Raw genomic sequence first — 56,806 nt, 5'->3', positions numbered from 1 at the left:
ATTATGCAGGTGGATCTAAATAATTGTAGTCGGGTGAACGCACAAACCAGAAAGGAATCTCTATGGACTCATGACTAATGACTTCTCAAGGATGTAATACACCATTAGAATTATGATGAAGAGTGTAAAAAAAGGTTTAGATCCATGACGCCTTCTTTATCAAATTTTCTTTGGAGTCTGGCTTGGGGTACTTTGATTGTCGTTATCCCTGCTACTGTTGGTTTGATTTTCATCAGCCAAAAAGATAAAATCCAGCGTTCATAGTGTTTGGGGGAGTTATTTCTACTCTCTCCATTGTGTGTCTGTCAGTAGCCTTCATTCCATCACAGGCAAAAATCCCTGCTACTGGAAGCAAGGTATACTTAGCTGGCAGACTCAAGCTTTTTTAGCTTTTGGTAAATAGCTTCAGAGCTTCTTTGTCAGATGCTTTGAAGCTTCAATATTATATTGTGATTGTTTAGAGTAGTGATTTTAAGTGTGACTCGTTAACATAGATTTGATATTGGGAAAAGAACAATGCTAAATTTTGGGCTGAACTCAGCCAGTGTTCTGGCTCAGGTAAATTTTGGAACGAACTCAGCCAGTATTATAGGAATTTTCCTGGCTGTGGCTGGGGCAGCGCTGTATTTTCTCCGTACTGTGCGTCCAGAACTGTCAAGAGATCAGGATATCTTTTTTGCAGCCGTGGGTTTACTGTGCGGCTTCATCCTAATTTTCCAAGGATGGCGGTTAGACCCGATTTTGCAATTTGGTCAGCTGCTTTTAGTTGGGACAACTGTATTTTTTGCGGTTGAAAGTATTCGTCTGCGGAGTATAGCTACCCAACAAGCTAAACGGAATACTCCGATTGTCGATGATGAACGACCAGTCAGCAAAAATTACTCTTATAACAGACGAAAATATGAGGCTGAGGTAGAAGACGAGTATGCTCCTCTACCTTATGAAGAGGAAGAAGAGGAAGAGCGTCCTGTACGTGCCAGAATTCGTCCAGGTCGAGATGAACGTTCCTCTCGTGATAACTATTATGAGGAGCAGCCACCTCGTAAGGAACGCCGTAACACTACTGACAGACAGGAACCAACAGACAGACCACGCCGCCGCCCTACTAATCGCCCAACGAACCGGACTTCGGAAAGTTACGAACAAGAGGATTGGGGTTCTTCTTCTTCTAGGCAAGTTGATGATTGGGAAAGTTCTGGTGATGAAGTGAGAAAATCTTCTCGCCGGGGTAATAACACTCCCCGCCCCGAAGTAGATGAGGATGTGCCACCTAGACCGAGAAAGCGTCGTCCACCTGCTGATACAGGTACTTCCCGTAGAGAACGTCAAGATGATGAAGCTATCCCAACTGACTACGTACCGTATAAACCAATAGATCAGTCAGATGAAGATTTAGGTAGCCCGACAAATTTTGATGATATCTAAAGCACTGTGGATAGATGTAAGCTTATAGGCGACGGAAACCAGTAAATATCTGAGGTGAAAAAATTTACTTCTCAGTTTTGGCTCCAAAGACCAATTCATTGGAGCCTAGTTTTTGGCTTGGCGAGTTTGCTTGGCTCTTGTGGCTCCGGTGATATCCCCCTTGGGCCTACTTCCCTCAATAGTCGCTACACAGAAGAGCAACCAGCCTTGAGTGGTAATGGTCGCTTTTTGGCATTTATTTCTAACCGTAATAGTGTTCATCAGTTACTTGTGTACGATTTACAACAACAAAGTTTTATTCGTACACCAGGATTAAACCGACCAGAGACAATTACTGAAAGTCCTAGTTTGAGTTATACCGGGCGCTACATTGTTTACATTACGAGCGACCAAGGTAGACCAGTCGTGGCACTTTACGATCGCGCTATCCAACAATCACAAATCGTTACACCCACCTATCGCGGTTGGGTGCGAAATCCAGGTATAAGTCCAGATGGACGTTATATTGTCTTTGAAACCGCCGCCCGTGGTCACTGGGACATCGAAGTCCTAGACAGGGGGCCAAATATTGAGTTAGATATTCCCAATGGGGCTACAGTAAATCCGTCGCAGTAGGGTGGGGAGTGGGGCAGGGAAAGTAGAAGCAGGGGAGCAGGGAGCAGGGGGCAGGAGGAGAAGAGAAATGTTGACTATTGATTAATGACTAATGACCAAACGCATTTTTATATTTGCTTTTACAAGCTTGTTGAGTGGATGTTTTGGCTATCCCCGGTTGGTGAGTTATCCCTTTGATCCGGGGGGAAGGAGCATTAATAGTCTTTCTTCTGAAGTTAATCCCCAGATTTCGGGGAGATATATTGTGTTTACAAGCGATCGCCGGGGTAGTCAGGATGTATATATGTTTGATACTCTGACACGAAATTTGGTAGATTTGCCTGGGTTAAATGCTTTAGATACGATCGCCTCTCATCCTAGTGCTTCGGAGGATGGTCGTTATGTGGTGTTTGCGGCTAGTCGTCAAGGACGATCGGCTATTTTTCTCTATGACCGAGAAACACGGCAATCACGCAGTTTGACAAATAATCTACAAGCAGAAGTCCGCAACCCTACTATTAGCGCTGATGGTAGTGCGATCGCTTTTGAGTCTAGTAATAATGGGCAATGGGATATTTTAGTTTATAACCGTTCTGGGCAACCTGTGAATGTGCCGCAAGATCCGCGATGAAATCAGGAGCAAAGAGGCAGAGGGAAAAGGGAAGTTTCTTTATTTCTCCCTCTGATTGCCTACTTCCTACTCTCCTGGTGCTGTTGTACTGATTCAATGAGCGATCGCACTTGTGCTGTTCCCTCGGATGGTTCAAACGATAGGGGGAATTTACCTTTGGCAATCATCCGCAAACCTAAGGGTGCAAGGCTGAGTAATCCTCTGAGGTCTTTAAAATAGTTACCGACGACTTGTAAACCAAATTTTCGCTCATCAATCCAACCGCCTTCTTTGACTAGTTCTACCAAGACTTTGCGGTGGCGAATTGAACGGCTATCGCTGGCCTGTTTTTGGGTGAGGAGTTCTTGTTTAATTTTGCTGATTTGCTCTAATGGGGCTACTTCCATTGGGCAGACTGAATCACAGTAAAGACAACGGGTACAACCCCAAACACCTTTAGTGCCTTCGTTGTAACTTTCCAAGCGTTGGGCTGTGTCGGTATCGCGGGAGTCTGCAACCATGCGGTAGGCTTTCGCTAAGGCGTGGGGGCCGACGAAATCGTGGTTGACTTCACGAGCGTTGCATTCTGAGTAGCAAGCACCGCACATGATACAGTTACCAGTTTGATCGAGGAGCGATCGTTCTTGGGGTGTTTGTAAAAATTCTCGTTCTGGTACTTGGCGTGCTGCTGTACTTACATAGGGTGCTACTGCCTCCAAATTATTCCAGAAACTGCTCATATCTACGACTAGATCCTTAATTACAGGCATATTGCCTAAAGGAGCGATCGTGATTTCTGGAATGGTATTTGCTTGATTTGCTGAGAATGATATTTTCTGTAATCTAGCAAGTTCACTGCCAATATTTTCCTTACAAGCTAAAGCTGAACGACCATTAATTCGCATGGCACAGCTACCACAAATAGTGTTACGGCAATTTTTGCGAAATGCTAGTGTTCCATCTTGCTCCCACTTAATACGATTGAGACAATCCAAGATTGTATTACTAGAGTCTGTCTCTACAAGGTAATTCTGCACAATAGGGGCAGAATTTTGTTGTTGTCGAATGATTTTAAATAGAATTTCCATTGCTACCAACCAAAGTCTTAAAATTATCTCACCAACCTCGAAAATCTTGAGCCAAGGCTAGTGGGTGCAAAAAATTGAGCTATACTCTTGTTACTCTTAATTTCCAGCCTAGTATTGAAAACCAGTTAGTCCAAGAGTGAATGATTCTAGTTCCAGCATAACCATTAAAATTTTAATTGCCGCAGCGTCGTAGATGAGATTTGTGGGTTTCTCACAGCCTGAATGCAAAAAAATTTAATTGTATGCTTCTGATTGAATTTACTGATTTGACAGAATCAGTGAGGTAAGTTTTACAGCAAATGAACTTGAGCTTCATTGGCTTTATAGGAAAAATATCCTAACTTAAGGCTGCAATCGTTCTTGATAAATCCTGATGTCAACATCTGCAAGAGCGTTGGTCAAAAAAATCTTAACTTAAAATAGCCATTCTGAAATGTGTATACGAGAATAGGCTAAAGTTTACATTGCTGATTTATTGACTTTTGCCAAGTACTAGTAGCCATCACCCAGTATTTTGAACTCATTCATTTATGCGCTTCATACACAACGAAGGGTCAAAATATTTCTTCCCTAGCCTCTACTGTCTCACCTCTTTTCAGACAACCTACCCATTTGATTAGCTCGTACAACAAAGCAGAAAAATTTCTTTTCTCCACTCTCTACTCCCCACTCCCCCTATTTTCATCACAGTCACTAAACGTTAATTTTTTATTTGTATAGAAGCGTTAAAGCTGATAATAAACATCTAGTGATGGCAAGAAAGTGCTGGACGGATATAAAAAGAATTATTCTTCCCATAGACAGACGTACAGAAAACACAATAGATTTTGTCTGGTGAGAATCAACTAGGACTTGAGATTTTTCATCCTCCTGGCTTTTTGTCTCCTCTCAATCAAGTAAATCTCAGGATATAACTCACTCCTCAAAACCGCTCATCTAAATTTAGATTAATTTTTATAAAAGCCATAGTGCAATAATCACTCTAGCTCATAAAGCCCCAATAAAATCGTCTCTGCTTTTTGTTTTCATAAGCTTGGGGTTTTAGCTTAAAATTTATCTGCAAGTTATATTTAAAAATAAACAACTATTTTGCTATTATTAGTCCATGCTAGTATTTAATATAAAATTACGAAGTCACAAAACCAGAATTAACAGCTGTATAACTGCTGCTACTACTGCTCAGTTTCTTCGTAACGTAGAGATATGAAATTTCTTGTCTCTACAAGCAGGACACAGCAAAAAAGGGTGTATGTCCAGACCTTATTCAAATATCATGCTGTCTGAAGCTGAAGAGGAAACGGAGGGAAAACCTTACAACTCAATAGCAACAAAGGCAACCACTAAAAGTGGAGAACCTGCAATTTTTTTGGTCTACGACTAATTTGTAGTAGAACCTACAAGATTTGTTAAGGTGGCGCAAAGTTACACCACTGTAGTAGTACCAAAAAAGAAAAAAATTGCATTTCCGATGGCGAATCATGGTTAAAAGTGCCGTAAAATCACTGAAATTATTGCCTGTGAAACTCGTGACCTCCTAATCTGTTGTGGTTAAACATAATAGAGGGATTTGAGGCTAATATCAGCAGGAATTCACCCTTGACTTTTAAAGTCTCCAGTAGCTTTTTGCAGATGCTAAAAAGTCGAATACTGGCATGAGACGACATAATTTATCAGTTTGGAGAGAGTAAGGAAAATTTGAGCGTAATGACTGAAACTGCAACCGCGCCTTTAACTGGAAAAGCACTGCTAGCTAAGGTAAAAGAACTTTCTAATCTACCACGAAGAGAAAGAGCTAAACAGTGCGGTTACTATACCGTTACTAAAAATAACCAAGTCCGGGTCAATCTCACGGATTTTTATGATGCTTTGCTGTCGGCTAGAGGGATTCCTCTAAGTCCAGAAGCACCAAAAGATGGTCGTGGTCGTGAACCGACATATCGGGTTAGTGTTCATCAAAATGGTCAAATTGTCATTGGTGCTACCTACACCAAAGCAATGGGACTAAAACCTGGTGATGAATTTGAAATTAGACTGGGATACAAGCACATTCACTTGATTCAACTCGGTGAAAGTGATAAAAAGCTTTCTCCAGATTTAGATATTGACGAATCTGATGAAGATTTGGAAGATGAGGAGTAAATTCCCTGGGTTAGAGATGCGTGAAAGTGATGACTTTTAACGTATCCCTAGTACCATAACAAACTGGTATCCCTGATTAAATAATTTTATCTAACTCAAAAATACGGTTAAGTCCTTGCAGAAGTGACTACTCTTAGTAGAGGCTTGATTAATAAGCTACAAATTTATTCTGCAAGTAGTTCATCGTGATTTTTGTGTTGAATTTGATAAGTTTCCTGACGCCATCCATCAACAATCTGCTGGCATTTATGAAAGATGCCTCAGCCATAGTTGTTGTGATGGCGTTTTTTTTGATCTGGTTAGGTTGTTGGTTGCCAATTGCAGCGATATCACTAAAATTACTCAATTGGCAACCTATAAAACCGTTGCAGCCAGAGCAGAAACTACCATTGATGGTATCACTCTACTTATTAGCGCCTCTGGTTCTCTGGGGAGTGATTTGGTTAACTAATGGTTCTTTTGTTAATTATGGGATTGCTAGTAATTTTGCCATATTGAGTTCCTTCACACTAGGTTTTGGTTTAGGAGTGTTAAGTATAGCTACTTTATTTAGCTGTCAATTTTGGCTTGGTTGGTGCAATTTTCAAGAGTTAAATATCAAGCAATTAGCATCTATTTCTTTACCAATCTTATTGATAGCTGTTTTGGTGGGAGGGATTGAAGAATTAGTTTTTCGTGGTTTCCTGTTGACGGAATTAGAAAGAGACTACCCAGTATGGACAGCAGGGATAATTTCTAGCTTAATTTTTGCCGTTTTACATTTAATCTGGGAACAAAAGGAAACATTGCCACAATTACCGGGACTGTGGTTACTAGGAATGATGCTGGTGTTGGCAAGGATAAGCGATCGCGGTAATTTAGGTATAGCCTGGGGATTACATTCAGCTTTAGTCTGGGCGATCGCTACCATAGATACAGCCCAACTAGTTACTTACACAGGTAAAGTCTCCGAATGGTGGACTGGGAAAAATAAAAAACCCCTAGCTGGGGTGGCAGGAATTCTATGTGTTTTGGGAACTAGCTTAATACTCTGGTTATTTTCTGTGTTATGAGGCAGGAAACTTATAGTTTGTATAGCGTTTAAGTCAATATAATTTCACTTAAAAATTTTTAGCTGTCATCAGCAACGTCTTCATGAGTAGAAACAGGTAAAGGTTGCCCAACAGATAATAAAGTGCTTTGTGGTAATTTATCTTCAATTTGTCGCAGCATTGCCTCTAATTCTACTCTTGGGCTGGTCTGTAAACCAAGACACAATGCAATTCCATTCGCGTCTGTACTCCATCTTTGTGTAAGCTGAAGGCGATAACCTGAAGCTTCGGTAAGCAATGTGTAAGAGTGAAAGTGCATAGGGTTTCCAAGGCGAGCATCCTGAATATGCTCAAAAGAAAACGCCCCTTGCATATAATCAATAAGGCAATCTTGAGCTACTAAAACAAGATGTTTACTGAGATATTCAAAGGTATGAATTTTGTGGTGGAGTTGCATCAAGATTGTCTTTGCTGTCATCTTCCAATTCATACCAAAACCCTTTTCCGATGTAACATCCGCATCTTTTACGGCAATACCGTGATTTTGAAGAAAACGTTGCCGCTCTGGCCACACTGTGCCAGTCGTATCAAGGGTTTGCATCTCAATGCCAACAAAGTCAATAACTTTTCCAGCGCGTACAGAAGCAAGACAATAATCTATGCTGCCTCCGGGTACTGAAATTTCAGGAACAATCCGAAGTTCATTACCTGGTTCGTGCAATGTCAACAGATGAATACAGTCAATAAATATCTGGCTACGCTCAAGAAGCCGAAACGGACAAATAATAATATTTCGGGTTTCTCTACCATAAGATACCGTGCAGGTACCAATAGTAATATCTGGCTCACTCTTCCGATTTTTGAGGCATTTACGGGCTAGAAAAGGACAATTTTGACTAGAGGCGATCTCGCTCCAAGTGAGTGAATAATTTGTAGGATTTCCATATAATTCAATAACTTTTGTCATGAGAATAAGCCACACCTTTCACGAGCAATAGTGATGTACTCGCCTGAAACATCAATTCCAATCGATTTTCGTTGTAGTTGGCAAGCAACTAAGTTTGTTGTGCCTGTACCCATAAACGGATCTAGCACAACACCTGATTGTGGACAGGTAGCAAGAATCGGAATTTTACAGAGATCCTCAGGATAAGGTGCAAAGTGAAGTTTTCGCTTTTGAGTGTCTTCTGGTAAGATATCCCAAACATCGCTAGGCTTACTGCCATTCGGATGGTATTTAAGAAAATAAAAACCACGTTCAGCAAGTTCACGCGCTCGTCCAGAAACTTTCACTGAGTCCGAATGTGTTGTTCGTTGCTCTCCTCGAATGATCATACGAAAGTCAGATATTTTACCTACCCGTACTTCTTCTAATATTCCATCAAGAGCCTTAAGTGCATTTGTTCGTTCTGTATCATTAAGTACTGTGGATAATTCAATTTTTCGTCGATAACGTACACCAGAAACACCTGTCGCAGAAACTACCGAACCATTGACAACCTTAGCTTGTCTTGGCTTTGAGCGAATTGCATCAACATTATAGAAATAGCGATCTGTTTTTACAAAATGAAAAACAGGCTCATATATGTTTCGGAGTTTATCTTTTGCATTATCAGGTGCGCCTTTTACCTTATTCCAAACAACACTATTGCGAAGAATCCAACCTTGATTATCAGTCATCTCAAGAGCAATTCGCCAAGGGATACCAATCAGAGATTTATTTTGATAAGCATCCCCGATATTGAGCCAAAAAGATCCGCCAGGTTTTAGGATTCGCTTTATCTCAAAAAATATTCCAAGCAGTTTTCTAGTATATTCTTCCCATTTTTCTTCCAGCCCAATTCCTCCATTAGCATAAGCTCTGTGTCCCCAGTAAGGTGGAGATGTTATTACACAATCGATGCAATTATCAGGAAATAGCTTTAAAAGCGTACAAGTATCAGCTTCTAAAAACAGAGGCATAGGATCTGATGAGGTGAGATAGTCTTTAACCTTACCCATTTTTTCTAGAAGTTCGCTTCTTACAACCATTGAGATGCCTAGCAACTACTTTCATAACTTTACTTGAATTTAAGGGAATTGCTTTGGCATTGGCTGATGCTGACTAGCAAATATAGTTTTTTAAATATTGAAAAATGCGATCGCGCCACTACATACTACCAGCGCGATCGCTTAATCATCCATGTTTTAACTAATGAGATGCAACTGACTAATAGCAGCGTTGACTAGATGATGGGTGATGGGGAGGCTATCTACTACCATTCCCAGGCATAACAGCATCATGTAAGAGATGGAATAGAGGAACAATTCTCTAGCCGTGGGGCGATCATCTGGGTTATGCAATAAGCGCCAGGATTTGCGGATAAACAAGGCTCCTAGAGATAAAGCGATCGCTGCATAAACGATACCACTAGAGTGCAGAGGATAAACCAGTAATAGAGTAGCGGCGACTGTAATTAGTGTGTAATACCAAATTTGCTTGACTGTTGCGGCATTACCTTCAACTACAGGGAGCATGGGGATACCAACTTTGGCATAGTCATCACGAATCATCAAAGCCAGTGCCCAGAAATGGGGTGGTGTCCACAAAAAGACGATGGCGAAAATTAACCATGCACTCCAGCTTAATGTACCTGTGACGGCTGCCCAACCAACTAAAGCAGGAATTGCCCCAGCCGCGCCACCGATCACAATATTTTGGGTGCTATGACGTTTCAACCAATGGGTGTAGATTAAAACGTAAAAAATAATACCAGATAACGCTAGTGAAGCAGCTAGGAGATTGGCGAATACTGTTAGTAGGGTAAAAGAAAGTACAGCTAGAGCGATCGCAAAAATTAGCGCATCACGCACTTGTACCTTACCGGATGGCATGGGACGATGGCGTGTCCGTTCCATGTCATAGTCAATATCCCGGTCATAAATGCAATTAATTGTCTGGGCGCTGGCAGCGGCCAAAGTACCACCAGCCATAGTGACTAACAATAGCACAGGGTCTACTTGTCCCTTAGCTGCAATCCACATACTTCCAGCCGTAGTAATTAACAACAACGGGATAATACGGGGTTTAGTTAGCTGGTAATAGCTTTGAATTACCTGGAGAAAACTTTCGTGGTGGCGACGAGAGACATTAGTCTCAATCATTTTGAGTTTAATTCCTTATTTTTCAACAACTTAATTGCAGCCCCAGTTGATACCGTGTTGCGTAAGAGTATGTGGGGAGATGAAGGGGATGAGGAATATTAAGGAGGATGAGGAGGATGAGGGAATTAGAATCTTTTCCCAATCTTCCCCCGCTTCCCAATCTCCCCACTTCCTCATTTCGTTTGGGTATTTGTAGCAGTTGCTGTCCAACCAACCGGGTAAGCGTTGATTTCTCGACTTGTAGCCCAGTCGCGTAATGATAGGACGGTAAAAGCTACTAAAGTACCGAGCAGAGTAGCTCCTATCAATTGGTGAGAGACTGTTAGAGGTTCGACTTGGAGATGTAAGCGGAAAGTGGCAAATCCTAAAAGGATTTGTAAAATTAACAGCCCTCCAGCCATATTAGCCAATCGTCGCAGCGCTGGATGTAGTGCAGGTGTCCACCAGGAAATCAAAACCACTGCTAAGGTTGCCACTGTTGGGGGTACTAAGCCAAAAATATGACTGTACATGACATTGCAAAGTTGAGAACCACCAAAGCACTGATGTAGCGCCCAGCGAGAGCCGACTAAAGCACCTAAGAGACTCTGGACGTAAACTAAAATCGCGGCCACTAAACCCACCCAAGGCAACTTACCAACGTTACCTGTGCCTTGATAGGGGGTTAAGGCTATACCGATAATTAGTAGGCTAGTGAAAAACAAGAGCGCTGTTCCCAAATGGGCGGTGACGATATCAAATCGCAATAATTCGGTGACAGTGAGTCCTCCCAGGATGCCTTGAAAGACGATTAAGAATAGGGCAAAAGTCGATGCCCAAGGTAGCCAGGAGGGTAAAGCACGTTTATGCCACCAGGATAAACCAAACAGAGCGATCGCGCTGATGCCAATCAAACCTGCATCCAATCTATGAAACCACTCCAAGAACACTTGGAGATTCATTTGCTTGGCTGGCACTAATTCACCGTAGCAGAGGGGCCAGTCTGGGCAAGCTAGGCCAGCATTCATCACGCGGGTAGCACTACCTATAGCCATCAAAATCAAGGTGGCTATAGACATCTTCCACACTAAGCGACGAATCATATCCTTGGGCTTTTGCTGCTCTGCTGCCGTTTCATTTTGTTGTTCTAGGACAAATTCGTTCATGAACGATACCTTCTGCCCGCCCTTGGTAAGCGGCTTAAAATTTTCTATTTTCATTACCGACCCATCTCCACCCTAGCGTATGTAACCGGGTTTATTGATGAGCTTTTACTTATTACTTTGAACTACTCCAGCGCTTATTAGCCCGAAGCTTTAGGTATTTTTCAAGTTGTCAGAAATTGATTAACGTTCATTAATTTTCAATTGCTAAATTTTCCTTAAATTTTTTTAATTTTTCGCATCTACTGTTGGCAGTATCTAATAAATCTCTTTTACTCAAAATTATTAATATAGTCGAAAAAATTAATAAAGATTTCAGACCATGAGCCACCATATTTCCTCACCTAGATTACCTTAGTAAGTGAGACGCATTGAGATAACGTAATCAATTCAATTAAGTGAGCCGTGAAAATTCCAAGTTCAATCTGGACATTACTAATAGGCATCGGGCTAACCCTGATCAGCCTTTGGTACGGTCAAAATCATGGGCTAATGCCAGTCGCTGCCGCAGATGAAGCGGATTTAGTGGATGGTCTTTTTAATACAATGATGACTGTTTCCGCAGGTATATTTTTGATTGTTGAAGGTGTATTAATTTACTGTGCAATTAAATATCGTCGGCGGGCTGGTGATAATGAAGACGGCCCACCAATCGAGGGAAACGTACCATTAGAAATACTCTGGACAGCGATCCCCGCAATTATTGTTATCGGTATTTCTGTCTATAGCTTTGAAGTTTATAATGACATCGGTGGTTTTGATCCCCACGCCATCCATGAAGCCCCGATAACTCAAAGTTCCATGACAATGCCAGGGGCTGCCATTGCTGCAACCCTCCAAGATACTCCCAACCTCAATCAAGAAAAATCTGATCAGGCAATGGAAGACCCGGCAACAGCCGCAGTCCGCAACGCCGACCAAATTCCCCAAAAACAGAATGCTCCAGGGGTGGGTATTGTGGCTCCCACCATTGGCCCCAGTCCAGAGAAAGCTGGAAAACCACCAGAATTGGTAGTCAACGTCACAGGTCTACAATACGCTTGGATTTTCACCTATCCTGAAACAGGTATCACCACTGGTGAGTTACACGTTCCCATTGGGCGCGAAGTGCAAATTAATATGACAGCCAACGATGTCATCCATGCCTTTTGGGTTCCCGAATTTCGCTTGAAACAAGATGCGATTCCCGGTAGACAAACCGAAATGCGCTTCACACCCAAAAAAGCAGGTGACTATACTCTCATCTGTGCTGAACTATGCGGCCCCTACCACGGCGCAATGCGAACACAGGTAGTGGTTGAACCGGAAGAAGCATTTAACAAATGGACACAAGAACAGGTAGCAGCTAACAGTGATACGCTCAATCAAGCCGTTGCTATCAACCCTACAGACCTAACCCCCGATGAATATCTCGCTCCTTACACCAAGGAAATGGGGATTAAGCCAGAAATGTTACATCACATTCACAAGTAGTTCAAAGTCCATAGTCCACAGTCCATAGCTATAACCAGCGACTATTGACTATGAGTCCATATTCCAAAGCTATAGCTTATGACTATTGACTATTGACCATTGACTAATGACTATTGACTCTTAACCATGACACAAGCTCAGTTGCAAGAAACTGCCAACATCCCTGCTCTAATTGACGAACCAGGGGTGAGACATTGGCGAGATTACTTCAGTTTTAATACTGACCATAAAGTGATTGGGCTACAATACCTAGTCACTTCCTTCATTTTTTACTGCATCGGCGGCGTGATGGCTGACTTGGTGCGTACAGAACTACGCACGCCAGAAGTAGATTTTGTTACCCCAGAAGTCTACAACAGTTTATTCACACTGCACGCCACAATCATGATTTTCTTGTGGATTGTGCCGGCTGGTGCAGGATTTGCTAACTATCTGATTCCCCTGATGATTGGGGCTAGAGATATGGCATTCCCTAGACTAAATGCTGTGGCTTTTTGGATGATTCCCCCGGCTGGATTGTTGCTAATTGCCAGTTTAGTTGTGGGTGATGCACCAGATGCCGGCTGGACTTCCTACCCTCCCTTGAGCCTAGTCACAGGACAAGTGGGTGAGGGTATTTGGATTATGAGTGTCCTACTGTTGGGAACATCTTCAATTTTGGGGGCGATTAACTTCCTCGTTACCATCCTCAAGATGCGTGTCCCTAGCATGGGTTTCCATCAAATGCCTTTGTTCTGTTGGGCGATGTTTGCCACTTCGGCATTGGTTTTACTTTCAACACCGGTGTTAGCAGCCGGGTTGATTTTGTTAGCCTTTGACTTAATAGCCGGAACAGCATTTTTTAACCCGACAGGTGGCGGTGATCCTGTGGTGTATCAGCATATGTTCTGGTTTTACTCCCACCCGGCGGTATACATCATGATTTTGCCCTTTTTTGGCGCAATTTCTGAGATTATCCCGATGCACTCGCGTAAACCAATTTTCGGTTATAAAGCGATCGCTTACTCATCCTTAGCCATCAGTTTCTTAGGGCTAATTGTCTGGGCGCACCATATGTTTACCAGTGGTATCCCCGGTTGGTTGCGGATGTTCTTTATGATCACCACCATGATCATTGCCGTACCGACAGGGATCAAAATTTTCAGCTGGTTAGCAACAATGTGGGGCGGAAAAATCCAGTTCAACAGCGCTATGCTGTTTGCGATGGGCTTTGTCGGCACTTTCGTAATTGGTGGTATCAGTGGTGTAATGTTGGCAGCCGTGCCTTTTGATATTCACGTCCACGATACTTATTTTGTGGTAGCTCATCTACACTATGTTTTGTTTGGTGGTAGTGTACTGGGTATTTTTGCCGCCATTTATCATTGGTTCCCGAAAATGACGGGACGAATGGTTAACGAATTTTGGGGTAAGGTTCACTTTGCCTTAACCATTGTGGGTTTAAATATGACCTTCTTACCCATGCACAATCTGGGTTTGATGGGGATGAATCGCCGGATTGCACAATATGACCCCAAGTTTGCGACATTAAACGAAATCTGCACTTACGGTTCTTACATCCTGGCAGTTTCCACATTCCCCTTTATTTTCAATGCGATTTGGAGTTGGATGTACGGCGAGAAAGCCGGTAATAATCCTTGGCGGGGACTCACCTTAGAGTGGATGACTACCTCACCACCAGCCATTGAAAATTTTGACAAACTCCCAGTATTAGCTACAGGGCCTTATGATTACGGTTTGGAAAAGGCTAACGAAGGTGTACCCTTATCTGATCCCAATCCAGTTTTATCTGCTGGCCCCAATTCAGTCCTGAGGGCTGAACCTGATGAGCCATATCCAACAATTGAGTCGTAGAAGCTAGAAGAAGCAGAGAAATCATATCTTACTCACAACTCCTCACTTAGCACTCATTACTCCCAAATTCACAATTTTTAAGATTCATGCAAAGTCAAATTATTGACCCAGCGAAAACGGAACTAAATCATCACCATACAGCAGAAGCAGTTGGTCATCACGAAGAACATCCTGATCATCGGTTGTTTGGGTTATTTGTCTTTCTGGTTGCTGAAGGAATGATATTTTTGGGCTTGTTCGGAGCCTACTTGGCTTTCCGTTCAACCTTACCTGTATGGCCCCCAGCAGGTACACCAGAGTTAGAATTATTGCTTCCTAGTGTGAATACCGTCAATCTAATTGCTAGCAGCTTCGTCATGCACAATGCTGATACTGCTATCAAAAAGAATGATGCTAAGGGTATGCGTATCTGGTTAGCAATTACTGCGGCGATGGGTGCAATTTTCTTAGTCGGTCAGGTTTATGAATATACCCATTTAGAATTTGGGCTGACAACTAACTTGTTTGCTAGCGCATTTTACGTATTAACTGGCTTTCACGGACTGCACGTAACTATCGGCGTTTTGGCAATTGTGGCTGTGTTGTGGCGATCGCGCACTCAAGGTCACTACAGTAGCGAAAAACACTTTGGTATCGAAGCTGCGGAAATATACTGGCACTTTGTAGACGTAATCTGGATTATTCTGTTCGGATTACTGTATTTACTGTAAGTATTCATTATTAGTTGTTCACTCCACGCGGACAACATAGAATTAAGCCCCCCTCTGGGGGTTTTTTTATTTATAGCGTTTCGTGATGTGGTTATTTCATTGTGAACGTGGCTGCATAAATCATTAATACTACCCTGATAACTATATAAACGTTTTATTTGAGCTTAATAACACACAATTACAAAAATAAATATTAATTTTGTCATGAAAACAATCCAAAATTATCTTGTAAAGCAACAATCTCAATTCACGCAACATCGATTTTTTCAACAACTAACTGACGACATCACTTTAGAACAATTTGCCTCAATGGCTTCATGCTTGAGCTTTTGGGTGATGTCATTTCAAGATTTACTGCGACTCAACGAAGCGCGAATTACTAACGTTGAAATCCGTGATCTTGTGCGGAGACACCGACTTGAAAATACTGGACACGAACATTGGTTTGTCAGCGATGTAAATGAGATGAAATGCAAAGTATTAACTCTGCAATCAATTTACAGTCGTAATTATGTAACTACACGAGATGCTACCTATGCAATAATGTCGGAAGTTTTTCAAGCGCGTAATGACTACGAGCGAATTGCTTTGTTGTTAGCTCTGGAGTCTACAAGTAATATTTTTTTAGGGGTTACTGTCGATTTTGTTGATACACTTAGTTACTCAATTAGCTTGAGATATTTTTCTGACTACAACCTGGAATTTGAGAAAAATTATGCAATTTTTGAGCAAAAATTAACAACCTATCTCGCAGATATTCATCTAACTCAAGATGATGAGGAAAATCTCTTGAAGATGATAGAACGGGTTTATCATGCTTTTAACTTAATGTTTGATGGACTGACATCAGCTTTAACCGTTAAACCCAAAGTTGAAAAAATACCTACTTTAGCACTTTTATAATGTATGATTTTCCTGTTATTGACTTGAAAGCACAAAAGAAAGGAAAAAATTGTGGAATCTCAATTACAAGTAGAACAGGTAATCAAAACTCTGCAACAGGATTTACCGACACTGTTTGAGAGGGATATCTCTTATAAGATTTATACAAAAGATATTTACTTTCAAGATCCTGTAAATAAATTCAAAGGTAAATTTAACTACAAGATTATCTTTTGGACTTTACGATTTCATGCACGGCTATTTTTTACCAAAATCTACTTCGATTTACATGAAGTATCTCAGCCAGCCGAAGATACTATTTTAGCTAAGTGGACGGTGCGGGGAACATTGCGTGTTCCTTGGGAAGCGCGGATTTTTTTTAATGGTTATTCAACTTATAAACTTAGGAAAAATAACTTAATCTACGAACATATAGACACTTGGGATCGCAAACCAGGAAAGATTTTGCGGCAGTTTTTATGGAAGAGAGGTAATAGTTAATTCATAATTAATTTGTTTCATCTAAGGGTACAACATCGTGAAAAAATTTATAGTCGATGTAACGATGTCCGTCAGATGTGTGATGAAAGATATCGACAAAGCGACTGTTCCATAAAATATTACGAGCAGTATAGTTATGACGGGCATGAACTACTTGTGCTACTGTTTCATCAATGCCACTGATTGAGACTACAATATTTGTGTTTGTTTTGATTAGTGACTCTGCTGACATTCCATAAAGGGGACTTGATTCATCTATTGGATGGAGTACTAACCAACTTAATGTAAAACTAGGTGTCTGATTTCTCAGCAATCTTAAATCATGTAAACGCCGGATAAATTCCCCTTCTGTTGTAATTTCATCGCGCATCAGATAAACTCGCATCTGTGCTTCTAGAATTAAATTGCGTCGCTGATTAGCAGTGCGAAACATCAGAGTTGGTACACCATTGTAAGGGGTAATCACTGCGACACTACTAAATATTACACGAGCAGAGGGACGGGAGAATCTAGCAAATGCTAGACCTGTCATCACCGCAATTCCTACCAAACCAACCATAGCTTCGATGGTGACAATAGTATTGGCGTATAGTGTTTTGGGATACATCGCACCATAGCCAATAGATGCGAGTGTTTGCACACTAAAGAAAAATAAATCTGAAAAAGAGCCTGGTTGAGCATTGGCGATACAATCTCCTCCTAACCAGTAAGCTACGGCAAATATGAGATTAATTGCTACATAAGAAAGACAAATTAGTAATAAAAAGCCAGGCCAAGGAATTGTTAATAATAAATGATAAGGATCGCGCAAGTAGGAATACCATGCACCCATACCAATAATTTGAAATTGTCCATCCTGAATTTTGATTTGAACTCGCTGTGGTCGTTTCTTTGATAGTCTCTTCAGTCGAAATTTCATCGGAAGTAGCCACAAGAACGGCAAATACTAGTAATTTTACTAAATTAAGTAGCCGTCATGAACCACGTAAAACAATAACGGATGAAAAAAGTCAATAGTCAATAGAATTGTATTCCGTACTTTTGCGCCATTTGAAATGGTGGCGTTGCTGTATGATGTTGCTTCACTCAGCAAATACACGTCCCAAGAACTCTACTATTTCCGCCCAAGCTGAGGTAGTCGCAGCAGCATCGTAGCGATCGCCATCATCACGCATGAAGGTATGTTCGGCTTCATACAAAACTACTTTGTGGGGTACTTTAGCGTCTTCAATTGCTCTAATTAAGGTGATGCGATCGCTCTCTGGTATGTGAGGATCAAGTGTACCCAGCACCAGCAACATTTCGCCTGTAATTTCGCTCACCCGATGGATAGTATCAGCTACACCCTTACCCAATTTACCACTGGGAATCCCTGTAGGATAGCAGCAGACAGAGGCTTTAATTTCATCTTCAAAGGCGGCCCGGAAGGCTAAATGTCCACCAATGCAAAAGCCAACAGTACCGATTTTATTGGTATCAACAGAGGTTTCTGCTTTGAGAAAATCGATTACAGCACGAGAATCAGCATCATATTGAGCGATCGCTGTTCGTCTCGCATTATCATTACCCCGCATTCTCCCGAGATCATTCGGTTCAATGACTAGTCCAATTGGTTCCAGGCGATGAAAAATTTCTGGTGCTGCGACTACATACCCATATCCAGCTAAATAATTAGCTAGGCGAATTATCGGGCTACCCAACTGATAAATATCGCTATAGAAGACAATCCCTGGATACACTCCTGCTGGTTTGGGAGATGCGACATAGACACGCATTAAGCTGTCATCTACTCTCAACTCTACATTGCGCTTGGTGATTTGCACTTTTTTTGCTCCGTGTCATGCTGGCGTTCATTAGCTTCTACATCGGTAAGTAATGAAATCTGGATAGGCGTTACTGTTGCTTTCTCCATAGAACTTAAAATTAAGTACTGGATTTGTATCCAAAAAAAACAATTTGTCAAACACTTTTAATTATCGATTTGAAAGAAAACTGTGTTTGTTATTATTAATAACTAAAGTTAAGGTAAATTCAAGCACATTTTATTAAGCATATAATATCTAAAATCATGGGAAATATTAATGCTGTACCCGAACCACTTGGTGAAACAACTGATGTAGAAGTTTGGCTCAGTAGAGCTGGGTTAAAATTTGCAGACTTGAGTCACGATGTCGCTAGTAAAGCTATACGTAAGCAGTGGCGAGAGTATCAAGCCGCAGTGCAGAAGTGCTGTGTGGCACTGCATCAACCACCTGAACGTGTTCAGCTAAGTGGTGTTTATGCCAAGTTGAGAATACCTGGTGATACATCAATCGCCAATGATGAAAATGTACTCAATCTCTAGATAAGTAGCAACTTGCTCTCAAACCTCAGCGTTGATCCCCTTCTCTGTGAGGGAAGGGGAGTAGGGGGAAGAAACAGGTCAAATTGAAATTGGCTGTAACTATTTTTGCGCTCTGTAAATTGGACTTAGCTGACGATAAGTACCCAGTAATTCCAAAAATTTATCAAAATCGAAACTTAAAGGGTCTACTCTTTGGCTAGAACGATCTACTGCTTTATGTGTAGTAATGCGATCTTCCGGCACTTGGCTTTGAGCAATTAACCAAGCTAAAGAATTATATTGTTCTTCTGTATACCCACTATGAGACGTTAAGAAATTGTTGCCACGTCCATCTGGTGGTGTTTCTAGGGAAACGTGATAAGCAAAATTATTGATGGATGGCGGTAAGTTAGGATTCGTTTTGACAGTTTCGCTTCCATCTGGCCCATCAAATACTGAGTTAGCAGCGCCAAAGGCTCGCTTTTCTGGCGGTACTAAATATATCACAGTTCCATCAAGCTTAATTATGGCGTGATAACTTGCTTGGACTGTTTCATCTGTATGGGGTGTTTGGAAAAAGTTAACTGCACTCGAAGCAGAATTACTAGTTTCGTGAAGAACGATAATTGGTTGATTATTTAAGGTTTGTCTATTAATATCTTGGGCATATCTTTCACCATAATTACTCGGATGTACCGCCGCAATTTCCAGTTTTGGTTTATATCTAGCGAACGCCTGAGTAGTTGTATATCTGCCAGGAGACTGATTAGTTATCGCGGGGGCGTTAACCACATCTTCAGCTTTTTTATTTTCACTTGTTACGGACTGGACTTGGATTTGGGGGTATTGTCTCCAGGCTGTAATTTCTGGATTTGATATTGCTGTATCCTGTTGTAACTGTGTAGCTTTCCCGGCTAACAATGCCAATATTAAAGCGGCTAACATCAGAAAAATCAGCGTAACTCTGGTAGCCCAGTCACGAAAATTCATTTTTTTATATTTATAATGCTGCCTTAATTAATATTAATATACTTATCCTGATAGACAATAGGTTATAAATATAATCTTTTCAACTATAAAAATATTTCTCTAGAAAGATAAAGAAGTAAAGTCAATATTGTTTAATTATAGGTTTTATTTGTTTATTTTTTCATGTCTTTAATGGCTGGGCTGGAATCTATTGTTTTAATAGATAAATAAAACTTTTTCAGGACTTAATTCCTTTAAACCTTTCCTTCGCTTTGGTAAATGCTTCTTGCATGACAGATTGAATTTTTTGCGGATCTGGTTTATTACCGCCCATTAAATCACCGAAATATACGCAAGCAGTTTCACCTAAAGACCAAGTATAAGCTGCTGCCCAAGATGCAGCGATCGCACTCCCAAATCCTGGGACAAATTTTACTAATTCTCTGCCTATGGCTTGGGCTAAAAAACCACCAGCGATCGCACTTACAATCCCACCAGCTTGCGATGGGGTGACGGTCTGACCATATAATTTGCCTAAAAGCGTCACCATCGAAACTTGTAAAGCTGTAAGTACTGGCATGGTAGCAAATGGCAATGGTACGGCTGCCAGTGTCGCCGCCATCACCGCAAAGGATAAGGTGTAACGCCTGCCAATATCTCGGTAGATATTACCTAGTTTCTCCCCTGCTTGCTGATCTAATAACTGATAAATAGCCTGGGCTTCTGCTTCTGGAAGGAGTTCTGCCAGATTATCTCTGAGGGCATCTAAGCCGTAAAATACGGGATTGTAACCATCTTCTTCTAGGGTAAAGTCAATCAGGAGAGAGCGATCGCACAATCCCGTAAAGGCTTCTTGAATCGCCACAAAAGCCCGGTTTAATTCCTCATAGTTTGGGGGATAATCTGGATGATTCTCCACACTTGGGGGGTAAACCTCATGTAAACAAGTAACTGCTAGTAAACAAGGAATGTCTGGATACTGCTGACGCAACTTTTGAGCAATTTGCCGCAGGGTATCAGTAGCAAAATCATTAATTTTCACTGTCAAAATCAAGACTCTGGCGCGGCTACTTTTCTGTTGTAAGTCTCCCACCAAATCTTGAATTACTGCTTGAGTTTCCTGGTTAATATCTCCTAGCCCTACTGTATCAGTAAAAATCAGTAGGGGCAGATCATTAGATGGATAGGCGTAGCGTTGGGTGTGTTGGGTGTGGGGGCGAAAGCCTTGTCCGACAATCTCCGCAGAAACGCCAGTGAGTCCACGGACAATGGAACTTTTACCAGCTTGCGGCTTACCAATCAACAAAGCCTCTGTAGTTGGTAGTTCTTTGCGGACTTTCTCCAAAATCTCCGCAACTTCAGCTTCACTCACACTGAACCACTGGAAAAACTTCTGGGAAACTTGTTCCACTGGTAATATCTGCACTAAGCTATCTGCTGCCTTTTTCCAGACACCAGTAACACGGTTTGTCCAAGAATTATCTTCTCGCCTAGTCATCGCACTCGATTATTGAGTTACACCCTATCTATATATTTTAATTCTGCATAACTGCATCTAATAAAACATCAGCACCAAAGCGGACGACATCGGTGCAAGGTAAACCGGTTTCTGCTATTGTTTGAGCGATCGCCTCTTTAGCTGCATACTCATCTAAATGGGCAGTATTCAAAGCTATACCCACCACAGGTACAGTCCCAAACGCCCCACCAGCACTAGCTACAGTTTCATACAGCCGAATTACTTCCGGTAACGGTGGAATCGGGACGTGGGGATTATTGCGATTATGAGTCTGTCCGGCGCGGTGTACTAAAACCAGTTGAGTAGGTTGGGAACCACGCATCAGAGGTAAGGTAGCAGTAGAACCAGGATGTAGTAAGGAACCTTGCCCTTCAATGTGCAGGATGTCATAATTTTTACCGTAGCGCATCACCACCTGTTCCACAGCACCAGCCGCAAAATCTACCCGCACCGCATCCAAGGCGACACCGTCCCCTTCCAACATCACACCAGTTTGACCGGTAGCCAAAAACTTAGAACGCCAACCCCGCAATTTTGCCGCCCAATGTAGTTCTAGACTGGTGGACATTTTCCCAATAGCCATGTCTGTTCCCACCGTCAATACCCGCCGACAGGGTAAAGTCCGTGCTGCACCACTAGCCACATCTAAATTAGCTGGTTCTTTGCGGACATCCCAAATCAATTGTCCTGGTTGGAGGAGTTCATTTAAATCGGGAATACTGGCTAAGGGTGTGTGTAAACCATTCACCAAAGACATTCCAGCTTCTAAAGCAGTTTTCAGTTCTATCCAATAATCATCTGGTACACCACCACCTTTAGGGGCAATACCAATTACCAAAACTTGGGGCTGGTACTTCAAGGCAGATGCTACCGAATCTACAATCGGTACATCACGTTTAATACCTGTAATTTCTTTCAAAGACTTGCCCGCACATTCGCGGTCAATCACTGCAACAATAGGGGCTTCACTGTAGCGTAAAAGTGCTAACCCTGTTTTACCAACAGATCCATTAGTTCCTTCATGTAGTAGAATTGCTACTCGTTGATTAAGCGGCAGACGCACTATATTTGACCCCCAAGCCTGGTAAATCGTTTGGTAATACTCGTCCCTCTTCTAGCAATGCACCTGTAAAGGGGTCATCGCTTAAATTGAGGTGACTGTCTAAATCTAAGTAATCAGCTAGTGGCGCTAGTTGTGCCGCAGCCGTATTCGATAATGTACTGTCAGAATAGCAGCCGAACATGACTTGCAACCCACAAGCCCGTGCTGTGTGTACCATCCGTAGCGCCTCAGTTAAGCCCCCAGATTTCATCAATTTAATATTGATGCCATCGACATAATTAGCTAAACGGGGAATATCAGCACTATTAAAGCAACTTTCATCGACAAAAATCGGTAGGGGCGATTTTTCCTTGAGTTTAACTAAATCCGCTTCTTTTCCCCTAACTAGCGGCTGTTCAACATATTTTATCCCCAAATCAGCCAGCCAACTGCACATCTGCACAGCATCATCCAAATACCAACCCCCGTTTGCATCCACAAAAATTTCTTGTGCTGGTGCTTCTTGCTGCACGGCTAAAAGCATTTGCTTGTCTGCTTCTATGCCATCAGGACTACCTAACTTCACTTTCAACAAGCTCACATCGGTAAATTCTAACCAGTCTCTTGTGCGTATTTTTGCTCCTTGGGGTGTATTTATCCCAATTGTGACGGAAGTTGGTACTATAGCATGGCGATCAAGTCCCCAGATTTGCCACAAAGGTAAGCCTACAAGTTTTCCCAGCCAGTCGTGCATAGCCATATCTAAGGCTGCTCTCACTGCTGAAGGAACCTGATATTTTATGAATACTTGCTCAATTTCTTGACGCTGCAACGGGCTGAATGGTTGTAAAAATGGCACAAGTTGCTGCAAGAAGTCTTTAATTGTATCAGTTGATTGTCTATGATTTCCCACACCAAACGGTGAAGCCTCACCCCAACCCTCAATGTCATCATGTACAATCTTCACCCAGACATTTGTTGTTTGTGCTGTAGTGCCGCGACTAATGGTCAAGGGAAATCTTTTATTGACCGTAAACAAAATGACTTCTACTTGCATAAGAATGCTCAATCTTTGCTGAGAGCAAAAACAGTGTAAATACAAAGTCTAGCTTATTTGAGGTATCTGTTATACTTTTTTACATTCATCCTGAATAGCTAAAATTTTAAGTAATAAGCCTTAAAGAAATGAATTTATGAGTAAATTACAAAAATGGCAAATATTAAACTCAAAGATGGTCTTGGATCATCCTTGGTGTCAAGTCAGACAAGATGAGGTTAAATTACCAAGCGGTACGATAATAGATGACTATTTTTTAAATATTAGACCTGATATTGTTCTGGTTGTGCCAATTACTGCTAATAGAGAACTTATATTTGTGCGTCAATACAGACATGGGGTAGGAAACTTTTTTCTAGAACTACCAGCAGGGAGATTTGATCCAACACAAGAAAGTGCAGAAGATGCAGGTTTGAGAGAATTACAAGAAGAAACTGGTTATGTAGCTAAAAATTTGACAAAAATTTCCATACTATATGATAATCCCAGTAAAGATACTAATCAAATTCACTTATTTTTAGCAGAAGATGTTGTTAAAGTTGGAGAACAAAATTTAGATATTACAGAAGAAATTGAAGTAGTTTTCATTCCTGTAGAGTCAGTGTTGGAGAAAATTATTCAAGGTGAGATTTCAGTGGCGGGAACTATTGCAGCTTTATTTTTAGGTTTAAAGTTGATTACGGATAAGTAATTAATTTCTGTTTTAAATTTACTGGATATTTTAAAAGTATTATTTCTCATACAAAATCTTTAAAATAAAAACCCATTCCCTGCAAGGAAATGGGTTTTTAAATGACTAATTAGCTGTAGCTTTCCTGTAATTTGCATCTAGCCAACAACGGGGAAGATTTTCGCCAGAAGGGAAAACGAGATTTTCTTTCAAGAAAGAATCGGTATCTTGTTCTTCTTGACCTTCTTGATCTTTGCCATGAACAATATCAATATTGGGGTCAATCAACTCCTGAATATCAATAATTTTCACTAAATCGCTAGTATCTTTGATTTGTAAAAACATACAATTATCCTCACTATTAACTATCTAACTTGGGAAAACTTTCATGACCAGATTTTTCGATTAATTGCCTAAAAAGCATATACGCTTCTTCTGGTGTTAGGGCTTCAGATTCTATTTCATTAGGAATGTAATATTGCCTGTTATCAGCAAAATAACGCACAACAAAGCTGTGTATCAGATTTAGTTGCAAAGCTTTTTTACCCAATTTATCTGCTGTTTCTGCCAGGGTATATTCATTATGAAACTCATGCAATACCATATAATTCACCTCCTCAAGCAAGGGGTGGAAAAAATGAAATGCTGCAATAATCTGATTAAAAAATTATATTTCGCCTTGATATTTCTCTAAAATATCAACCAAATTGACCTGACATTGCAATGGTAATAAATCTATTAAAGGCAGTTCTCGTCTACCACCGCCAATTTTTACAGTAATTGATTCTAGGACTTTTATAACTCGGTCTTCATCGACTGCATTAGAAGTAATTAAGGGATATAACTGTTCAGCAACAACGGTATGTAATTTAGCATCAGATAGATATAGATGCCATTTAGCAATATCTATATAAACATTTTCGCCAATCTCAGATGCTAGGGCTTCTAGTAATTCTGTAGTGTTAGTCTTAGCCATAAAAATCACCCCATAGGAAAAGCACTGATTCCAGAGTGCTGTTAGGTTAGTGTGAGTTTTGAGTTTTCTATCCCCTAAACTCTAGTCTCTAGCCCCTAGCCTCTTGATCATCAGTTATTTGTATCAGCAGTTGATGACAACTACTCAACATTATCGCGCAATTAGACGGCTGACTGTACAACCACAGGTTACAATTGCCCCAGCTTTAGGAGTCCATCTTCAGGTGGATTTAGGTGGTGTAGGTGAATAGTTAGCGATCGCCACAATGTAAATTAGATGCACTAACAATACTATTACCCAAACAGCCGTTAACAACGGTAGCCATTCCCATGTAGCTAGTGTGAGATTATGGAAAAACCATAAGCCGGAGTTAATCGTCGCAGTAACAGCTACATGGACGGCAAAATTCATCCGGTCATCTAACTTGCGGAATTCTGGGTCTTTGCGATCGGGTTTGCGGGGCCAACGAGGAGGCATAAATATTTGTTACAAATTTCAACACACCCTGATTATACTAAGGTGTTAGCCACAAAATCTTTGCTTTTCTCTATAAATACGTTGTGACGAGATACTTAGGACTCCCACAATTTCTTGTTTTTCGTTACGTAAAGGTATACCTTGGCAAGTGAAAGAACAATTGAGTGACATTTAAAATTTTATAGATAAAATATGATTCTACTTTTTGATAGAGGGAGCTAATAAATTCACTGGTGAAGATGATGATAATCTTTAGAGGTGGATGAAGATGGCTAAAGCAAACCCAGTACAAATCCAAAAACACTTAAAAGGTGTTGACTATCCTGCTAGTAAACAAGAGTTAATTCAACACGCTCAACAGCAGGGAGCCGATCAGAAGGTAATTTCCTTATTAGAGCAATTGCCAGAAGATGAGGAATATGACAACCCCACAGACCTGAACAAAGCTATAGGTAAAATAGAGTAATTTATGGTGCTGGTGGAAAGTAATCTCCTGATTTTCCACCAGTTTTACTAACTAATCTAATTGATTCAATTTGCATCGATTTTTCTAGAGCTTTTGCCATATCATACAAAGTTAAAGCAGCAACAGACACGGCAGTTAAAGCTTCCATTTCCACACCAGTTTCGGCTTTAGTTTTGACTGTGGCTTGTATTTGATAACCAGGAAGTTGAGAATCTGGTGTAATCTCGACAGCAACTTTTTGTAATGGCAGAGGATGACACAGGGGAATTAAATTGGATGTTTGTTTAGCCGCCATAATCCCCGCTAATCTGGCTGTGGCTAAAACATCGCCTTTGGGTGTGTTCCCAGCTTGGATAGCAGCTAAAGTCGCTGGTAGCATCCGCACTTGAGCCGCAGCCACTGCTTGCCGAACAGTAGGCACTTTATCAGACACATCTACCATCTGCGCCTGTCCCTGGCCATCTAGATGAGTGAGGTTGGCAGAATTTTTGGGAAAAGGGTCTTGCATAATTATGAATGAAGGTGCTAGTATATATTTCTTGTAAGGGCGTGTAGCTCAGTGGACTAGAGCACGTGGCTACGGACCACGGTGTCGGGGGTTCGAATCCCTCCTCGCCCGTTTGAAAGGTGAAAGTAAAAAGGTAAAAGGCAAATTGATTTTGCCCATATCTTTTTACTTTCCTAGTTAATGTTATCTAAAGAGTAGACATCTTGACCGCGACCCAAAGCAAACCGTAGGGAATAGGTTAAGTTTTTGCTGGATAGAGTCAAGAAAATCAGCAGTGCTAATAACGTTAAACCAGTAGTGTAAGCAAACATACTGCGATAGCCTGTTTGTTCAGCTACCAAACCTAAAAAGGGAGCAGCGATCGCAATCCCTAAATCAAATCCCGCGATACAAATAGCGAAAATCTGTCCCCGTTCTTGCGGTAGCGAACGGTCTGCCATCATGGTTGTAATCATCGAAATCATTGTGCCACCACCACAGCCTTCAGCCAGCGCCGCCAGGATGAAAGCATTGGTACTGTTGGCTTGCCATAGGAGTAGAGATGCCAACAAATAGGCGACTATACCAAAAGTAATGAACAAACCCCGACCAAAGCGATCGCTCGCTTTGCCGGCAAATATCCGTAAACTAAAACTAGCAATGGCGGCGATGGTATAAAACAACCCGGCATTAAATTCCACCCCTGTTGATTTAATAAACAGTGGTACAAAGGTATGTACAGCACCAACCCCTACACCAATTAGCAACATCACCAAAGTTGGTACTCTTACTCGTGGACTAGTCAAAATCTGCCAGAAATTACTATCCTTTGTGCGTGTTCGCTCTTTTTTGACTGGAGGATTATTGACTTGCAACGCACCCAATAATCCGATAAAAGCTAATTCAGCCGTTAACAAAAATAAAAAAGGATAACCAGTCGCATCTTGTAAATATCCCCCCAAGGCTGGCCCCATTGCCAAGCCAAGAGGAGCCGTTAGACTCATATAACTGATAATTTCGCCACGAGTAGCAACCGGAGATAAATCTGCCACTAAAGCACTGTAGCCAGTAGTAAAAGCAGCAATACTAATGCCATGAAATATCCGCACCAGCATTAATAATGGAATTGCTTTAAATGCCAAATAACCAAAGGGGGCGGTTGTCGCCACCATCGTACCAATTAACAAAAGTAATTTCCGACCGTGTTGATCTGCAAGTCGTCCTAGCATGGGGCGAAATAATAACAACCCAATAGCGAAACCACCCATGACAATCCCAATTTCTTGCTTGCTGCCTCCCACATCCTCAATATATAGGGGTAGGGTAGGCAAAAAGGTAGCAGTACTCGACCAGAACAATAAACCTGCCGTAAATAGAATCAGCAGGTTAAGCCGCAGACTTGCGTCAAAGGTATTAAAAGCTTTCAAGGCAGATGCAATTTAATGCTAAATGTGTTTGATTAATATTTTTACCTTAGTTAGCTTTTTTTGCTACTACTTCTCTTACTCGATAGATGGGGCGACCTTGGGATTCGTGGTATGTACGCATAAGTAACTCTGCCAGAAGACCAAAGCAGAATAGCTGTACTCCCGTTACTAGCAGCAGTACACCCAAAATCAGCAATGGGCGATTACCAATCATTTCACCTAAAACTAATTTGACAAAAGTTAAGTAAATTCCTATAGCTGTTCCCACAACCATAGAAATCAGACCCAACAGCCCAAAAACGTGCATTGGGCGCGTGAGGAATTTTTTCATAAAAGAGATAGTTAATAAATCCATCAGAACACGGAATGTCCGCCATATACCGTATTTACTCCGCCCAAAGCGTCGGGCATGGTGTCGTACAGGAATTTCCGTAATTCTGGCTCCTTCGATGTAAGCTAAAGCTGGCAAAAAGCGGTGTAGTTCACCATAGAGGTTCATATCTGCCACCACTTCTGAACGATAGGCTTTGAGAGAACAGCCATAATCATGCAATTTTACTCCCGTGATTTTGCCAATCAACCAGTTGGCAATTTTAGAAGGAAGTAACCGCGAGACGGCTGCATCCTGGCGTTTGTGTCGCCAACCACTAACTAAGTCGTAGCCTTCATCTAACTTTGCCAAGAGGATGGGGATATCTTCTGGATCATTTTGCAAATCAGCATCTAAGGTGACGATCGCTTTCCCTAAAGCATAGTTAAATCCGGCTGACATCGCCGCAGTTTGACCATAGTTACGTCGCAAAATCACCGCTTTTAAATCAGAACGGATTTGTGCTTGTTCTTTGAGAAATTTATCTGAACCGTCAGTTGAGCCATCATCGACACAAATAATTTCGTAACTCAACTCACCAGCAGATAAAGTAGATGCGATCGCCTCCAATAACAAAGGCAAACTTTCCACTTCATCATGTACTGGCACTACCACGGAAACATCAGGAATCATGGGCGAAATGCCTTCATTTTCTGGAGTCACCCTGGACGAAATCAGTTCATTTCTCATATTCCTCTGCTTCCTTAATGCCCTTGTGGTTCATAACTTTTGACAACTCTGCCAGCGCCTCGTAGTTGCTGATAATATGACCGACTGACTACATCTCCCTGTTCCGAGAGGATGTCAATTCCAATACCATTGCGTCCTTGATCTGTGCCAGAACTATGGATGTAATGACCATCTCCCAAATAAAGCGCTACATGGGTAGCTTTTTGGGGAGTGCCAAAAAATACTAAATCTCCTGGCGCTAACTCCTCAAGCGTAATTGCTTGCGTAAAAGCTTCTTGTTGATAAGCATCTCTGGGTAGCCAAATCCCCACCGATACAAACGCCGCCTGCATCAAACCAGAACAATCATAATTTGGCCCGACTGTACCCCCCCAAAGGTAATAATTCGACTGTTCCATAGCTTTTTGTGTAAAAGCAATCACCTCTGGTAGCAGTTTTTTAATTTCCGATTCCGAAAATGACTTAGCCTGATAAAGTACAGTAGCAGGTTGTAATATACCCAAGTCGCTAAGGGATAGCCACCCTGGGTAGTCATCCTCAGATAAATACACTTGAACTGCTGAACTTTGATGATTTGATGTTATCCGCAAATGTCGCCCGACTGCGGCCTGAGTTGCCAAACTGGTGCATTCAGGAGAATCATATAAGTTCAGATCCCCCAGACATTGGTATTCTCCCAACTTGGGATTTTGGATTTGTGATTCTAAATTAGAGAGCATTCTGCAATGGTTTTTTTTCAAAAAGACGAACAACTCGAAAATCTTGGTAATGGCATTTTAGAAGCTACTTGGACAGCATTTCCGACCATAGCCCGTAACCAAATTGCCCTGACTTGGATTGTTTACGATCCGCCAGTACCAGTAAATACTGGTGGTGCTTTAACTCCTGATGCTTTTTGGAACCATCCAGTCCGGGGTTTTAGTTATCGTGGGGTGGAACGAATTTATCCGGCGAGTGTAGTTAAACTGTTTTACTTGGTAGCAGCCAACGAGTGGCTAGAGAAAGGCATGACTCAAACTTCTAAGGAGTTAGAGCGTGCTTTGCGCGATATGATTGTTGATTCTAGCAATGATGCTACCAGCTTAGTGGTAGATATTTTGACTGGTACAACCTCAGGGCCAGAATTACCAGTGGGGCCTTATGACACTTGGAAATATCAACGTCATATTGTTAACCGCTATTACCAGTCTTTGGGCTGGGAAGATATGCAAACAATTAACGTCTGCCAAAAAACTTGGGGTGATGGCCCCTATGGACGGGAACGGGCGTTTTGTGGAGAGATGTTTGAGAATCGCAATATGCTGACGACCAATGCGATCGCTCGTTTGCTACATAGTATCGTTGGTGGGGTGGCTGTTTCCAGTGGGCGATCGCAAGCAATGATGGCTTTGCTCAAACGCAGTCTCCACCCTGATGATTTACCCCAGGATGTGGAAGAAGACCAAATAACAGGTTTTTTGGGTGGTGGTTTACCTCAAGATGCCCAAATTTGGTCAAAAGCAGGCTGGACAAGTCAAGTCCGTCATGATGCAGCCTATATTGAGTTACCTAATCAGCGTCCTTATTTGTTAATTGTATTTACTGAAGGTAAAGCCCATGCCAAGAGTCAGGATATTCTGCCCTTTGTATCTCGGCTAGTTACTCAAGCCATTAGCAGTTTATAAGGAAATCATCATTGTATTGGTGTATGCAGTTCATAAAAACTACCTATACCAATTTCTTGCTTTGGGTAACGCAAACAACCTATTCTTAATAGAAGAAACTTATGGTTTCATAGATAAACTCATAGAAAAACAGTAAAGGTCATGGGCGTGTCAAAAATATTCTGCAAATTTCCTTAATGCGAACTAAATAGATAAACTACCTTTCTACTAACGAAAAGTTAAGGCAATTAATTCAGGTCAAAGTTTTAACTAGATTTAATAACCTGATTGTAGTGACAAGTTATTTAAATAGTTTATTTTCTTGCAAATAGTTACGGTTAACCCTTACCCAAACAAACAATTCCCGTGTTAGAAGCAAGCATATTTGCCACAATCTTGTGCGGATTTTTCGGCATCATCCTCAAAAAGAACATTATGATGAAGATCATTTCGATGGATATCATGAGTACGGGGGTGATTGCCTATTACGTACTGATTGCATCAAGAGAAGGCTTGTTCACACCAATTTTATCCGACATTAAAAAGGGTGCTTACGCCGATCCGGTTCCCCAGGCGGTTATATTGACGGCGATTGTCATCGGCTTTTCTATTCAGGCCTTAATGTTAGTCGGGGTCATGAAGTTGGCACGAGATAACCCCACATTGGAAAGCAGTGATATCGAGAAGAACAATACGCCATGACTACTATTACCCTCGCCTGGATTGCACTACCATTTTTACTGGGTTTCATCATTTATCTTGTTCCCAAACTTGACAAATACCTAGCCCTGGGTGCGGCTCTTGCTTCGGCCGGATATGCAGCGCACTTATTTGTGGCTCAGTCGCCCCTAGAACTAAAACTACTGGATAACTTTGGTGTAACCCTCACACTGGACGAATTAACCGGCTACTTTATCCTGACAAACGCCTTGGTAACGAGCGCCGTTATCCTCTACTGTTGGCACAGTGATAAGACGGCTTTTTTTTACGCTCAAACCATGATGTTACATGGCAGCGTTAATGCCGCTTTTGCCTGCACGGACTTTATCAGTTTATACGTGGCGTTAGAGGTAAGCGGGATTGCGGCGTTTCTCTTGATTGCCTATCCCAGGACGGACAGATCAATTTGGGTGGGCTTGCGCTATCTCTTCATCAGCAACATAGCCATGTTGTTCTATCTGGTAGGGGCGGTGCTGGCTTATCAAACCAATCACTCGTTTGCTTTTTCCTCCTTACGCGGCGCACCACCGGAGGCGTTAGCACTGATATTTTTGGGGCTACTGGTAAAAGGTGGGGTATTTGTATCAGGATTGTGGCTACCCTTAACCCATTCCGAATCAGAAACACCAGTTTCCGCATTGCTTTCAGGGGTTGTTGTCAAAGCCGGAGTCTATCCTCTGGTACGTTGTGCGCTGATTTTAGATGAGGTTGACCCCATCGTCAGGATCTTTGGTGTAGGGACAGCACTTTTGGGAGTTTCCTACGCCATATTTGAAAAAGATACCAAGCGAATCCTGGCATGGAGTACTATTTCCCAGCTAGGCTGGATCATGGCCGCACCTAGCGTGGGCGGTTTTTATGCCCTAACTCACGGCTTGGTAAAGTCCGTTCTGTTCTTGATAGCTGGTAACTTACCGAGTCGAAACATTAATCAACTACAACAGAAACCAATCAATACCTCAGTCTGGATTGCCTTAGTCATAGCCAGTTTCTCCATATCCGGCTTCCCTTTGTTATCAGGCTTTGGGGCGAAGTTATTAACAATGAATAATCTGTTACCCTGGCAAGTTATCGTGATGAACGTTGCGGCTTTGGGAACAGCGATAACGTTTGCCAAATTCATATTTCTGCCACATGGGGGAACAAGTGAGGTAAAACCAGGTTTCTGGCCTGGAGTGATACTCCTGATCGGTGCGTTGGTTGTCGCTAATATCGTTTATTACGACGCTTATACAGTTGCCAACATCATCAAAGCACTAGCAATTATCGGCATTGGCTGGCTAGTGTATTTGTTTATTGTTCAAAGATTGGCTATTAAACTCCCCCGCGTACTAGAGCAATTTGAGCATCTGGTCGGTTTTATGAGTCTGATGTTAGTTCTACTCTTCTGGATGGTATTAGCATGACTGGATATCTAAATGTTTTATTGCGATTGGCTATCTGGTTCCTGCTCACCGCCAATCTGAGTGTGGCAAATATCATCATCGGTGTGAGTATTGCGCTCTTATTGCCGCATAACGACAAAACCCAGGAAAAATTAAAGGATTGGTTACGGGCTTTGTGGCAAAGCATCATGGCATTTCCCATCGCTTATAAAGAAGCATTGGAAATCATCTTTACTCCCCATGATGAAGAGGTGATAGTTATGGAACGTGTCCCCGCCAGACGGACACCCGGACTCATATTCCTCGATATATTCATCATTACATTTACACCAAAAACCATTGTTGTGAAATACCACGAAGATGGCTGGTATGAAGTACACCGGATTCAACGGAGGAAAAAGCCATGAGCCTGTTATTGATAGCAATGATTGTGGCTTTGCTCATACCTATCTATGAGGCTTGTAAAAATGAGCATATTTGGCAAAAAATGTTGGCATTGGCCAGCATTTGCTCCAAGTCGGCCGTTCTCATCTTGGTGGCATCAGTATTACGTGATGATTGGATGATCGGCATTGTTGGGGTCATGATCCTCAGTGTAGGTAATGCTGGATTAATGCTGTTGGCAAATGTGCTGAAACGGATGAGTGATGTATGATAGATGTCTTAAGTTATACCTGCATAGTTATAGGCATTGTCTTCTGGTTTTGGGGGACATCTTTCCTATTGGGCAAGCGATCGCTATTATTCAAGCTGCATACCCTCTCAGTGTCGGATACCCTTGGCTCAATTAGTATCGTCTTTGGGTTGCTCTTGCAAAGAACCAGAGAATGGCCGTTGCTCATTCTGGGTATCATTTGCTTGGCGATGTGGAACACAATGCTGGGGTATGTATTAGCATACTGTTCTAGTAATGGGGGTAAAGATGACTAAATACGATCTCTTCATCTATGTCATTATCGCTTTACTACCGTTGTCTGCTTGTTTACTAATAGTACAAGTTAACCCATATCATGCCTTGGTAATTAGGGGAATCCTGGGAGCCGTTTCGGCCTTAGCCTATACGCTTTTGGGTGCGGCGGATGTGGCTTTGACAGAAGCATTAGTGGGTACGATGTTGGCAATAACTTTGTATGCGATCGCCGTTCGTTCATCCCTAGTTATGCGCCTTGGTATCATCGAAGACCCAGTAAGTGAGAGCGAAGGCAGTTTTGGGCAACTAATGGAAGAGTTACGTAAAATTTTTGGCAAACGCTATATGCGTCTAGAACTAGTTCCCTACCCTAATAACCAAGCTTTAGAACGGGCGCTCATAGACAAAGAAGTCCATGCAACCTGTAGCAGATTGGAACAGGACAACGCGTCTGAAGACCTCTCTTACCAGACAGCCATCAGGGTGAAACGCATCTATGAAATCATGCAAAGCGAACTTGCATCACCAGTAGCAGTCCTCACCTACGTAAATACACTAGAGTCAGGGGAGGAGCATAAATGAAATGGATTTACATTGCCGCCGGGATAGCACTGTATATAAAGATGCTCGTTCTGCCGAATTCCGCACCAAAGTTGCTGGATTTCTCTATTGTGGAATCGATAGTTAAAGATGGTGGTATACCCAATGCCGTGACAGTCATTATTCTCAGAAATCGGTTGTATGACACTATCTTCGAGGTAATAGTATTTACAATCGCCATCATGGGCGCTTATTTCTTACTGGCTAATGAAAGGCCATCCTGCGCCATCTATCGTTTCACAGATAAACCATCAATTGTGCTGACGCGTTTGGGAGCAACAATTACCTCATTGGTGAGTATCGAGTTGGCTATTCGTGGACATTTAACTCCTGGTGGTGGTTTTGCGGCTGGTGTGGCCGGTGGAACAGCAATAGGCCTTGTGGCAATCACCTCATCACCAGAATGGATGGAAGCGATTTACAAGCGTTGGCACGCCGCCATCTGGGAGAAAATTTCAGTTTTAGTTTTCATTGTCCTAGCAGTGATAACTTTGTCCGGCTTTGAATTACCCCAGGGAGAGTTAGGCGCACTTTTTAGTGGGGGAATTATACCTCTGCTGAATATTCTTGTCGCCATCAAAGTTGCGTTGGGATCATGGGCGGTTATTTTGGTTTTTATTCGTTATCGAGGATTGTTATAAATATCCTCTTGATTCAATCTTTAAGTTCTACATTTTCAGGCATAAGTCTGAGACGGCTTATGCCTATGTAATGATGTAAAAATAGATTTTCTGATGTTAAAGTTTTTGTATTGTGAGAAATTCTCGGAATTTCTGGCAATTGCTAGGATTATCTATTGTGGGACTTGTTTGTTAGGAGTGAATGTGAATAATATTTTTCTTCGTAAAGATATATTTTGGTTGCCAAGTTTAGCAGCCCTCGCAGTTACAGGTACTGGCTTATCTGCTCATGCTCAAACAGTATCACCAATTGATACTAATGCTGAACTGGAGATGGAAAACCAAGAGTTGGCGATCGCTCCTCAAGCACCAGTATCAAATATAAATGAAGTACAGCAATTTCCCAGCATTAACACGGGAGATTCAGCTAATCGCACAATCACACCTGTTCCTGGAACAGTAGCAACTACATCTGCTACCCTAGCACCTGAGTATGTAGAACCGACTGCTCAACCATCTACATCTACAGTTGCACAAGCAGATATTGATGTAGGTAGACCTACCCGTGGCGGCAGAAGCTATATCGGTGTTGCTGGTAATATTGGTATAAGCGGCAGTGATTCATCCTTGGGTGATGGTAATTTTGCAGCCATTAGCAAAATTGGATTGACTAATGCTATCTCTGTCAGACCATCAGCAGTATTTGGGAGTAACACCACAATTTTAATTCCCGTCACCTACGATTTTACCTTACAAGCAGCAGACGCTTTTAGTGAACCGTTAGCGATCGCTCCTTATGTAGGTATTGGTGCAGCTATTAAAACAGGCGATGACTCAAAAGTAGGCTTTTTAGCATCTGGTGGTATTGATGTACCCCTAAACGCTCAATTTACTGCCACAGCTGCTGTGAATGCAGGCTTTTTCGATGATACTGATATCGGTTTATTGATAGGTGTCGGCTACAACTTCTCTGGTTTCTAGTTGAACTGGGGAGTGGGGACTAGGAATTTTGGATTTTGGATTAAATCAAAATCCAAAATCCAAAATTGAGAGTCTAGAGACTATTATTGGTCTTTCCCCCTCATCTCCCATACTCCCTACTCCCTCCCAACTACTTGGGTGTCACTTTATCAATAGTTTTAATTTTGCCATCGTCACTTACTGTCCACACATCGTAGACACCAACGACATCACCATTAGCATCAATATCTACGTTACCACTGGCTCCTTGGTAGTTAATATCTTGTCCTTCTCTGAGTAACTTCAAACCTTCACAGACATCAGTTACTTCTACACCAGGCGCACTAGATACTTCACGAATTTTACTCGCAATACCCACACCAGTGTTTTGTTTGGCGGCTTGCGCTGCTAATACTAGCAATGCACTCGCATCCCATGCTTGGGGGGCAAACTCTCCTGGCGCACTACCTTTTTTCGATTGCCAAAGTTGTGTTAAAGCTTCTAATCCTTTACCATCTGAGCCAGGGACTGTACCGATGATTCCAGAAGCAATGAATTTACCATCACTACTTTTGCCTACTTGACCAGGGAATTCATCAGACTTCATTCCATCTGTCAGCATGACTTGTACGCCTTGAGCTAAACCCCGCTCATAAGCTGACTTTAACAGCAAACTACCAGTCTCTACGTAAAAAACACCAAGAACTGCGTCTGGCTTACCAGCAAAGGCAGCAGCAGCTTCAGTTTCAAAGGTGGTAGCTTTTGGGTCATAACGTACAGGATTAGTCTTGTTGACTACAGTTCCACCTAGTTTTTCAAAAGCTTGAACAAAGGCTTTCTCAAAACCAACACCATAGTCATTGTTAATGACTATGGTAGAAACTCGCTTGAAGCCTTTTTTATTAGCAAGTTCGGCTAAAGCTGGGCCTTGGTAGCTATCGGGGGGAACTGTCCGCGCCCAAAAACCCTTAAAATCGCCCTTTTGCGCTTTTTCGGTAAATACTGGACTAGTACTACCAGGGGAAATCAGCATAACTTTATTCTGGGCAGCAATGGAGACAGCCGCAGTGGAAACGCTGCTGGCAAAAGAGCCAACTACACCTGCAACCTTATCTACAGTAGCCAATTTAGTCATACCAGCCGCCCCAGCCCTGGGGTCTGTTTGGTCGTCTACAGCCACCAAGGTAACAGGTTGACCATTGACACCACCACAGGCGTTGACGGTTTCTACTACCAAGGGAACAGCCGTAGCCATTTGCTGTCCTATAGACGCTAAATCTCCTGTCGCTGGTAGAAGAGAGCCGATTTTCAGACCTGAAACACTACTGGTTGTGGTGGTTTGGGTTGCTGGGGTGCTAGTTGCGCCATTGTTAGCTGTACCATTAGGGGTGGTATTTGTTTCACAGGCTGCTAATAGAAACCCAGATGTGAAGGTGACTAAAGTTAAGCTGAGAACAGCATTAATTCTTTGCATAGATTACTTTCACTCCTCAAAGATGCGGGAGCCTGAAAGTAAGATTCAAACTAGATTTTCAGGTTAGCTTGATCTTAGCAGGACTCTAAATGTTAAATGATAACACTCACCTTTAGAAGTAGAAATATTTACTCTCACATGAGTTTCTTCCTTTGACACAGAAATTTCTGTGTAGCTCTATGCTGTAAAAACGGAGAGGGAGGGATTCGAACCCTCGGTACGGAGTTGCCTGCCGTACAACAGATTAGCAATCTGCCGCTTTCGACCACTCAGCCACCTCTCCAGGTGACAAAAATAAATAGTAGCAGCTATTTTTGTCTATGTCAAATAGTTTTTAGTCAGTTGTCATTTGTCAGTAGTCAGTAGTCAGTAGCTATGGACTATTGACTATTGACTGTTGACTAATTTTTATAGAACTTGCGATCGCATCCAAGCTATGGGTAGGGTGCGTAACTTTTTCCATTGGGGGACGTAAGCGCGTTGACTGAATACATCGTAATCGTTGCGTTCAATCACATCTAAAATCTGTCCGTACAACATAGATGCTGCCCACACTGGCCAACGAGCATCGGGGGCTAGGTAGGTGATGCCATGTTCTGCTTTGATGTAGAACTGCCGCGCCCTATCTATTTGAAAGCGCATGAGGGAGCGCCAGCGCTCATCTACAACGCCTTTGCAGAAGTCTTGCTCAGTGTAGTTAAATCGTGCTAAATCTTCTAGGGGGATGTAGATTCGTCCTCGCCGGGCATCTTCTCCGACATCCCGCAGAATGTTAGTTAATTGATTGGCAATACCTAGAGCGATCGCTTCTTCTGTGGGAATATATACTGGCTGGTTTTGATGCCAAGGTGCGGTGTTAGTAGTGGTGTCTACCTCCATCACAGATGTTGACATCAACCCTACAGTCCCAGCGACGCGGTAACAGTAGAGGTATAAGTCCTCAAAGGTTTCGTAGCGGCTTCGATGCAAATCCATGCGCTGTCCAGCAATCATGTCCCGAAAAGGTTGAATGTCTAGATCAAAGCGTTGGAGTGTGTCCACCAAAGCCACGTCGTAATTTTCTTTGGGGTGTCCCGCAAAAATCGCTTCCAGATGCTGCTCCCATAGGTCTAGGGTTTCTGGTGTAGTAATGGCGGATGCGGGCCCGTCCACTAATTCATCTGTACGGCGACACCAGGCATAAATTGCCCAGATAGCTTGGCGCTTTGCCGGACTCATCAGCAATGTACCCAAGTAAAAGGTTTTGGCATACTTGGCTGTGAGATGCCGACAAAGTTTATATGACTCGTCTACAGAGACCAGCGTTTTCATGCGCGGGGGGGAATCAGGCAGTTGCAGCATTCGTTGCAGGCGGTCGGGTTAGCGTTTGCAGGTTTGAGGTGTTTTCCTCTGGCAGCGATTCACAAATCGCCTGCGCTGTTAGCTTACCAGAAAGTACGGCCCCTTCCATACTGCCTAAATAGCGTTGCATGGTGTAACTCCCACTTAGAAAGAAATTAGCAATGGGGGTTTTTTGGGGTGGGCGGTACTGTTGCCGACCAGGGGTCGCTGTGTAAACTGAACGCGGCGTTTTTACGACGTGCGATTTCAGCAATTTTGCCGGATTATCTCCTTTAAAGTGGCCGGGGAAGAGTTTTTCCAATTCGACCATAGTAGCAGAGACAATTTCTTCGTCGGATTTGCTAATCCAATCTTTGGCAGGAGCTAGAACTAATTCCAGCATTGAGCGGTCGGGGTTAGCATATTCACGACAAGTATTGCTCATATCAGCATAAACGCTGAGGAGTGGCGATCGCGAAAATAGCAGGTGATCAATATCTGTTAATTTCCGATCAAACCACAGATGGAGGTTGATTACTGGCACGCCTTCTAAACCTTCTAGCATTTGGAAGAACTCCATTTGCTGCCAAGGTTCTGGCAACATGACTTTCAATGGATCAACTGCCATAGCTGACACGTAAAAGTCTGCTGTAATCACTTCATCTGGTTCTCCATTTAACCCGCGCAGCAAGAACCCTTTTACTGTACCATCCGGGTTGAGCAAAATCTCTTTTAGAGGTGCGTTGAGCCGGACTTCTCCACCCCGTTCGGTGATGTGATCAACGATGGGTTGGCACAGCCGTTCTGTGGGAGAACCATCCAAAAAGGCTATTTTGGAGCCATATCGCTCTTGTAGAAAGCGATTTAGGGCTGTTAATAAAATTGTGGATGAAACTTCATCCGGGTTAATAAAGGTGAGAGCTTTAGAAGCAGCGATAAATACGTCGCTGGCTACCCTCTCACCAACACCTTGCCTTTTCAGCCATTCTGAGAAGCTGTACTTGTCCATCTCCTCGACATACTTTTGACCACGCACTATGGCTGGAAGTAGTCCAATGGCGAACCGAATCTTCTGCTCCCATGTCAACATATCGTTGTTGCGAAGAATCGAGGCGATGATGTTAAACGGAGATGGAATATCAGGAACATCAAAACGTGAGAGTGTTCCGGGCTTATCTGGTTGATTAAAAATCAATGTATGCTCTTTCCACTGGAGTCGGTCTTCAATGCCCAACTCTTTGAGTAATTGCAGCATATTGGGATATGCCCCAAAGAAGGCGTGTAACCCGGTTTCGTACCAGTCGCCGTCAGAGTCTTTCCACGCCGCCACAAGGCCACCCAATACGTCCCGACGCTCTAAGACAATGGGAGTGTGACCTGCGTCCGTGAGATATTTCGCGCAGGAAAGTCCTGCTAGACCAGCGCCAGCGATCGCTACTCGCATTTAAACCTACTGTTCTTCAATATTTCTTAATGGTTTTGCCGTTCTCATTATACTTTGCAATCCGTTACATTTGGCAGTAATTGTGCGATCGCTTCTCGAAAAAATTCGATACAGGTGAGTGGGAAGAGGCAGGGGCAAGGAACTAATGACTATTGAGCAATGAGTAATTTTAATTGAGATGTTGGTCTAATATCATGTTGCATTTGATAGTCGGTGGTGGCAAATTCTATTTGTAGGATGAGGCGGTCTTGGTGAGTGGGAGGGATACCTTTATGGAAGCACAGAGGATCTTCTGCAAATCCAAAGCCAGCTTTACCACAAATTTTCACCAATGATTCCTGACCATAGTAATTAGTTATGTCTCTATCTGTTTCTCTCTTACGTAACAAAATATGAGACAGTTTTTTTCGCTTATGGCTATTCTGGATGCAAATATGAGGACCACTGTGAGCATCTACGTCAGTTAAATAAAAGAAAAATTTCAGAAACTTATAATCATCTAAATCGTAGTGAAAACATTGAGCAGATTTAATTTGTTCTCGGTAAGACAAATTTCCGGGGAAACTCCACCACATCCGATTGCCTTGATGGACTGGATAAGTATTTAAATACTTGGCTGCTATTGCTAATAATTTTGGATCATTTTGCAATTTTTTAATGGCTGAACATTGAATTTCCGTATTGAAATAGTCAGCTATGGTAAATTGTTGCCCAGCTTTTATTTGTGCTGCTTCTTTCTGCTTGTAATAAAAACCAAACTCTGCTTTGCGATTACCATAACAAGCATTGGCCTTAGCGAATCGAATAATTTCTTCAACAACAGATTCGGTAAGATTAATACTCAAATGTAATCCTTGGCTATGAAGATTCTGCACAACTTCGTCTACATTGACATTTTCTGCCAAGCATGAGTTATTGATATTAATTGATGTTAAGTAAGTTTTAATTGAACGCTTTGTTAAACGCGAAATGAGAATTCTGGCAATTTTAAATCGCCCTAATTTTCGCATTAATAACCATCGAGGATTTTTCGTCAATCCCTTGTAATTTTCATAACAAGTATCATACAACGTAGCAACAATGTTTTCAATGTAGCTATTTAAAAAACTTATATACATAAATTTCCTGAACTTACAACAGCAGGATGTGGTTATGCGCTATACCTTGTTTAATGAAGCAATGGCAATAAAATAAGTATATTCATGCAATTGAATATCATAAATAATAAAGTAATCAAGTAAATATCACTACTCTTAATAAAGTAAATTTACAAGTTCTTTACTCAAGAGCTTTTTTAAATAAAGTGCTGGAAATTTTTTGATGGATTTCCAGCCAAGTTTTAATGTTCATTTAAAGGTGTTTGTATAGAGCGTACCTACCATTAATAGATGTCAATTACCACTAATGAGGGTGTAGGATAGGGGCGGATATTTTTTATGCTCTTAATTACCATCTTTAGCTACACAACCACGGGTGAAGCATTATGCCAGCATTGCAGAAGCTAGAACGCTTTGGACATCACTTGATCCTGGGTATTTCCGGTACTGCTTTGAGTGATGAAGATAAACGCGCTCTGGGTGAATTGAAACCAATAGGAGTAATATTTTTTGCTAAAAACTTTCTCGATGGTGTTACTTATGAGGTTTGGCTAGAAAGCTTTCAGCAGTTACATAGCCAGATACAAGAATATGTAGAACGCGACTCCATGTTTTTTACCCTAGACCATGAGGGAGGACGGGTTATCCGTACACCTTTACCCATTACCAGATTTCCTCAGGCATTGTTGTTGCGATCGCAGGCCCGTGAAGTAGCCAAAGCCACGGCAATTGAATTAAAATCTTTGGGAATTAACTTGTCTTGGTCGCCTGTCGCTGATATTTATTCCAATCCTCAAAATCCGATTATTGGTTCTCGCGCTTTTGGTAATACTCCTGAGACTGCGGCTAGTGGTGCGCGGGAATATTATTTAGGACTGACAGAAGCAGGAATTATCGGATGCGCCAAACATTTCCCCGGACATGGAGATACTAGCAAAGACTCCCACCTGGAATTACCGATACTCAACCTAACTCCAGAAGACTTACGAAATCGAGAACTTATTCCCTTCAAAGCTTTGATTAAGGAAAATATTCCCTTAATCATGACCGCCCATATCTTATTTCCCAAAATCGACCCTGATTTACCAGCTACCCTTTCCCGCCCTATTTTGAAAACCATACTTAGAGAAGAACTTGGTTTTCAGGGAGTAGTTGTGTCTGATGACTTAGATATGAAAGCTGTCTCAGATATGTTTACGCAAAGTGGTACTGTGGCGCGGGCTGTTGACGCTGGCTGTGATTTATATATTGTTTCGCGCAATATCCACTCATCGTCTATTGAACGTACATATAAAATTGCTGAAGACTTTGCTGATTCTTTAACTAATGGTAGCCTGTCCGAGTCAGTGGTAGAAGCAGCTAGAGAGAGAATCGAGAAACTATTGGCAGTAACTCCACAATATTCTGTACAGAGTTTAGATAGAGATACTTTAGTACGTCATGCAGAATTGGCGATCGCTTGTTCTGTTTAGTCTGAGTTTGATAATATGCCTGGATGTCACAAAAGCAACATACCCATCCCCAAAAGCTTGGTTGGTCTTTGGATGAGCGAGATCCCAAGTTCATCCAATCCCTGATGCCCCTACTGGGCTTTTTCTACCATTATTATTTTCGAGTGCAAACTAGTGGCTGGCATCACATCCCACCACAGGGGAAAGTTTTAATTGTCGGTTCCCACAATGGTGGGCTGTCAGCGCCCGATATGTTGATGATGATGTACGACTGGTTCAACCGATTTGGCGTGGAGCGACCAGCCTACGGTCTGATGCACCCTAAAGTTTGGCAGGTTAGCCCGTCATTAGCGCAACTGGTAGGTAAAGCTGGAGCTGTGATAGCTCATCCCAAAATGGCTTACACTGCCTTGCGCTCTGGAGCTAGTGTACTAGTGTATCCAGGTGGAGCCGAAGATGTTTTCCGACCTTATTATTTACGTAACAAAATTTATTTTGCAGGTCGTCAAGGCTTTATCAAGCTAGCACTACGGGAAAATGTGCCAATTATTCCGGCTATCTCTTGTGGCGCACACGATACCTTGATTGTCCTGGCTGATTTATACAAAATTGTGCAGCAATTTCACGAATGGGGTATGCCTTGGTTTTTAGGTATTGATCCCGAAGTATTTCCTATTTATCTGGGTTTACCTTGGGGCTTAGGTATTGGGCCTCTACCCAATATTCCCTTTCCTGTCTCTATTCATACAAGAATTTGTCCACCAATTACATTTGAACGCTACGGTAGAGAAGCGGCTAGCGATCGCCAATATGTCAATGAATGCTACAACTTGGTTGTCAGCAAGATGCAGCAAGAATTAGACGAGTTAGTATTACAGTCTCAGGGAACACCAAAAAATAAATTATTCCAAATTGACAGTTAGTAGGGTGCGTCAGTATGAATATTTTCTTGGTACAGCTAGGTTTTTTGGCACTGACGCACCCTACATTTTGGGTATTTCTTTATCTGGAAGTCCCTCAGAAAGGTTCACTGTAGTGAGGTACTTCCCCCAAGGATTGTTAAAATCCCCACCTGCGAGAGGTTGGGGATTTTTATTAGGATTTTAGTTAAAAACCAACGAAAATATCATTGCTAAACGCTAACTTTAGCCTTTGACCAAACACCATTTTCATCTTCGTCAAATTTTTGATGAATAGCTTCCCAAGCAGCTTGTTCAGCCGTGAACTCGTCACTTGTCTCGTTTAACACACCGTTATAGCGTTCAATAAAAGTGCTTTGGGCTTCTTGAGAAAGATGAGAACGGACTTCAGGAGACAAATCTTCTGGGCTATTACAAGGGCCAGGACAAGGACGAGTCAGAGTTTTATCAATTGTGCTAATTTCTTCGCCGCCAGCACTTTCCAGCAGCAATTGAAATTCACCACTGCGATCGCTTGGGACTTCAGTTAATAGCAAAAACTCACCAGCTTGTAAGCGGGTTTGGTATATTGTGGCTTTATCTTCTGGCATTCCTAAAGTAGTGAGAACTGAAACTAAACCAGCGCCAGCACTACCGGCGATCGCACCACTAGCAGCCCCCAATAATAAAGCACTAATGGGGCCAGCCGCTACAATCGGCCCGACAAAGGGAATAAACAGTACGCCTACACCTGTAAGCAAACTGAGGAAGGAACCAAACAAGGAACCAAAAATTGCTCCTGTCCGCAAACCACCCCAAATTACATCTCGTTTAGTAATAAAACCGGCAATTCGAGTTTCTGATTGGAAGTTTCTTCCCATTACCGAAATATGGTCTCTGGGTACACCTCTATCTAACAAACGTCGAATCACATCATCAACTTGTTTCTGCTCTTTAAATACAGCCGAAATAGTACGTTCTGCTTGATAAACTTCTGGCACTTAAATACTCCTTAATTTTAGGTTTTACTTCTTTGTGCCTTTGTAGTGAAAAAAATTTTTAACCACAGAGACACAAAGGGACAGAGATAAGAGGCTTACACACCCACAGGGGTTTTAGTTTGTGTTGCTGGTTGTGTACCGTTTGGCTCAATTGGTTGTCCTTCAATAAACGAGCGCAGCATCCAAGCTATTTCTTCATGCTCTTCCATGAGTCCGGTAAGGAAGTCAGCAGTTCCTTCGTCTTTGAACTCCTCACTACTCTGATCTACATGACCTCTGAGGTTGCGAATCAATTGCTCATGGTCTTGAACCAGGTTCGCTACCATTCCTGTAGCACTGGGAACATCACCAGCGTGTTCCTTGAGGGTGGCGAGTTTTAGAAATCCTTCCATTGAACCTATCGGATAACCGCCTAAAGTCCGAATCCGTTCAGCGATCGCATCAATATTTACTGTCAATTTCTCGTAGTGTTCTTCCCACAGTTCATGCAGACTGCGGAACTGTGGCCCGACAACATCCCAATGGTATTTTTTTGTTTTCACCAAAAGTAAATAAGAATCTGCTAAATCTTGATTCAACAGATTAATTACACCTTGACGTTGCTCGTCTGTTAAACCAATGTTTATTCTAGGCATTGCTTTTCATTTCCAGGTGAACTTATTTATTAAGTTCTCAAAATTTTGGTCTTATTAACATCGTCCAATAGGAGGATTATCCCTTAATTAATAATTACAACTAAAGGATTACTTTTATATAGAGGTTATATTTTATTTATGCAATTCTTGCTGTAATTTGTAATAGGTAATAGGCGCTTTTACAAATTGCCTATTACCTATTATCAAAACCATATCCCCTGGTAATGGGATATTTTAAGATTATTTATGCTTACTTTTTCCCTGTAACTTTTTCCAGTAAGTTCTGAATTTCACCTTCTACTGAGGTTGAGTCTTGGGAATTTTCAGGACGCTTCATTTTATTAATGTCTGCGGCTCCTTGAACTTCGTTGAGTCCTTCATTGGATTTCTTCTGCACTTCTTTCAGTCCAGGAGGTGCGGATCTAGCAACTTCGTCGGTTTTCTTCTGAGTTTCTAGAAGTTGATCAGTAGCTTCTGTCGGTTCACTTTGGTAGCTACTAATGGCAAAAGCAGGAACTGTGCTAGACAAAAATAGTAAAGCACAGGTGAAAGCAACAATTAAAAAACGGACTGGACGTAACATAGATAAAACAACACTAAAAATCTTCATTTGTAACCCTCATTAACAACATTAGCAACTCTTAATTCTTACTTTTAGGAAGAAGCACATATTTTTATTTAACTAGATTAAATAAATAGGCTTCTATCTTAGAAGTTATTAAGTTCCAAGCCCTTATGGAGAATTTTTCGATATACTTGCATTTACTCAAAATATGCAAATATTCAATTTATATACTTTATTCTTCAGTCAAGGCTCACCTGATAATATTTATATTCTAAAAAATTAAATCAATACATCGACCTGTGGAGTGAAATGAGGTTTATTTTTATTTACAATAAAATCATTCTTTAGATAGATCGAAACCGGATGAAATAGCTAGTTAATTAGTTTATTAGTCTTATTTTTATTGTCAAAAGGACAAAAAAGTAGCTTTTCACATGAATATTTAATGGTAAAAATAAAATAAGAATGCCATGAATTACTAATTTTTTAATATTTATTTCCGTATTTTGATAACCAAATCCTTGATTATTCCAAATCAGCTTTGAAAATTTAAGTAAAAATACGGCAAAAATACCCGGATATTACTAATTAGTAAAAACTCTATAGTGTACGGATTGAAGAATTTAAGTTTGTCTTTTAAATTTTGGGTTTTCGTAGTAAATCTTTGCGTAATAATCCCTGAAATAATTCTAAAAAGGGTTTTTATGTATTACTAAATTGCACATGAAGGCGCGATGAGCTACGCCCGACTCTAGGTGATTGCTTGAGATATCGTTCCGCAAATGCGCTGATGATTTCAGTTCCCGTCTTCATAAATTCAGCAGAATCACGGTTACGTAAATTTGGACTTTTGATCAAAACTTCGATTATGCAATTGATGAGGGTGAGTTGATGATTAGCCCTGTAACGAACGTGATCCGCGTCAATCAGGTAATGGCAAAAGAAGTAGCTCATGAGTGGGAGCAAGCCTCATGCAGTGAAATCAGTGCTTATTGTTTGCAGATTTTGCAAGAAATCGGTTGTAGTTATACTGAACTCCCAGAAAACTTACAAACACGCGAACAGCAACTAAATTTAATCGCAGGCTTTGCATCTTATGCTTTTGGGGAGGTAGAAAATGTCCAAAGTACTAATTGAAGATAATTTTGAAGATAGTTTTGATTGTTCAGAATGGGCAGAACAAGCCACTATACCTGCAACAGATCATGACTTGTTGATTTTGACTCAAAAGTTATCTAATCAACTAGTTCCAACCAAGGTCTTTTTTCAAGCTGTAGCGATTGCTGCTTATGATGGTGAATCTGCTTTTCGTTATGCTGATAACTATTTGACTAGCGCCAAGCATAAAAATAGACAAAAAAATGTACTTTTGTTAAGAAAACCTTTGACGAATTTTGATTATAACTAGAACTTTGCAAGTGTAGGTTTTTCCAATCAGAGCGAGTTGAACCTTAAGGAAAATTAAACATTTATTTTTCTTCCGGCGTGTTCAGCATTTCTGTCAAAAACCTACATCTAATCAAAATTCAAAATTTAAATACAAATAAACTTTCAAGTCTGTAAACTGTCCCCTCCTATACCTAGAATCGAGTTTCATACTCTAATAATAATTGACTATCATTTCCCAAATTAGTTGAGCCACGCATGAGAATTTCGTCGTTGAGACGATATAGCAGGTTGTAACGCAAAGGTTCATTGGCAAAAAAAGCGCTTGATAAAGAGACAGATAGATTGCGATTAATGTTAAACACACCCTCTGCTGATAAATCAAGAATTGAGGCTCTGCGTGATTCCTGATTAGTAGTAGGGGTAGGAAATATGCGGAATTCACTAAAACCAACAGCCTGTCCAACCGCCGTAATTGTGCCTTGCAGACCACCTAAAATAGTAGAACTGGCAAAATTAGTCAGCCCTTGTGTAGCATCTCCTTGAGCAAAGTCACTTAAAATTGAGCCACCAAGCAACGCCACGATTTCGCCTCTACTACGGCTAGGTTGACTCGTCAGTTCCAGATTATCTGTTAATTGACTAGCTGGCCCTGTCGCCCTTGCTTGGACGCGAACTGTACGTAAAGTACCAAAGTTGTTAACAGCAGCATCACTGATTTCCGCAGAAAAAGGTGATTCCAAAATGCGATTAGTTCTAGTCGATGCTTCAGGTACAAGTGTCACCAGTCGCACATCTAAAGTAGGGTCTAATCCTTGATTTGGTGTAAACTGTGCAGTGTGTTCATAGCCACGCTCCAAGGTAAATTCAGTTGTAAATAAGCTGACTCGCCCTCCTGTTAAACGGATGACTCCTTCAGGGAGCGGGTTAGCTAAAGTACCATTGATAGTCAGGTCGCCTTGAGCATCAAACCTGAGTATGGGCTGACTAAATACCTCTGCGCCTGGGAAAAAGTCCAGTAGGGATTGACTAGTTACACGAACATTATTACCCAAGGACAATTGTAAATCTGTAAATTCTACGGGTAAATTAGGTCGAGTTGTTGCGTCCTGTGTGACGATGGACTCTGTGGTTGTTGCGGGAATATTTGTATTTACTTCTATATTTGTATCACTACTGTTAGCCTCTGGTGCAGTAGCCGTATTACCAATAGTTACTTGACCATTACTGAGGGTAATCTCGCCACCAATTCGGGGTTTTAGTGCTGTTCCCCGAATCACAGCATTACCACTGACATCACCTGCATACAGTCCCTCAACTTGGAAATCTAGTTGATTCTGTATTGCTACGGTCAGAGGATTAGCTACAGGTTCCCCAACTGCAAAAATCGGCAAGATTCCTGATGCAGTTACTAACCCTTGATTATAAGTGGCCTGAATACTGTCTACGTTTAAGGTGTCACCATTAAATTGTAGTGTGCCGGTGACATTTGTCAGGGGATCAGTCAAAGCTTGAGTGCCAATGGTCGCATTGTTAATTGTGGCATTACCATTAATTATGGGCTGGTCGAAAGTACCCAGGACATTGAGATTTACCTGTCCTTGACCATCTACCCATGTAACTTGATTGTTGGTGAACAGATTTAACAATGATAAGCCTTCATTGCTAACACTGGCATTAATACTAATTTGATTATTATCTGGTGGCTCCAAGACAAAAGGTAACTCAGCCGGGATGCTACCTGTAATTTCTATAGGCTGTGTTCCTGTCAACAGTAAGGTACTGTTAAAATTCACACGAGCATTGTTATAGTCAAAGTTTACTTGACCTGTTTGCACAGGTTGTTGATTTAAAGTGGCGTTGGCTAAAGTGACTTCTCCGTTTACCGTGGGTGCTGATAAACTACCTGTTAAATTAGCGATCGCATTCACTTGTCCAGTAATATCTAGAGGATAGTTGGCAATAAATGGATCTAACAGTGACAGAGGTAAACTCTCTACACTCAACTGTCCTGATAATTGTTCGGTTCCCAACTGTCCCGCAAAAGCCACTAATCCCTGATTTATCCCTATACGTAAGGGTGAGAGGGTGACGACACCATCGGCAAAATTCCCACTAGCAACGACTTGATTAATCGAGTAATCACCCCATTGCCAATCAGCACCTTGAAAATTAAAGCCGATATTTAACCCAGTGCGCAAAGAACCACTAGCTGTAATTGCCCCACTCAAAGCACCTGTTAATTCTTCTAGTGTGGGTAAAGGTGGTGCTTGTTGTCTATCTATTTGTTCTTGTTGTGCTACTGATGCTGCAATTTTGGCAAAATACGCCAACTGGGTTTGCAAATCTGCATCAGGTAAACTTACAGGTGTAGTGTTGAGTACTTCTGCTCCCGCCAGCGTGGGAGATTCTAAACCAGTACCAAGGTCTTGAAAATCAAAAATATTAAACGCTTGTAAAAGACTTTCAATTCTAGTTTGGTTTAAATTAGCTTGTACTTGGAAACTGGGGTCATTGCCGGCTTGCAAATTGCCCCTGACAGCAATATTACTTTCACCTATTCGTAATACACCATTATTTAAACTAGCAGTGCCATCTGCGTAGTTAATGTTACCGCGAAATTCATCTGCTGAGACTCTGGCAATACGGGGATTAGCAATTGCCACATCTCCAGCTACAGCATAATTATTGAGATTAACAACTAAATTCCCCGATAATAGCCCGCCTAAAGGTCGCAATTGGTTGTCGGGGACAAAACCACCCACCAGGGCGATGGGAAACTGTTGAGCGTTGATAAATAAGTTATCTCCCTCGGTTCTACCTGTGGTGACTGCCTCATCACGCTGGACTAGAAATGATGTTGGGCGATAATTTGCATCCAAGTTGAGGGCTATCTTGTCTTGCGTCCCTGCGAGTTGCAGACTTGCCCCTTGTCCGCCTTGAAAATTGACGTTACCAGTTAAGATTGGGTCAAATGCCAAGTTACCAACATTGAAATTCCGTAGCTGGATATTGCCAGAAGCTATTGGAGTATTGAGAGTGCCTGTAACTTGCCCATTAAAATTGAGTAATCCGGCAACTGCGACATCTCCAGGAGTTTGAAAACCAGTATTACTGAGGTCGAAATTCCGCGCTTGCAGATTCAAATTCAAGCCAGCAATTTGGGGTGTACCCGTCTTTGGTAATTGTACAGCGATCGCACCACTAGCACTAAGTCCTGGGGTTGTTGCCCGTTGCACTATAATCTGCTGTCCATTCCACTGAAATTGGGCTGTAATTGGTTGGGCTAACTGTGCTAACCCTTGGGGCGCGCTGATTTGTCCGGTGGCACGAATATCTGCTAGTTGAAAAGACTCTGTTATCCCTGCCAACTGAATGTTACTATTCAGCCGTCCTTGCAGTTGGGGTGAAAAACGGTCGAGTTGAATTTGCGAAGCATTAGCCACGGCTTGCCAACGTCCAGCATTTAGGTTGACATTCCTGAGGTTCACTGTACCCCCTGCCACACTCAGGTTTGCTTGTCCGCTAGCTTTGATAGTTGAGGGTTGAATATTATCCGTGCTACCCGACAAATTGAATGTCGCATTGCTTAGGACTCCCTGGAACTGGGGCGGTATTTCCTCAAAACGGTCGAGTTGAATTTGAAAAATATTAGCAACGGCTTGCCAGCGTCCAGCATTTAGGTTGACATTCCTGAGGTTCACTATACCCCCTGCCACACTCAGGTTTGCTTGTCCGCTAGCTTGGATAGTTGAGGGTTGAATATTAGCCGTGCTACCCGATAAATTGAATGTCGCATTGCTTAGGACTCCCTGGAACTGGGGCGGTATCTCCTCGAAACGGTCGAGTTGAATTTGGTCAGCATTGACAAAAGCTTGCCAGCGTTGTTGAGCAACCAGACCTCTCGCCCTGACAGTACCACCTGCCACATTTAAGACAGCACTGGGTAAGGCAATATTATTCCCTTGTTGAGCAATGACAATTTCTCCAGTGGTCGGATAGGTAGCACTTGGTGCTTGTACCTGTGTCACCGCCCGCAAGTTGCCCAGAGTGCCAGAAACTATTGTATTTGCCGATACATTACCAACTTTGATGGCTTCGTTGGTGTTTAACAGTGCATCTCCTGGTAAATTCTGAGATCGAATATTAAATGATACATTCCCTTGGGGTGCAAGTTGGACTTGACCACTCCCCACAATTTGCCCTCCAGATGGTGGTTGTATTTGAATACCAGAAATATTCAGTGCTAAGGGCTGTTGTCCCAGAGAGCCAGTGATTTGTGCCTTAGCTGAAACATTGCCAAGGTTAATAGGGGGAGTTATACCATAACTACGTGACAGTATATCTCCTGAAACATCATTAACTAAAATATTAAAATTTACATTGCCACCTAGTTGACCTTGACCGCTTCCCGTAATTTGACCACCTGCGGCCGGAACTAATATCAGGTTAGGGACAGCAATTTGAGTTGCAGTTTCCGATACACTCAAGCGAAAGTCTGTTTTTACACCTGTAAAGAGAACGCGGTCAACTTGAATAGGCTTGATGTTGCTGGCTGTACCGGTCAGGACTGGTTGCTGTAAAGAACCTTGGACTTTAATCTCTGCTGTTACTTCTCCAGCTGTGGGGATTTGTGAAGATACATTCAATGTGTCTAAGAGTTGTTTAGCACTAACTGATTTAACCTGAGCTGCGAGATTAAAACCTGTTTGAGTATTAACTGTGCCATTTGCGACTAAGGGAACCTGACCAAAGTTAGTACTCAGATTTTCTAAAGCAATTGTCTGATCTTGAAATATTAATCTGCCATTGGCATTAAAAAACGGCTGGGGGAGATTGGGAACCTTAGCCGTAACTTGATTGGGAATAGCTGTACCCGTAATTGATATGTCCGATTGATTTGTGGGAATCTGCACTGCTAAATCAGCATCAACGCGCCCACCTTGTAAGACAATTGGTAACTCAATTAAACGACTAACATCTGATGCAAGTAAACTTTGTGCTGCAAGTTGGAGATTAGTTTGTTGTGTTTTTAGTTGTGTTTCACCAGAGATTTTAACTGCGCCTCCTCTGGTGAGTTGACCATTGATTTCATAACCTATTCTGTTATTATCAGGTGAAAATCGGGCAACACCACCAAGTTGGGCTAATACTACCGAGCCTTGTGGTCTAGTTGGGGCGGAGGCTGGTAATAACTCAATACTCCCATCAACAAGTTCGAGTGTTCGTAACTGAGTTTGTATAAATCCTGTTCCCTCCTCAGTCTTCACTTCAGCTGTCACCCAACGACCATCTTGATCCTGTTGAATGTAGACATTGGGTTGAACTAATGTGACATTTAATGCCAGCGTCCGAGTGAAGAGAATTTGCAACGGCGAGAACTGCACATCTACGGCTTGTGCTGTCACCGAGTCGGGATCAGTAGGCGTTGCTGGTATTGATAGCGAGCTAAATCTTAAACTGGAAAGGGTAAAACGTTCAACTTGCCCTAGTTTTATGGAACGTCCGAGCAATTGCTCAAGGTTTGTTTCAACTAAGGGTGCTAAATCAGTATATACATAGTTTCTCGCCCACCAAGTGCCAGTGGCAATTCCTCCCAGCGCTATAATTCCTACAACTAGACTGGCGCGTCTTAAATGTAGGAGAGAGAAACGACGGTTGTTTGGAGAGCGCGTCATTTTTGTTACTGATACTTTTACTTACCCCACAACAACATAGTTGTTTTAGTCTCTTTCCACAACAGTTTTTAGGTAGATGCGTATTTCTCTCTCCAGGGGATTGACATTTAGGTAAATTTAAACGCAGAGGAGCGCTGAGGTTTACGCAAAGGAGCGCAAAGATTGGGGCTTTAGTTGGAAACTCTGGCACAGGATGCACTACCACCGGGATCAGCGAAAATAGCTAGGGTGTGATATTCTGGCGCAGTGTCGGCGTAAAGAACTTTAAAGGTATAAAGTTTGCTTTGACCTTGAGCTTCAGTAATTACTGTTAACAGTGTATTCTCAGTACTCCGCACACCCGGAATGTTAAGTTTAGGAATACGTCGCAGTTGAATTACATTGGCGGCTGAGTTTTTACAATCTTCACTATTACCGCTTTCTTGACCAAACTGCATACACATTGGGCCGTCAAAGTCTAGTGTTACCTGGGAAGGGTCATTTAACCAAACTTTTCTAATTTTTTCACCTGCGGGAATAAAGCTAAGATTTGTCCCTTGTTCATACCAGACTTTGACAGTTGGCACTAATCCGCTTAGACCTTGTGCTTGACAAGAAAAAATAGAACGGAGAACAGAATTTTCAGCTGCGGCACGACCTGCAAGTAAGATAATTGCACCTGAAAAAATCAAGGTGGCTAAAGGTAAGCGGGGAAATTTGTTTTTAGCCTTCATGAAACTAATTAGGAATTACTTAAAGTTGTACGGCTTGATTGACATAGATTTCTACCTCAGTTCCAGCATTGAGGAGCCAAACATTGGTTTGTTGCATCATTTGAGCGATCGCTTGTTGATTGCGCTGGGAAATCAAGGGAACGACGGAGTTTAAACCACCTTCCACAACGCCGGCGGCGATGTTGCGCTGGCCGTTATTACTGGTAACTGTGGTGCCACCCTCACCGAACCTTACTTGGGAATCTACACGGTTAAATAGTTCTGCGCCTTTTGCCACGCCACCTAAAAGAAATAAACCTGCGTCCATGCCAGCGATTGATGAACCGCGATTTGGGTATTGGCGTGCTAATAAAGGAGAACCTTGAGACCCACGGATTGTTAGTGCATTGTTGGGTATGTCTCTTTCTGAAAGATTACCGTTATCTTGAACAATGGCTTTGACTATGTTGAGCTGCATTACCCCTTGGTCGGACACAGAGCGCACCTCAGTTAATAACTCGCTATTGGCTGGTAAGGCGATCGCTCCATCTACACCTTTGAGTGGTTCATTTAAACGAACCACAAACAAGTTTCTATTGTCTTTGTTGTCATCATTGCTATTACCACCTCTACCTCTGGTAGATTCTCCAAAGACAGCAGTCGCCAACACGGCTTTAGCACTGGTTCCAACTTTTAAGGATTTTGGGCTGCGAGATTGTGCTTGACTGATCAGAGAACTTGACCTTTGCGGTGGTTGAGATGAGGTCAATTCCCTTGGCTGCTGTGGGGGATTAAGCGGCGGTGGACTAGAGACAGTCATGCTAGGTTGATCTACAGCATTTGCTTGTCCGTAACTACCTAACTTGGCTAATCTTGTCCACTCATCCCAGGGGTTGGGTGGAGTTGGTGCAGGATTTGGCTCTACTAGGGGTGGTGGTGGTAGTTGGGGAGTTACAGATGCTACAGGCATAGGCATAGGCGGCGCAGGCGGGTAGGGATTTTGAGCGACGCGCTCAACAATAACAGTCCGTGGTGCAGATGTAGATACTGTTTGTGGTGCTACCCGTGCAACTGGAGTGTTTGTTTGGGGAGGAGTTACCCGTGCGGCGTTTCTGAGATTTTGCTGTGCTACTTTTACCGCCTGCGTTTGTTCAGCCAGAGCTAATTTGGTTTTTAAGGTCTCTACTTCTTGTTCGAGATTTGGCTGCGGAGTAAAATTTGAGGCTGCTGATTCTACCTGAGAGACAGCATTCTGTGTTGGCTTCTGATTATTGGCACTCATTAGTTGGGATAAAAACCCACCAGCCACCAAAACCAAGGTTAAAGTAGCTGCACCCACCAAGGCTAATTTAGCAAAGGGGTTAGATGCGAGGGATTGCTCAGTTTTAGCTTCTTGTGGTGGTGCTAGGGATGGCTGGTTAGGCGCTATCAATTCTGATGTTTCAGTCGTAGGTTCTGCTGCCAATCCGACTAATCTAGCCATCTGTGATTCCCAATCGGTAGAATCTAGTTCTGGATGGGTTAGTGGTTTTGGTTGAGTTTCGGAGGTCATGGAATAAGGAGTCATGGTGTATTAATTTGGGTGAGAGATTAATGCAAAATTCTAGAGTTTCTGGGGAGTAATAGTGTTATTTATTACATTTTATAAAAAGAAGTGAGGTTAAACCATCGTCGCTGGTGGGTGGCTGTCTTTAATTTTGAATTTTGAATTTTGAATTGATTCATCTAGTTAGAAGTTCCAGCACAATTGGTATCTTCGATGTCGCAGATATTGTAAATTTCTAATCGAGCTTCCCCCAAACGGAAAGCGGCTAAATGCCAAGGCTGGGGTGTAGATGGTAGGGAAATAGCTGGTTCATCTATGGAGCGAACCACAATTTGTTTATTAAAGGGAATGGATTTTCCTAAGTTGTCAGAACCGTTAAAAATTAATTGATTGGCAAAAATTTCTACTTTCCACTGACCCTCAGCAACTGGTCTTGGTTGAGAAATTTTTTGGATGATTAATACATGATCATCCCCTCTACTAGTATTACCAAATTGGCTAGTAGAATTTAACTGATTAATTTCTGATAAAAATTTTGGTTGTAAATTATTCACTAATAACTGCGAACTAGCTTCCCAGATAGCTGTTGGCGGCTGTTTTCGTGACCAAGTGAGCATGAGGGTCATAGTTTCGCCTACAAAGCGGCGGACTGTTTCTGGATGTCGCTCAAAGCTTTGTTTGGGGTCTACTGTAATAGCATTACCATCAATTAGTTGTACCAAAGTGCGGGGAGTTAATTGGCGATTTAATAGCTGTAACATCGACCCGTGAAACATCAGCAACAATAAGGTAAACAGGTGTAACCCAAATGTCCCTACAGCAAACAAGGGTAAAATACTAGCTTTTTTAGTTTCTGGTTTAAGTAACTGCATAAGTAGGTCGGCGTAAATAATTATTGTTGGGATAAGGCAGGGGGCAGGGAGCAGGGAGCAGGGGGAGAAAGATTTTCAGCCTTCTTTACTTTCATTTACACAGTTTGGTTTTATTGCACCGACTTACTTAAATCTAGGGAGCAGGGGAGGAAAAATTCAACGATAATATTTGCTTTTACCCGTTGAATATTTTATTTTCTCGAAGTCTTTAATACAAAATTAAATAAATCTTGGGAATTGGATAACCTGTAACATCTGTGCCTATCTAATAAAACTTCCGGCTTCGCAGGGATAAGCTGCATTTTCGTTTGTGTTTTTATAGTCATCTAACAAACACAAATTACGGATTTCATAAATTTCTAATTTGTCAGTGCGACTACTATAAATTGCTTTTTGTAGGTCGGTGCTATTTTCAGCTAAGGGATAGGGAAAATAGTCTACTGCACGTACTAATAAATCTTTATTGAAAGGAGTAATCGTTTTTCTGTCATCACTACCTTTGGTTTGAATTAGGTCAGCTACCATACCAACTCGCCATGTACCTGGTGCGATCGCTACGGGTGGATAAACTCGTTTAATAGTTAATTGTGCTGACATAGCTTGGGTAGGAGTGGTAGCAAAAACTTCTGGTGGAGTCATATCAGCGATCGCACTTAAAAAACCTTTGCGAAAATCTTCTGATAAGGCGAAACTCGCTACCCAACTACTGGTGCTGATTCTTTGACTACCTCCTTGTGGGGTTCTAATCAATATTCCTTGGTCTGCTTGGGGTTTGGCGATGTTTTCAATGCTTTGGGGTGGGAGAGTTCCCGACCAGTTGAACATGGATATCATCGTCTTAC

59 protein-coding genes and 2 tRNA genes (1 of these 61 running past the window's edge) are annotated in these 56,806 nt (G+C 42.0%); 29 read left to right on the top strand and 32 right to left on the bottom strand.

What is annotated here, in order from left to right; translation table 11 throughout:
* The first annotated feature begins 144 nt into the window (after positions 1-144).
* From psbX to H6G18_RS10845, 4 genes are all read left to right on the top strand, one after another.
* Positions 145-264: a photosystem II reaction center X protein gene (psbX, locus tag H6G18_RS10860; RefSeq protein WP_010995115.1), complete on the top strand. Its 120-nt coding sequence runs from the start codon at positions 145-147 to the stop codon at positions 262-264.
* A gap of 252 nt (positions 265-516) precedes the next feature.
* Positions 517-1,425, top strand: coding sequence for a Ycf66 family protein (locus H6G18_RS10855; protein WP_190407113.1), 909 nt, complete (start codon positions 517-519; stop codon positions 1,423-1,425).
* A gap of 54 nt (positions 1,426-1,479) precedes the next feature.
* Positions 1,480-2,040 (top strand): TolB family protein, encoded by a 561-nt coding sequence (locus H6G18_RS10850; protein WP_190407112.1) that lies wholly within the window; start codon positions 1,480-1,482, stop codon positions 2,038-2,040.
* A gap of 91 nt (positions 2,041-2,131) precedes the next feature.
* The gene (locus H6G18_RS10845) at positions 2,132-2,650 is read left to right on the top strand and encodes a TolB family protein (protein WP_190407111.1); all 519 of its coding nucleotides are present in this window, start codon (positions 2,132-2,134) and stop codon (positions 2,648-2,650) included.
* Positions 2,651-2,709: 59 nt separating this feature from the next.
* On the opposite strand, the gene H6G18_RS10840 is transcribed toward H6G18_RS10845, so the two are convergent.
* Positions 2,710-3,717, bottom strand: a complete 1,008-nt coding sequence (locus H6G18_RS10840; RefSeq protein ID WP_190407110.1) for a succinate dehydrogenase/fumarate reductase iron-sulfur subunit — start codon at positions 3,715-3,717, stop codon at positions 2,710-2,712.
* Positions 3,718-5,421: 1,704 nt separating this feature from the next.
* On the opposite strand from H6G18_RS10840, the gene H6G18_RS10835 reads away from it, so the two are divergent.
* Together H6G18_RS10835 and H6G18_RS10830 are read left to right on the top strand one after the other, a co-directional pair.
* A complete protein-coding gene (locus H6G18_RS10835) occupies positions 5,422-5,856 on the top strand; it encodes an AbrB family transcriptional regulator (RefSeq protein ID WP_190407109.1) in 435 nt (144 codons plus the stop codon).
* A 248-nt stretch (positions 5,857-6,104) separates the two neighbouring features.
* A complete protein-coding gene (locus H6G18_RS10830) occupies positions 6,105-6,908 on the top strand; it encodes a CPBP family intramembrane glutamic endopeptidase (protein ID WP_190407108.1) in 804 nt (267 codons plus the stop codon).
* 58 nt (positions 6,909-6,966) lie between these two features.
* On the opposite strand, the gene H6G18_RS10825 is transcribed toward H6G18_RS10830, so the two are convergent.
* Together H6G18_RS10825 and H6G18_RS10820 are read right to left on the bottom strand one after the other, a co-directional pair.
* Positions 6,967-7,854 (bottom strand): NotI family restriction endonuclease, encoded by an 888-nt coding sequence (locus tag H6G18_RS10825; RefSeq protein ID WP_190407107.1) that lies wholly within the window; start codon positions 7,852-7,854, stop codon positions 6,967-6,969.
* Positions 7,851-8,918, bottom strand: a complete 1,068-nt coding sequence (locus H6G18_RS10820) for a DNA-methyltransferase (RefSeq protein ID WP_190407106.1) — start codon at positions 8,916-8,918, stop codon at positions 7,851-7,853. The genes H6G18_RS10825 and H6G18_RS10820 overlap by 4 nt, the downstream gene beginning before the upstream one ends.
* Positions 8,919-8,984: 66 nt before the next feature.
* On the opposite strand from H6G18_RS10820, the gene H6G18_RS25010 reads away from it, so the two are divergent.
* Complete coding sequence (locus H6G18_RS25010) at positions 8,985-9,116, top strand: hypothetical protein (protein ID WP_277875580.1); 132 nt, start codon at positions 8,985-8,987, stop codon at positions 9,114-9,116.
* Here the strand turns inward: H6G18_RS25010 and H6G18_RS10815 are convergent.
* The gene (locus tag H6G18_RS10815; RefSeq protein ID WP_190407105.1) at positions 9,075-10,031 is read right to left on the bottom strand and encodes a heme o synthase; all 957 of its coding nucleotides are present in this window, start codon (positions 10,029-10,031) and stop codon (positions 9,075-9,077) included. The genes H6G18_RS25010 and H6G18_RS10815 overlap by 42 nt on opposite strands.
* A gap of 173 nt (positions 10,032-10,204) precedes the next feature.
* Entirely contained in the window at positions 10,205-11,176 is a 972-nt protein-coding gene (locus H6G18_RS10810) for a COX15/CtaA family protein (RefSeq protein WP_190407104.1), read from the bottom strand.
* Positions 11,177-11,578: 402 nt separating this feature from the next.
* Between H6G18_RS10810 and H6G18_RS10805 the strand changes: the two genes are divergently transcribed.
* The 5 genes from H6G18_RS10805 to H6G18_RS10785 all read left to right on the top strand — a co-directional run bounded on the left by H6G18_RS10805 (position 11,579) and on the right by H6G18_RS10785 (position 16,593).
* Entirely contained in the window at positions 11,579-12,646 is a 1,068-nt protein-coding gene (locus H6G18_RS10805; RefSeq protein ID WP_190407103.1) for a cytochrome c oxidase subunit II, read from the top strand.
* A gap of 126 nt (positions 12,647-12,772) precedes the next feature.
* A complete protein-coding gene (gene ctaD / locus H6G18_RS10800; RefSeq protein ID WP_190407102.1) occupies positions 12,773-14,500 on the top strand; it encodes a cytochrome c oxidase subunit I in 1,728 nt (575 codons plus the stop codon).
* 86 nt (positions 14,501-14,586) lie between these two features.
* Positions 14,587-15,210: a cytochrome c oxidase subunit 3 gene (locus tag H6G18_RS10795; RefSeq protein ID WP_190407101.1), complete on the top strand. Its 624-nt coding sequence runs from the start codon at positions 14,587-14,589 to the stop codon at positions 15,208-15,210.
* Between the two features lie 204 nt (positions 15,211-15,414).
* Positions 15,415-16,113, top strand: a complete 699-nt coding sequence (locus tag H6G18_RS10790) for a hypothetical protein (protein ID WP_190407100.1) — start codon at positions 15,415-15,417, stop codon at positions 16,111-16,113.
* Between the two features lie 51 nt (positions 16,114-16,164).
* Entirely contained in the window at positions 16,165-16,593 is a 429-nt protein-coding gene (locus tag H6G18_RS10785; RefSeq protein WP_190407099.1) for a DUF2358 domain-containing protein, read from the top strand.
* Between the two features lie 7 nt (positions 16,594-16,600).
* On the opposite strand, the gene H6G18_RS10780 is transcribed toward H6G18_RS10785, so the two are convergent.
* Both H6G18_RS10780 and H6G18_RS10775 read right to left on the bottom strand, forming a co-directional pair.
* Positions 16,601-17,512 carry an ion channel gene (locus H6G18_RS10780; protein WP_190407098.1) on the bottom strand — a complete coding sequence of 304 codons (912 nt, stop codon included), beginning with the start codon at positions 17,510-17,512 and terminating at the stop codon, positions 16,601-16,603.
* 163 nt (positions 17,513-17,675) lie between these two features.
* Positions 17,676-18,416 carry a dienelactone hydrolase family protein gene (locus tag H6G18_RS10775; RefSeq protein WP_190407097.1) on the bottom strand — a complete coding sequence of 247 codons (741 nt, stop codon included), beginning with the start codon at positions 18,414-18,416 and terminating at the stop codon, positions 17,676-17,678.
* 245 nt (positions 18,417-18,661) lie between these two features.
* Between H6G18_RS10775 and H6G18_RS10770 the strand changes: the two genes are divergently transcribed.
* Entirely contained in the window at positions 18,662-18,937 is a 276-nt protein-coding gene (locus H6G18_RS10770; RefSeq protein WP_190407096.1) for a hypothetical protein, read from the top strand.
* 99 nt (positions 18,938-19,036) lie between these two features.
* Here H6G18_RS10770 and H6G18_RS10765 read toward each other — a convergent pair whose 3' ends face one another.
* The 4 genes from H6G18_RS10765 to H6G18_RS10750 form a co-directional block, all read right to left on the bottom strand.
* Positions 19,037-19,906, bottom strand: a complete 870-nt coding sequence (locus H6G18_RS10765) for a peptidoglycan recognition protein family protein (RefSeq protein ID WP_190407095.1) — start codon at positions 19,904-19,906, stop codon at positions 19,037-19,039.
* Between the two features lie 217 nt (positions 19,907-20,123).
* Complete coding sequence (locus H6G18_RS10760; RefSeq protein WP_190407094.1) at positions 20,124-21,383, bottom strand: GTPase family protein; 1,260 nt, start codon at positions 21,381-21,383, stop codon at positions 20,124-20,126.
* 37 nt (positions 21,384-21,420) lie between these two features.
* Positions 21,421-22,467, bottom strand: coding sequence for a DUF1611 domain-containing protein (locus tag H6G18_RS10755; protein WP_190407093.1), 1,047 nt, complete (start codon positions 22,465-22,467; stop codon positions 21,421-21,423).
* Positions 22,451-23,503 (bottom strand): dipeptide epimerase, encoded by a 1,053-nt coding sequence (locus H6G18_RS10750; RefSeq protein WP_190407092.1) that lies wholly within the window; start codon positions 23,501-23,503, stop codon positions 22,451-22,453. The genes H6G18_RS10755 and H6G18_RS10750 overlap by 17 nt, the downstream gene beginning before the upstream one ends.
* Positions 23,504-23,639: 136 nt before the next feature.
* Between H6G18_RS10750 and H6G18_RS10745 the strand changes: the two genes are divergently transcribed.
* The gene (locus tag H6G18_RS10745) at positions 23,640-24,194 is read left to right on the top strand and encodes an NUDIX hydrolase (RefSeq protein ID WP_190407091.1); all 555 of its coding nucleotides are present in this window, start codon (positions 23,640-23,642) and stop codon (positions 24,192-24,194) included.
* Between the two features lie 105 nt (positions 24,195-24,299).
* Here the strand turns inward: H6G18_RS10745 and H6G18_RS10740 are convergent, their stop codons facing one another.
* From H6G18_RS10740 to H6G18_RS10725, 4 genes are all read right to left on the bottom strand, one after another.
* Entirely contained in the window at positions 24,300-24,518 is a 219-nt protein-coding gene (locus tag H6G18_RS10740) for an acetyltransferase (RefSeq protein ID WP_190407090.1), read from the bottom strand.
* 16 nt (positions 24,519-24,534) lie between these two features.
* On the bottom strand, positions 24,535-24,777 hold the full coding sequence (locus H6G18_RS10735) for a hypothetical protein (protein ID WP_190407089.1): 243 nt from the start codon (positions 24,775-24,777) through the stop codon (positions 24,535-24,537).
* Positions 24,778-24,840: 63 nt separating this feature from the next.
* A complete protein-coding gene (locus H6G18_RS10730) occupies positions 24,841-25,149 on the bottom strand; it encodes a DUF3181 family protein (protein ID WP_190407088.1) in 309 nt (102 codons plus the stop codon).
* A 219-nt stretch (positions 25,150-25,368) separates the two neighbouring features.
* On the bottom strand, positions 25,369-25,626 hold the full coding sequence (locus H6G18_RS10725; RefSeq protein ID WP_190407087.1) for a hypothetical protein: 258 nt from the start codon (positions 25,624-25,626) through the stop codon (positions 25,369-25,371).
* 268 nt (positions 25,627-25,894) lie between these two features.
* On the opposite strand from H6G18_RS10725, the gene H6G18_RS10720 reads away from it, so the two are divergent.
* Complete coding sequence (locus H6G18_RS10720; protein WP_190407086.1) at positions 25,895-26,092, top strand: DUF2795 domain-containing protein; 198 nt, start codon at positions 25,895-25,897, stop codon at positions 26,090-26,092.
* A 1-nt stretch (position 26,093) separates the two neighbouring features.
* Here H6G18_RS10720 and moaC read toward each other — a convergent pair whose 3' ends face one another.
* A complete protein-coding gene (gene moaC / locus H6G18_RS10715; protein ID WP_190407085.1) occupies positions 26,094-26,600 on the bottom strand; it encodes a cyclic pyranopterin monophosphate synthase MoaC in 507 nt (168 codons plus the stop codon).
* Positions 26,601-26,637: 37 nt separating this feature from the next.
* Between moaC and H6G18_RS10710 the strand changes: the two genes are divergently transcribed.
* Positions 26,638-26,711: transfer RNA gene (locus H6G18_RS10710), tRNA-Arg, on the top strand.
* 62 nt (positions 26,712-26,773) lie between these two features.
* Here the strand turns inward: H6G18_RS10710 and H6G18_RS10705 are convergent.
* Genes H6G18_RS10705 through H6G18_RS10695 form a run of 3 tightly spaced genes read right to left on the bottom strand, consistent with a single transcriptional unit; the run spans position 26,774 to position 29,785 of the window.
* On the bottom strand, positions 26,774-28,006 hold the full coding sequence (locus H6G18_RS10705) for an MFS transporter (RefSeq protein WP_190407084.1): 1,233 nt from the start codon (positions 28,004-28,006) through the stop codon (positions 26,774-26,776).
* A 46-nt stretch (positions 28,007-28,052) separates the two neighbouring features.
* A complete protein-coding gene (locus tag H6G18_RS10700; protein ID WP_190407083.1) occupies positions 28,053-29,066 on the bottom strand; it encodes a glycosyltransferase family 2 protein in 1,014 nt (337 codons plus the stop codon).
* Positions 29,067-29,080: 14 nt separating this feature from the next.
* Positions 29,081-29,785, bottom strand: a complete 705-nt coding sequence (locus tag H6G18_RS10695; RefSeq protein ID WP_190407082.1) for a C40 family peptidase — start codon at positions 29,783-29,785, stop codon at positions 29,081-29,083.
* Positions 29,786-29,791: 6 nt separating this feature from the next.
* Here H6G18_RS10695 and H6G18_RS10690 point away from each other — a divergent pair, with 6 nt between their 5' ends.
* The 9 genes from H6G18_RS10690 (at position 29,792) to H6G18_RS10650 (ending at position 35,925) form a co-directional block, all read left to right on the top strand.
* Positions 29,792-30,730, top strand: a complete 939-nt coding sequence (locus H6G18_RS10690; RefSeq protein WP_190407081.1) for a serine hydrolase — start codon at positions 29,792-29,794, stop codon at positions 30,728-30,730.
* Between the two features lie 345 nt (positions 30,731-31,075).
* Positions 31,076-31,411: a cation:proton antiporter subunit C gene (locus tag H6G18_RS10685; RefSeq protein WP_190407080.1), complete on the top strand. Its 336-nt coding sequence runs from the start codon at positions 31,076-31,078 to the stop codon at positions 31,409-31,411.
* A complete protein-coding gene (locus tag H6G18_RS10680) occupies positions 31,408-32,835 on the top strand; it encodes a cation:proton antiporter (protein WP_190407079.1) in 1,428 nt (475 codons plus the stop codon). Before H6G18_RS10685 ends, H6G18_RS10680 begins: the two co-directional genes overlap by 4 nt.
* Positions 32,832-33,221, top strand: coding sequence for a cation:proton antiporter (locus tag H6G18_RS10675; RefSeq protein ID WP_190407078.1), 390 nt, complete (start codon positions 32,832-32,834; stop codon positions 33,219-33,221). Before H6G18_RS10680 ends, H6G18_RS10675 begins: the two co-directional genes overlap by 4 nt.
* Positions 33,218-33,469 carry a hypothetical protein gene (locus H6G18_RS10670; protein ID WP_190407077.1) on the top strand — a complete coding sequence of 84 codons (252 nt, stop codon included), beginning with the start codon at positions 33,218-33,220 and terminating at the stop codon, positions 33,467-33,469. The genes H6G18_RS10675 and H6G18_RS10670 overlap by 4 nt, the downstream gene beginning before the upstream one ends.
* Complete coding sequence (locus H6G18_RS10665; RefSeq protein ID WP_190407076.1) at positions 33,466-33,744, top strand: monovalent cation/H(+) antiporter subunit G; 279 nt, start codon at positions 33,466-33,468, stop codon at positions 33,742-33,744. The genes H6G18_RS10670 and H6G18_RS10665 overlap by 4 nt, the downstream gene beginning before the upstream one ends.
* The gene (locus H6G18_RS10660; RefSeq protein ID WP_190407075.1) at positions 33,737-34,306 is read left to right on the top strand and encodes a DUF4040 domain-containing protein; all 570 of its coding nucleotides are present in this window, start codon (positions 33,737-33,739) and stop codon (positions 34,304-34,306) included. Before H6G18_RS10665 ends, H6G18_RS10660 begins: the two co-directional genes overlap by 8 nt.
* A complete protein-coding gene (locus tag H6G18_RS10655; protein ID WP_190407074.1) occupies positions 34,303-34,965 on the top strand; it encodes a Na(+)/H(+) antiporter subunit B in 663 nt (220 codons plus the stop codon). Before H6G18_RS10660 ends, H6G18_RS10655 begins: the two co-directional genes overlap by 4 nt.
* Before the next feature lie 183 nt (positions 34,966-35,148).
* Positions 35,149-35,925, top strand: coding sequence for a hypothetical protein (locus tag H6G18_RS10650; RefSeq protein ID WP_190407073.1), 777 nt, complete (start codon positions 35,149-35,151; stop codon positions 35,923-35,925).
* Positions 35,926-36,055: 130 nt separating this feature from the next.
* Here the strand turns inward: H6G18_RS10650 and H6G18_RS10645 are convergent, their stop codons facing one another.
* The 5 genes from H6G18_RS10645 to H6G18_RS10625 form a co-directional block, all read right to left on the bottom strand.
* Positions 36,056-37,378 (bottom strand): ABC transporter substrate-binding protein, encoded by a 1,323-nt coding sequence (locus H6G18_RS10645; RefSeq protein ID WP_190407072.1) that lies wholly within the window; start codon positions 37,376-37,378, stop codon positions 36,056-36,058.
* 191 nt (positions 37,379-37,569) lie between these two features.
* Positions 37,570-37,661: transfer RNA gene (locus H6G18_RS10640), tRNA-Ser, on the bottom strand.
* Between the two features lie 125 nt (positions 37,662-37,786).
* A complete protein-coding gene (crtB, locus tag H6G18_RS10635; RefSeq protein WP_190407071.1) occupies positions 37,787-38,719 on the bottom strand; it encodes a 15-cis-phytoene synthase CrtB in 933 nt (310 codons plus the stop codon).
* Complete coding sequence (pds, locus tag H6G18_RS10630) at positions 38,703-40,142, bottom strand: 15-cis-phytoene desaturase (RefSeq protein ID WP_190407070.1); 1,440 nt, start codon at positions 40,140-40,142, stop codon at positions 38,703-38,705. Before pds ends, crtB begins: the two co-directional genes overlap by 17 nt.
* A 149-nt stretch (positions 40,143-40,291) precedes the next feature.
* Positions 40,292-41,260 carry a hypothetical protein gene (locus tag H6G18_RS10625; RefSeq protein ID WP_190407069.1) on the bottom strand — a complete coding sequence of 323 codons (969 nt, stop codon included), beginning with the start codon at positions 41,258-41,260 and terminating at the stop codon, positions 40,292-40,294.
* Between the two features lie 365 nt (positions 41,261-41,625).
* Between H6G18_RS10625 and nagZ the strand changes: the two genes are divergently transcribed.
* Positions 41,626-42,711, top strand: coding sequence for a beta-N-acetylhexosaminidase (nagZ, locus tag H6G18_RS10620; protein WP_190407068.1), 1,086 nt, complete (start codon positions 41,626-41,628; stop codon positions 42,709-42,711).
* Between the two features lie 23 nt (positions 42,712-42,734).
* Positions 42,735-43,613, top strand: coding sequence for a lysophospholipid acyltransferase family protein (locus tag H6G18_RS10615; RefSeq protein WP_190407067.1), 879 nt, complete (start codon positions 42,735-42,737; stop codon positions 43,611-43,613).
* Positions 43,614-43,822: 209 nt separating this feature from the next.
* Here H6G18_RS10615 and H6G18_RS10610 read toward each other — a convergent pair whose 3' ends face one another.
* The 3 genes from H6G18_RS10610 to H6G18_RS10600 form a co-directional block, all read right to left on the bottom strand.
* Entirely contained in the window at positions 43,823-44,590 is a 768-nt protein-coding gene (locus H6G18_RS10610; protein ID WP_190407066.1) for a ChaB family protein, read from the bottom strand.
* Between the two features lie 95 nt (positions 44,591-44,685).
* The gene (locus tag H6G18_RS10605; protein WP_190407065.1) at positions 44,686-45,225 is read right to left on the bottom strand and encodes a Dps family protein; all 540 of its coding nucleotides are present in this window, start codon (positions 45,223-45,225) and stop codon (positions 44,686-44,688) included.
* Positions 45,226-45,475: 250 nt separating this feature from the next.
* Complete coding sequence (locus H6G18_RS10600) at positions 45,476-45,835, bottom strand: hypothetical protein (protein ID WP_190407064.1); 360 nt, start codon at positions 45,833-45,835, stop codon at positions 45,476-45,478.
* 846 nt (positions 45,836-46,681) lie between these two features.
* On the opposite strand from H6G18_RS10600, the gene H6G18_RS10595 reads away from it, so the two are divergent.
* Complete coding sequence (locus H6G18_RS10595; protein WP_190407063.1) at positions 46,682-46,927, top strand: hypothetical protein; 246 nt, start codon at positions 46,682-46,684, stop codon at positions 46,925-46,927.
* Entirely contained in the window at positions 46,908-47,198 is a 291-nt protein-coding gene (locus tag H6G18_RS10590; protein ID WP_190407062.1) for a hypothetical protein, read from the top strand. Before H6G18_RS10595 ends, H6G18_RS10590 begins: the two co-directional genes overlap by 20 nt.
* Before the next feature lie 172 nt (positions 47,199-47,370).
* On the opposite strand, the gene H6G18_RS10585 is transcribed toward H6G18_RS10590, so the two are convergent.
* From H6G18_RS10585 to H6G18_RS10565, 5 genes are all read right to left on the bottom strand, one after another.
* Positions 47,371-52,854: a translocation/assembly module TamB domain-containing protein gene (locus H6G18_RS10585; RefSeq protein ID WP_190407061.1), complete on the bottom strand. Its 5,484-nt coding sequence runs from the start codon at positions 52,852-52,854 to the stop codon at positions 47,371-47,373.
* Positions 52,855-53,024: 170 nt separating this feature from the next.
* Positions 53,025-53,567 carry a hypothetical protein gene (locus H6G18_RS10580; protein WP_190407060.1) on the bottom strand — a complete coding sequence of 181 codons (543 nt, stop codon included), beginning with the start codon at positions 53,565-53,567 and terminating at the stop codon, positions 53,025-53,027.
* 19 nt (positions 53,568-53,586) lie between these two features.
* Entirely contained in the window at positions 53,587-55,113 is a 1,527-nt protein-coding gene (locus H6G18_RS10575) for a TrbI/VirB10 family protein (RefSeq protein ID WP_190407059.1), read from the bottom strand.
* Positions 55,114-55,271: 158 nt separating this feature from the next.
* Positions 55,272-55,964 carry a hypothetical protein gene (locus tag H6G18_RS10570; RefSeq protein WP_190407058.1) on the bottom strand — a complete coding sequence of 231 codons (693 nt, stop codon included), beginning with the start codon at positions 55,962-55,964 and terminating at the stop codon, positions 55,272-55,274.
* Positions 55,965-56,225: 261 nt separating this feature from the next.
* Positions 56,226-56,806: the 3' portion of a hypothetical protein gene (locus H6G18_RS10565; protein ID WP_190407057.1), read on the bottom strand. The gene runs 232 nt beyond the window's last position; the window shows 581 of its 813 coding nt (coding positions 233-813); its start codon lies beyond the right edge, outside the window; its stop codon occupies positions 56,226-56,228.

It is taken from the genome of Anabaena subtropica FACHB-260 (assembly GCF_014697105.1).
Lineage (GTDB): Bacteria > Cyanobacteriota > Cyanobacteriia > Cyanobacteriales > Nostocaceae > Trichormus > Trichormus subtropicus.
This window is presented reverse-complemented; position numbering and strand designations above follow the sequence as displayed.

What these genes read in the sequence shown, in the direction of transcription:
- H6G18_RS10585 (WP_190407061.1), bottom strand. Translation starts at nt 52,854, where the DNA reads ATGACGCGCTCTCCAAACAACCGTCGTTTCTCTCTCCTACATTTAAGA.
- H6G18_RS10575 (WP_190407059.1), bottom strand. Translation starts at nt 55,113, where the DNA reads ATGACTCCTTATTCCATGACCTCCGAAACTCAACCAAAACCACTAACC.
- H6G18_RS10660 (WP_190407075.1), top strand. Translation starts at nt 33,737, where the DNA reads ATGACTAAATACGATCTCTTCATCTATGTCATTATCGCTTTACTACCG.
- H6G18_RS10780 (WP_190407098.1), bottom strand. Translation starts at nt 17,512, where the DNA reads ATGAAATTTCGACTGAAGAGACTATCAAAGAAACGACCACAGCGAGTT.
- H6G18_RS10605 (WP_190407065.1), bottom strand. Translation starts at nt 45,225, where the DNA reads ATGCCTAGAATAAACATTGGTTTAACAGACGAGCAACGTCAAGGTGTA.
- H6G18_RS10655 (WP_190407074.1), top strand. Translation starts at nt 34,303, where the DNA reads ATGAAATGGATTTACATTGCCGCCGGGATAGCACTGTATATAAAGATG.
- H6G18_RS10580 (WP_190407060.1), bottom strand. Translation starts at nt 53,567, where the DNA reads ATGAAGGCTAAAAACAAATTTCCCCGCTTACCTTTAGCCACCTTGATT.
- crtB (WP_190407071.1), bottom strand. Translation starts at nt 38,719, where the DNA reads ATGCTGCAACTGCCTGATTCCCCCCCGCGCATGAAAACGCTGGTCTCT.
- pds (WP_190407070.1), bottom strand. Translation starts at nt 40,142, where the DNA reads ATGCGAGTAGCGATCGCTGGCGCTGGTCTAGCAGGACTTTCCTGCGCG.
- H6G18_RS10665 (WP_190407076.1), top strand. Translation starts at nt 33,466, where the DNA reads ATGATAGATGTCTTAAGTTATACCTGCATAGTTATAGGCATTGTCTTC.
- H6G18_RS10595 (WP_190407063.1), top strand. Translation starts at nt 46,682, where the DNA reads ATGATTAGCCCTGTAACGAACGTGATCCGCGTCAATCAGGTAATGGCA.
- H6G18_RS10590 (WP_190407062.1), top strand. Translation starts at nt 46,908, where the DNA reads ATGTCCAAAGTACTAATTGAAGATAATTTTGAAGATAGTTTTGATTGT.
- H6G18_RS10790 (WP_190407100.1), top strand. Translation starts at nt 15,415, where the DNA reads ATGAAAACAATCCAAAATTATCTTGTAAAGCAACAATCTCAATTCACG.
- H6G18_RS10840 (WP_190407110.1), bottom strand. Translation starts at nt 3,717, where the DNA reads ATGGAAATTCTATTTAAAATCATTCGACAACAACAAAATTCTGCCCCT.
- H6G18_RS10720 (WP_190407086.1), top strand. Translation starts at nt 25,895, where the DNA reads ATGGCTAAAGCAAACCCAGTACAAATCCAAAAACACTTAAAAGGTGTT.
- H6G18_RS10770 (WP_190407096.1), top strand. Translation starts at nt 18,662, where the DNA reads ATGGGAAATATTAATGCTGTACCCGAACCACTTGGTGAAACAACTGAT.
- H6G18_RS10600 (WP_190407064.1), bottom strand. Translation starts at nt 45,835, where the DNA reads ATGAAGATTTTTAGTGTTGTTTTATCTATGTTACGTCCAGTCCGTTTT.
- H6G18_RS10830 (WP_190407108.1), top strand. Translation starts at nt 6,105, where the DNA reads ATGAAAGATGCCTCAGCCATAGTTGTTGTGATGGCGTTTTTTTTGATC.
- H6G18_RS10820 (WP_190407106.1), bottom strand. Translation starts at nt 8,918, where the DNA reads ATGGTTGTAAGAAGCGAACTTCTAGAAAAAATGGGTAAGGTTAAAGAC.
- H6G18_RS10810 (WP_190407104.1), bottom strand. Translation starts at nt 11,176, where the DNA reads ATGAACGAATTTGTCCTAGAACAACAAAATGAAACGGCAGCAGAGCAG.
- H6G18_RS10730 (WP_190407088.1), bottom strand. Translation starts at nt 25,149, where the DNA reads ATGGCTAAGACTAACACTACAGAATTACTAGAAGCCCTAGCATCTGAG.
- nagZ (WP_190407068.1), top strand. Translation starts at nt 41,626, where the DNA reads ATGCCAGCATTGCAGAAGCTAGAACGCTTTGGACATCACTTGATCCTG.
- H6G18_RS10625 (WP_190407069.1), bottom strand. Translation starts at nt 41,260, where the DNA reads ATGTATATAAGTTTTTTAAATAGCTACATTGAAAACATTGTTGCTACG.
- moaC (WP_190407085.1), bottom strand. Translation starts at nt 26,600, where the DNA reads ATGCAAGACCCTTTTCCCAAAAATTCTGCCAACCTCACTCATCTAGAT.
- H6G18_RS10645 (WP_190407072.1), bottom strand. Translation starts at nt 37,378, where the DNA reads ATGCAAAGAATTAATGCTGTTCTCAGCTTAACTTTAGTCACCTTCACA.
- H6G18_RS10725 (WP_190407087.1), bottom strand. Translation starts at nt 25,626, where the DNA reads ATGCCTCCTCGTTGGCCCCGCAAACCCGATCGCAAAGACCCAGAATTC.
- H6G18_RS10690 (WP_190407081.1), top strand. Translation starts at nt 29,792, where the DNA reads ATGGTTTTTTTTCAAAAAGACGAACAACTCGAAAATCTTGGTAATGGC.
- H6G18_RS10615 (WP_190407067.1), top strand. Translation starts at nt 42,735, where the DNA reads ATGTCACAAAAGCAACATACCCATCCCCAAAAGCTTGGTTGGTCTTTG.
- H6G18_RS10570 (WP_190407058.1), bottom strand. Translation starts at nt 55,964, where the DNA reads ATGCAGTTACTTAAACCAGAAACTAAAAAAGCTAGTATTTTACCCTTG.
- ctaD (WP_190407102.1), top strand. Translation starts at nt 12,773, where the DNA reads ATGACACAAGCTCAGTTGCAAGAAACTGCCAACATCCCTGCTCTAATT.
- H6G18_RS10695 (WP_190407082.1), bottom strand. Translation starts at nt 29,785, where the DNA reads ATGCTCTCTAATTTAGAATCACAAATCCAAAATCCCAAGTTGGGAGAA.
- H6G18_RS10845 (WP_190407111.1), top strand. Translation starts at nt 2,132, where the DNA reads ATGACCAAACGCATTTTTATATTTGCTTTTACAAGCTTGTTGAGTGGA.
- H6G18_RS10675 (WP_190407078.1), top strand. Translation starts at nt 32,832, where the DNA reads ATGACTGGATATCTAAATGTTTTATTGCGATTGGCTATCTGGTTCCTG.
- H6G18_RS10855 (WP_190407113.1), top strand. Translation starts at nt 517, where the DNA reads ATGCTAAATTTTGGGCTGAACTCAGCCAGTGTTCTGGCTCAGGTAAAT.
- H6G18_RS10835 (WP_190407109.1), top strand. Translation starts at nt 5,422, where the DNA reads ATGACTGAAACTGCAACCGCGCCTTTAACTGGAAAAGCACTGCTAGCT.
- H6G18_RS10795 (WP_190407101.1), top strand. Translation starts at nt 14,587, where the DNA reads ATGCAAAGTCAAATTATTGACCCAGCGAAAACGGAACTAAATCATCAC.
- H6G18_RS10765 (WP_190407095.1), bottom strand. Translation starts at nt 19,906, where the DNA reads ATGAATTTTCGTGACTGGGCTACCAGAGTTACGCTGATTTTTCTGATG.
- H6G18_RS10670 (WP_190407077.1), top strand. Translation starts at nt 33,218, where the DNA reads ATGAGCCTGTTATTGATAGCAATGATTGTGGCTTTGCTCATACCTATC.
- H6G18_RS10825 (WP_190407107.1), bottom strand. Translation starts at nt 7,854, where the DNA reads ATGACAAAAGTTATTGAATTATATGGAAATCCTACAAATTATTCACTC.
- H6G18_RS10680 (WP_190407079.1), top strand. Translation starts at nt 31,408, where the DNA reads ATGACTACTATTACCCTCGCCTGGATTGCACTACCATTTTTACTGGGT.
- H6G18_RS10815 (WP_190407105.1), bottom strand. Translation starts at nt 10,031, where the DNA reads ATGATTGAGACTAATGTCTCTCGTCGCCACCACGAAAGTTTTCTCCAG.
- H6G18_RS10700 (WP_190407083.1), bottom strand. Translation starts at nt 29,066, where the DNA reads ATGAGAAATGAACTGATTTCGTCCAGGGTGACTCCAGAAAATGAAGGC.
- H6G18_RS10745 (WP_190407091.1), top strand. Translation starts at nt 23,640, where the DNA reads ATGAGTAAATTACAAAAATGGCAAATATTAAACTCAAAGATGGTCTTG.
- psbX (WP_010995115.1), top strand. Translation starts at nt 145, where the DNA reads ATGACGCCTTCTTTATCAAATTTTCTTTGGAGTCTGGCTTGGGGTACT.
- H6G18_RS25010 (WP_277875580.1), top strand. Translation starts at nt 8,985, where the DNA reads ATGCTGACTAGCAAATATAGTTTTTTAAATATTGAAAAATGCGATCGC.
- H6G18_RS10750 (WP_190407092.1), bottom strand. Translation starts at nt 23,503, where the DNA reads ATGCAAGTAGAAGTCATTTTGTTTACGGTCAATAAAAGATTTCCCTTG.
- H6G18_RS10760 (WP_190407094.1), bottom strand. Translation starts at nt 21,383, where the DNA reads ATGACTAGGCGAGAAGATAATTCTTGGACAAACCGTGTTACTGGTGTC.
- H6G18_RS10740 (WP_190407090.1), bottom strand. Translation starts at nt 24,518, where the DNA reads ATGTTTTTACAAATCAAAGATACTAGCGATTTAGTGAAAATTATTGAT.
- H6G18_RS10735 (WP_190407089.1), bottom strand. Translation starts at nt 24,777, where the DNA reads ATGGTATTGCATGAGTTTCATAATGAATATACCCTGGCAGAAACAGCA.